We start from the raw sequence: 56,341 nt of genomic DNA, 5'->3' as shown, positions 1-56,341 counted from the left end.
GGAGATCACGGAGCATCTCGGCCACGAGAGGCACGGGCCGGCCGAAAGCGGGAACGTGCGCAACGGGATCCGGTCCAAGACCGTGTTCACGGAGGTCGGCCCCGTTCAGGTCGATGTGCCCAGGGACCGGGAGGGCAGCTTCGAGCCGCGGATCGTGAAGAAACGCCAGCGCCGCCTAGACGGGATCGACGAGGTCGTCCTGTCCCTGACCGCGCGAGGCCTGACAACCGGAGAAATCGCGGCGCACTTCGACGACGTCTACGGCGTCACGGTCTCCAAGGACACCCTCAGCCGGATCACGGAGAAGGTCTCGGAGGAGATGGCCGAATGGGCCAACCGGCCTCTGGACCGCGTCTACCCGGTGGTCTTCATCGACGCGATCCACGTCAAGGTCCGCGATGGGCAGGTGCGCAACAAGCCCTTCTACGTCGTGCTGGGCGTCACCGTGAACGGCGAACGCGACATCCTCGGGATCTGGGCTGGAGACGGCGGGGAGGGAGCGAAGTACTGGCTCGGGGTCCTGACCGAGATCAAGAACCGCGGTGTGGAGGACGTGTGCATCGCGGTCTGCGACGGGCTCAAGGGCCTGCCCGAGGCCATCACCACTGTCTGGGAGCAGGCCACGGTTCAGACGGGTGTGATCCATTTGATCCGCAACACTTTCCGCTATGCGCCGCGCCAGCACTGGGACGAGCTCTCCCGGGACCTTAAGCCCGTCTACACCGCCCCGACCGAGGCCGCCGCGAAGGAGCGTTTCGGAGAATTCGAGGCTAAATGGGCGGTCAAATACCCGGCGATTGGACGGCTCTGGCGCAACGCCTGGGCCGAGTTCGCGCCGTTCCTGGACTGGGACGCCGAGATCAGGCGGGTGATCTGCTCGACCAACGCCATCGAGTCCCTCAACGCCCGCTACCGGCGTGCCGTGCGGGCGCGGGGCCACTTCCCAAACGACGCTGCGGCGCTGAAATGCCTCTACCTCGTGACCCGCTCCCTTGACCCCACAGGGCAGGGCCGGGCACGATGGGCCACGAGGTGGAAGCCGGCCTTGAACGCGTTCGCGATCGCATTCGAGGGCAGAATCAACTAACCACAAGCCAGGCCAGACCCACCGTTAATCTGACAGACCCTGATTTCGCGAGCGTTTCTCAAATGAGGCATGCACCCCGTTTCGCGAGCACTATTGGTGAGTCTCGTCGCCCGGTGGCGCTTTCATCATGGGTACGGCAAACTAGCACGAAGGAACTCCTGGGAACCGGCGACGTCAACAATCACCGGATTAACAGGAGTTCCACTGCGTTAAAGGCCGCCACGCCGACTCACGGCCCAGTCACAGGTCTTTCGGGGTTTAGGAACAGGCTCTTACAGGCCGTGACCGATCCTCAGTGCGGCTGACAGGAGCCGCCGTCGGCAGAGGTCCTGCTTTCCGCTGATGCCGACAACGCGTGCCACATCATCGTCAGCGCGTCCGTGCCTGTGTGCCGAGGCTGAGAGGGCCATCAACGGGATGACGGCGAAAGTGACGCTGCTGCGCCGAGCTTCGTGGCCTCGGCGTCACCGGATCCGGGTGGTGGAGAGGCTGCTATTCTCTCCACCACCGCACTCTCTCGTCGGGTGACAAGAAACATTATCCCCATGGCAAATCAGCTGATTAACTGGAGTTCTTTCACATCTGCGGCTGATCGGTCCAGCCCGTTGTCCCCCAGGATGTCCGCCAAAGTTCCGTCAGAACGAAGTTTCTCGAGATCGCTGATGATCGCTTTGGCCAACGTTTCGTTCGACTTTGGAACCGGGAAGCAGACCTGGGCAGGATTTACGCTGGACGCCACCCGCTTGTCGGGTTCAGGGACCTCGACCTTCCACTTATCACTATTCTGCGCGTTGGAATATTTAGCTGAACCGTAAGAGTCAACGGCCGCATCGATACGCCCGGCCTTGAGATCGCTGATCATGGCGGTCGCATTGGGGTAGGTTTTTAGGCCTGCGCCGTAAAGAGTCTTGAATTCAGCGTTCCACTGATAGCCGTCCACTGTTCCGACAGTCTTGCCTTCGAGCTCGGAGAACGTTTTGGCTCCGGAGGAGGAGAGGATGCCGATTTGGTCACCGTAGACGGGGCCTGCCAGGGACATTGCCTTGGCGCGTTCTGCTGTGCAGTACCAGTTACCGGCAGCGACGTCTACCCGCCCGTTTTGTGCCGATGAGATGACGGAGGCTGTGTCGAGCGGCTGGGCAGCAAGGGTCAGGCATTCCATGGCTGCTATCTTGTCCAAGATCTTGCCTTCTGCCCCTGCCAGTTTCGTGCCGTCCACCTGTGTGAAAGGCGGCAGGGTAGCTGCTGATACTGAGAGCACGCCCTTGCTCACGGTAGATAGACCCGAGTGTGCGGGCGTGCAATCCGCCTTCGCCGGCGCGCTGGCGGAATCCAGGGCACATCCAGTTAGAGCGGTTACTGCAAGAAGCGTGGTTCCTACTAGAGCAGCGATTTTGCGCATGTGTGTATCTCCTTGTTTGCAGTGCGTGTGGGTTATTGCATTTGAAGATGGCGAGACATTTTCCGTTCCAGACGGTCTGTCATAAGGCTTGCCGGGACCGTGATCACGGCATAGAGAAGGCCAGCAATCACGAAAACGTTGAAGTAGTGGAAGTTAACGTTCGCGATGGATTTTGCCTGAGCCAGAAGCTCCGGCACGGCTATAGTGAACGCCAGTGACGTGGCTTGGAAGATAATGATGCAGAAGCCCAGCAAGGGTGGGATTGCGATCCGCAGGCCTTGAGGGATCACAATGTCGCGCATGATGTGAAAGTTCTTGAGTCCCAGAGCCTGGCCGGCTTCAATCTCCGCCTCCGGAACGGCTTGCAGGCCACCTCGGATGATTTCGCTGGTGTAAGCGGCGGTGGTCAGTGCCAGAGCAATTCCTGCTGAGAGGAAGCCGGTCAAAGTGACCGGAATCCCGTAATACACGAGCTGAAGCATTACCAGGGCCGGCGTTCCCCGGCCGATCTCCACCAGGACAACAGCCGTGATGCGGACTGCTTTGGACCGGCTAAAACTCGCAACCGCCAGCAGGAGCCCGGCGGGGAGTCCTATGGCAAAGGTCAGAAGTGCCAGGCGAATACTCACTCCAAGCCCATCAATAAGTTCGGACCGGTATGTCATGAAGTCATTCCAAATCTCATTCATCGGGCAACCTTTCGACGTAACCGGTTATCGAGGCGCCGTGCCGCCCATGCTGAAGGGATCGTGAGGGCAACGTAGTATGCACCGGCGATAAAAAATGGCAGTGCGGAACTGGTAGATCCTGCCGCGGTGTTTGCGTAATACGTGATTTCGAAGACGCCGATGGTGGACGCAAGGGATGAGTCCTTGATGAGGCCAATCGCATATGCCGCAGAGGCAGGCACGGCAACACGGATCATTTGAGGACCGATGACTTTGGTTGCTGTGTCCAGCCGGGGCATACCCAATGCGTCCGCAGCTTCCCACTGGGATTGGTTAATGGCTTTTAGCGATCCGCGATAAATTTCAGCCATATGGGCGGCCGATACCAATCCGATTGCCGCGATGGCCGAAGCTCCGGAGGTAAAGACTGAACCCAACCGTGGATCAAACTGTGTCGGTCCGTTGTAAATGAGAAAGAGCCAAACTACCAACGGGACCCCCCGAACGAGCTCGATGAACCCTCTGCCTATCCAGCGGACCGGCCCTACGGGTGCAGCCCGCATGACCACCAGAGGAAGACCCAACACGGCTCCTAAGGCGAAACCGAGGACCGTGAGTTGAGCTGTGGCGGACACACCCTGGGCCACGAATGCCCACACGTTCCCCGTCATCGACGGTCCAATACTGCCCGGAGGAAGTCGCGTGTTCGCTGCTGCTGGGGAGCAGCGAATATTTCCTGGGGGTCGCCTTCTTCGGTGATGGCGCCGTCACTCATCACCACGAGATGATCGCTTACGTCCCGCGCGAACTGCATCTCGTGGGTCACGATAGCCATGGTCATACCCTCGTCCGCCAGCTCACGCATGACCTTTAGGACCTCAAGGCCGAGCTCCGGGTCCAGGGCAGATGTTGGCTCGTCGAAGAGCATGACCTTCGGATCGAGTGCCAGCGCCCGTGCAATCGCGATGCGCTGCTGCTGGCCTCCTGAGCAGCGTCCTGGATACTGTAGTGCCTTATCAGCAAGCCCCACGCGTTTGAGCAATGTGTGTGCTCGTTCCTCTGCCTCTTCCTTGCTCCGGCCCAGCACCCGCTGTTGCGGGAGCGCTATGTTGCGAAGGGCCGTCATGTGAGGGAAAAGGTTGAATGACTGGAAAACCATGCCGACGCGGGAGCGCAGGGCCGCCAGCTCTCTGGCGCTAACTTTGTGGTCGGTCTCAACCGTTACGCCGTCCACTGTGATAGTCCCGGCTGTTGGTCGCTCGAGCAAGTTGATGCACCTCAGGAGGGTGCTCTTGCCGGCACCGCTGGGGCCAATCAAGGCCAGCACCTGGCCCTCATCAACAGTAAGGGACACCTGCTTCAGGACCACGTGGTCGCCAAATCGCTTTTCCACATTTTCGAGTTTGATGGCGGGGCTGGTGGCCTTCGCGGGCGAATTTCTCATGGTTATGGGTACCTGCTTTGTCACGGATGTCTGCTCTCTGAACCTTGGCCCTGGTCAGCTCTTTGGCCTTCACGTGACCGAGTGCCTGAAATGGTGTGCGGAGCCGAACCGTAGGCTCCAAAAATCCCGATGGTCTCTGGGACAAAAAGCTGCCAAAGTCGCTTTGGTTCGGAACCTAGTGAATGGGATGGCCCACGTTGCTCATGACAAGAGGACTCTAGGCGTCGACGTCGACTTGCAGAATTGGACATTCTCTAGAGCTCTGGAGGGTCTTCCGGAATAGTTCTAGTGCCGTGCATGGTGCGTAACCGGCTGGAGTGCCAGGCAACCGGGCTCTCGGCACCCACAAGCTCGTCACCGCCGCCATGAACTACACAGCTCTTACGCCCAGTAACTAATCCGCCAGAACGAAACCAGAGAAAAGGACGAAACCATGTCAGGCGAAACCACCATCACAGTCATCGGCAACCTCACCAACGACCCCGAGCTGCGGTTCACCCCGAGCGGGTCGGCGGTTGCGAACTTCACCGTCGCTTCCACGCCCAGGACGTTCGACCAGCAATCCAACGAGTGGAAGGACGGCGGGACACTTTTCCTCCGTGCCAGTGTCTGGCGGGAAGCGGCAGAAAACGTGGCGGAGTCACTGACCAAGGGCATGCGCGTCATCGTCACCGGCCGGTTGAAGTCCCGTTCCTACGAAACCAAGGAAGGCGAGAAGCGCACCTTGATTGAGCTCGAAGTGGACGAGATCGGTCCGTCACTGCGGTACACGAACATTTCCCGTGAGTTCACGAAAAGTGAAGGGTCATCCGCTGTGAACCGACGGACCGAGGATGCGGTAATGGACGGTACCCACCCGGCAGATGAGTTCACCGTCAGCCCACGAGAATTCGCGGACGATGATGCCTGGTTCGGCACCAGAGCCAACCCTGGCGGCCGAGTCCACATCGCCGGCGTCACCGCAGAACCTCCCGCGTGGTAAATGTTGCAAAGGATCCGTCGCAGCGGGGAAGGGGAGAAATGCCGATTCCTAAGAAATCCAAGACCGTCTCCCCATACTTCACGGAAGACGATGCGGACCAGATCCGTGCGGCCGTCCAAGCCGTCGGCCAGCTTGAGGGCTACCCCTCAATCACGGCGCTTGTGGAAACATCCACCTTACGTGAGCTACGGCGGCTACAGCGGAAATACAACGGGGGAAAGAAGTGGGCAGGCGTCCCTGCAGGCCGGCTGCGGCCAGGTCAGAGAACACGTGAAGAAAGCGCTCCTCCGCAGTAGTCCCTCACTCAGTCTTATAACCCTAGGATTCGTCGCCAGGTGTCCTTTATGAGACTCAAAGCCGTCTTCCGATCTGAGGGCCGTGTGCGTGTTGTCAGAGGTTGTTCAGCGTGAGGGCGGCGACATCCGTGCGAAAAGACGTGGCCGGCCTGGTGTCCAGGTCAAGCTCCGGCGGTAGGTGTACCAGCGCGCTACAGGGGTGTTGTGCTTCTGCAAGGAAATTGAAGGCGCTCCATGGCCGCGAGACCAAATGGCAGTCTCGCCGGTGTCGAGCGGCGAATGATGGCTGGCGCTTCGGTCCTGATCGGAACACCGCGCGGCCGCCACAAGACAGGCAAGCCAATTCCTGGCGAGTTGCTCTCTGCTTTTCCGGACGAAGCACCGCAAATTCTGTTGCGGTCCATTCTGTGCCGTCTAAAACGCTTTTCGCCATATACAAGCTTCCTCCTTGCGTACTGCCGATTGGATGAGGTTCAACAAGACCATCGAATGATTCTTCCGGCAGCCTCTGCTCAGGCCCAAGAGTGAACGGCAATGTCTCATGGGACCTTGTTGAACACCACTCGGCAGTACGGTCTCAACGTCGTCATGGACCCGCGATGTCTTTTGCGGGCCCATGACGCTACGGCCGAGTTGGACGGCCCCCAAACGCAATAATCCGTTCCCGTATGCGGAGTTGCTGCAACTGCCTGGAACTGCCGTTCCCAACGGTGCACAACGGTGGACCGTTTGTTCTGCCCCGCGGCTAGGATACTTTCACCGGATACGAGCATGAATCTGGCCTATCACTTCGAGCTTGGCCGGCCCGGGATATGACTAAGGATGGACTTTGAGAAGCCACCATCGACGCAAATATCCTGTCCCGTGACGTAACCCGCCAGAGGGCTTACGAGGAATTCGATCACGTTTGCTATATCCATGGGATCTCCGATCCTTGCCAGCGGGATAATTTGCTCCCTCGCCATTTTGATTTTGGGATCTTCGTACATTTTTTCCGTCATCCGTGTGTGAGTCATGCCTGGGGAGACCACATTGACGCGGATGCCGTCGGGCGCCCATTCCAATGCGAGCGTCTGGGCCAGCATCGTCAACGCAGCTTTACTTGGGCTGTAAGCGCCTGATCCCGCATGGGGTTGCTGCCCGGACATGGAGGACGTGAAACAGGCGGCGCCATGGCTGTCCTTCAAGTGCGGGTAGCTCGCTTTGGCAAGAAGCCAAGAGCCGCGGAGGTTGACGGAGAACATTCCGTCCCAGTCCTCAACGGAAAGATCGCATAGGGCTCCTGGGTTAGCGATTCCGGCATTGGCTACCAACGCGTCCAGGCCGCCGAATTCTGCTACAGCAGCTCCGACCAGTTGGCCTGGTACATCGGGATCCCCGAGATCACCTGCCAATGCAATGGCGGTGCCTCCAATTGCCTGGATTGAACGAACAACCTGGTCTTGGCTGCTGTTGGATTCGTGTCCGCACACGGCAATCATCGGGTGCACACCACGTGCAAGAGCCGCCTCCGCTAATCTCAGGGATGCCGCTGCGCCGATTCCGCTACTTCCGCCACTGACCAATGCCTTCATTTGTACAAACTCCTCTTAAAGGTTGATTCGCATTGAAAATTCACTTCTAACAATGCAAGTTGCTTATATGATTGGAAAATTCTATGTGGAGCTGGGTTTCCTGCGCTGGAGTTAACTTTCCAGCTCCCATCCGTGGTTCTTGAGGTCCTGCATTGCCTTCGAAAATTCCTGAACCGGGTTCTCCTCACGGATGATCTCAAGAACGACATTCTTGACGCCACACGTGTCCTTGACGGCGTCACCCAGCCCATCCCAATCGATGACTCCCGTTCCGATAGGGTCGTGACCCCAGCTGTCCGCTCCGGTATCAGAAATGTGCACGAGTCCGATGGACTTGTGATGCGCGCGCAGACTTACTACGGGATCCTCTCCGATGTAAGCGGCGTTGGCGACGTCGTAAACGATCTTGACCGCATCGTCGTTGATTGTGCTGACGACACCTGCCAGGTCTTGGATGGTAGGGGTGAAACAATACGGTGTGTTTTCAAAGAGCAGTCGTGTGCCACCCTGCTTGGCGAGTGGGATGAGACTTTCCAGGCTCTCGTACATCCATCCGTAGGTGTTCTCCAGTGAAGGTGAAATCATTGGGCGGCGTGTGCCGGGGGATATGACAACCTCGGATACATCCCAGGCGGCAGCCAGGTCAATCACTGACTTGATGTGATCAATGCTCTTGCGGCGCATGTTGGCGCCGGGGCTCGCCAGGTTGATGTCATATCCACCAGCGTTCAAGGACCTGATTTTGGCACCGTATTGGTTCAGTCTTGCTTTGATTGCCGTGCGCTCGGAGTCTGGTAGTTCATCCGGCCAGCAGTGCGGAGAGCTGACTGGAACTTCGAACGTTTTGTACCCGTTGTCGACAAGTTCGGCTATCGCATCAATTGCCGTAGATGACCATAGATAGGAAAACGTGTTAATGATCATTTGGTTCACTTGAAGGCATCCTTTCTGTTCTTCACCTATGGAGAAAATGTGTTTCATTTCTAATGCAATGTGAGTTTCGATCCTGCGGAGGGATCGCAAGTGCGAGCCGGACGGCTCGAAGAGACTCGGGGTAGACATCCCCTTTTTGCCTAGTCGAGCCGTCACGGCTACTTGGTACCAGCGTGCCTACCGGGAACGCTTTGCCTCGTCGGTGGCCGTTGAGGGGCTCGAGACCAGGTGTTCGCCTTCGAGTACTTCAGGGTCAGCAAGCGCCACCGTGGCACGGTCACCGCGGTTGCCGGTCTCCGGCAGCGTGAAGTAGACGACGAGGCAGAGGGCGACAATGGCGATCATGTAGACCGCGACGTACATGGGATGTCCGGAACCGACGAATGCGGCGGCGATCAGTGGCGCGGTGCCGCCGAAGACGGCGATGACGATCTGGTGTGCGAACCCGATGCCCGATACCCGTACCGCAGCTGGGAACAGTTCGGCCTGGATGGTTGGGTAGACCGACTGCCAGATACCGAGGACCACCCACCCGGACGCCGATACCAGAACGTACACGCCGAAGCCTGGCTGGTTCAGCAGCAGGAGCAAGGGGTAGAAGAGGACGATCATGCCGATGGCGCCGATGATGGGGAAGATTTTGCGTCGGCCGAGGCGGTCGGAGAGCGCACCGCAAATCGGCACGATGATAACCAGCAAGGCCAGTCCGATAACGCTGCCGGCCAGGGTGGAGGACAGGTCCCGGCCGGTGGTCAGCTTGGCGTAGGTGGGGAGGAAGGTGGCCCAGGTGTAGTAGGCCACGGCCGGTGCAGAGAGCGCTGCTGCCTGGAGCAGAGCCTTCGGGTGCTCGCGAAGCAGGTCCATCAGGCGGGCCGGCGCGGACTTTTGATCGACGAGGGCAGTTGCCTCAAACTCAGGGGTCTCTTCGGCCCGGGCCCTCAAGATAAGGCCGACGACGCCGAGGATGCCCCCCGCGACGAACGGGATGCGCCAACCCCAGGCGGCGAGGTCGGCTGGAGCGAAGGATGATGTCACCATTGCCGCGGCGCCGGTGGCGGCGAGGGTCGCGAAGCCGCTTGCCATGTTGGAGAACGAACCGAACAGGCCCCTTCGGTTCGCGGGAGCGTGTTCAACCATGAATGCGATGGCGCTCTGCGCCTCACTGCCGGCCGAGATTCCCTGGAGGATGCGTGCAACCAGGAAGAGAATCGGTGCTGCGTAGCCGATCGTCGCAAATGACGGTGTGAGGCCGATGATCAGAGCACCGAGGGCCATGCCGGAGATGGACAGGGTCAGGATGAGCCGCCGGCCGAAGCGGTCGGCCAGTGGAGAGATGATGATTCCGCTGAGCGGGCGTACAACAAACCCGACCGCGTAGGTGAGCAGTGCTGCGACAAGGGAGGCGAACGGGGAATCGCTTGGAAATATCTGTCCCGAGAACACCGCTGCCAGCAGCCCGTAAATGTACCAGTCGTACCACTCCACGAAGTGGCCGATCGTGCCGGCCACCATATTGACGGTGCGGCGAGGGGGCTCCGACACTTCGGGAAGCTCCGAAGGGTCCGGACTGCCGACGGCTTCTTTTGAGGTCTTCATTGAACTCTCCAAACTTTCACGTTTGCTGGGTAAGGGTATTGGAATATTCGGGACAACCGAAACGACGCAGTGCGAGCCCTTGTCCGCCTGTCTCCCGCTCGAAGGTATGCCTGACGACAAACTCCCCGGAGGCGGATGCGCTGCTTTGGCTATTAATGAGATCGGTTGCAGTGATCACGACGCTGAGATCGGTTGCTGAGATCGGTTGCAAGCAACGATACGTAGGTAGGGTGGCTCTGTCAACGGTGATTTTTTATTCAGAGAACGTAAGGTCCAAACCTTTCGCCAGCACGAAACAAGACGGCGAACGGGGACCGATCCACACGAGCCGGACCAGAAGAGTCATCCCTGAATTGTCAGGGACTTCTCATTATTGAGATCAAGGAAACGGACTCCGGACCAGGTGCAGTCCAAGCTGCCATACGATGCCCAGTACTCGTCCCAATGCGCAAGTTTCCACCGGTCCCTCTCCAGGCCCCGCTGAAGAAGTCGTTCTCGGAGCACGTCTTGAGAGACCTGTACCCGCACCACCGTGGTCTCCGAGAGAGGCCAGTGGAAATCTTCCCCGGCGCGCGTAAGGTAGTCCGGTACGGCGAAGTACGCGCCGAAGGGTGCATCGAGTACGACCGATCGTCCCAGGCGCAGGTTCACTCCGGCTACATCCATGAGCGTCTCGTACTCCAAGGGCAGCAGATTTTCCCGGTAGAAGTCGTTGGATTCCCGGTCGGCGGGGTCGTGTCCGGTCGCCTTCAAAACAAACTCGACAAGGCGGCCGCAGATCCGGTCCTTGTCCAGATATGCAGCACCATGCTCTTTTGCTGTTTGCTGGGCAATGGTCGTCTTTCCGGATCCGGCAGGGCCGATGACAATGAAGACTTTCGGAGCTGTCATTGGCGGGCCTCTGCCACTGCTGAGAGGAACTCCCTGGCGGCCTCGGTAACGCGGGAGAAGTCACCATCCCGCTGCCATGCTTTGGTCACGTAGCTGCCGACACCGACACCTGCTACGCCAGCCGCAAACCATTCGCCTACGTTCTCTACGGTTACGCCGCCTGCCGGCATAATCGGCAGATGTGCGAGCGGGGCTAGAACTGACTTGGCGTAGGGGATGCCGCCGGCTTCGGTGGGGAAGAGCTTGAGGATGTCAGCACCGGCTTCGGCGGAGTTAACAAGCTCAGTGGGTGTGTAGGCGCCGCTGATGGTGGGTATCTGGTAGCGGTTGGCTGTCCGGATCATTGCCGGGTTCAGTTGGGGACTGACCAGGAAGTCAGCGCCGGCACGGATGCACTCGTAGGCTGCGTGCTCGTCCAGAACTGTTCCGGCTCCCACCGCTACTCCGTTAGGCCCGTGCTTGGCAGAGAGTTGGCGGATTACGTCCACGGCGCCCGGGATCGAGAGCGTGATTTCCAGTGCGCGAAAACCTCCGGCGATCGCGGCTTCCGCCACGCGTTCTGCCACGTCAGCGTTCTCGAGGCGGACGATCAGGACGGCACCGGATTCGTCGATGGTCTGCAGGGTTCGGAGTTTTTTGTACATTGCTGGCCTTTCTTCTGGCCCAGGCAGCTTCCCCTGTTCGGGAGCACCCCTTGGGCCGCTGTTGAAGTGTCGTTGACAAACTCTCCCACCATCCATAGTGTTATTGCAACCGATCTCAGCAATCGATCTCATACTTAGCAAAGGAGCTGGCCGATGAGTGGACCACGCACGATCATCCTTGGTGCTTCGCACTGGCACGTCCCGCTCTGTGCGCCGGCGATCGGCGAAGAACACCAGGTCGTCGGCATCAGTGACGAGGACGTGTCGCTCGTCCGGGGACTTGCGGAAGCGTGGAGCGCTCCCGTAGAGGCTGACTGGCGGAGCCTGGTGGATCTGCCGGATCTTGGGCTTGCCTATGTCTTCGGCCCGCACAGTGGCATGGCGGAAAAGTGTCTTGCGCTGATCGAGCGCGGCATTCCGTTCGTGGTGGAGAAGCCTCTGGGTACCTCCCTTGCGGAACTTTCGCAGGTGCGGAAGGCTGCGGACGCGGCCGGTGTGCCCGCGACAGTCCCGTTCGTTCAGCGGGGCGGCCCTGCCGACCGTTGGCTGGCCAAGGCCGGTCGGCCGACGTACCAGAGGATGTCCTTTATCGCCGGGCCGCCCTCGCGCTACCTGGATAACGGCAATCCCTGGATGCTGGACCCTGCCACTGCAGGTGGTGGGTGCCTGGCGAACCTGGGACCGCATTTCGTCGACCTGTTCCTGCAGGGCTGTGACGAGTCAGCGGAGAACGTCGATTCCCGGCTCTCTTCGGTTCTGCACGGCGGGGCTGTTGAGGACCATGCCAGCCTCATCATCACCACCCCCAGCGGGCGAGAAGCCATCATCGAGGTCGGGTACGCCTTCCCGGGTTCGCCGTTGAAGCGCTACTGCAGCTACACGTCGGCAGGCGAGGTCGGATTCGCCTCCGTCAACTCCGACGGTTCTGCCACGTTCACCGCGTTGGACGGGACAACGGAATCCGCCGTGATCGAGGTGGACAGCGACCCTCTCTATGACCCGTTCGTACGCCGCGTCGCGCAGACGCTGGAAGATGGATTCCAGGGGCTGCCAACACTGGCCCAGCTCGAAGATGTGATGCGCCCGATTTGGCAGGCATATGACGACCACGGAGGAAGAGAAAATGGCTGACCTGAGTATTGACATTGTTGCGAAGGCGGCCGGTGTCCACCGCTCAACGGTGTCCCGGGCATTCTCCCGGCCGGAGGCGGTGAAAAGCGAAACCCGCGAACATATCCTCCGCGTCGCCGAAGGGCTCGGCTACACCATGAGCCCGCTCGCCCAGGCTCTGCGTCGAAAGACCAGCACCTTCGTCCCGCTGATCGTCCCTGACATCACCAACCCGTTCTTTGCAGAACTAGCCAAGACCATGACGCAGGCCGCTGACGAGCGCGGCTACCAGCTGCTGCTGTGCGTCACGAACGGAGACCCCGCCAAGACCGACGGGTATTTCACCGCAATGCAGGCCATGTACGCACCCTTCGGGATCGTCGCACCCTCCACCAAAGTCGACACCGAGGCCCTGAAACGCTTCGATTTCGGCCACAAGGTGGTGGTGATCGACCGCGTGGAAGACGACACTTCAGTCCCAACCGTCACCGTCGACAGCCGCCGCGGAATCATGCTGGCCCTGGACCACCTGCATTCGCTGGGTCACACGTCCATCGGCTACGTTTCCGGTATCGCCGGCACGCACACCGCCCAGGACCGGATGGACGCCTACCTGGAGCTGTCAGCCGAAGGCAACGGCACGCCCCTTGTACTCGACAGCGGCTCCGACCCCGACGCAGGAGCGCGCGCGGCCAAACACTACCTGGAGATGGAAAATCCCCCGACGGCGATTATCGCCGCCAACGACATGGTCGCCTTCGCGCTCATCTCGGCCCTGGGCCAAAGCGGCATCCGCGTACCTGAGGACGTCTCGGTCATGGGCTTTGACGGGCTGGCCCTGGGGGCACGGTTCAACCCGCCCCTGACCACCGTACGGCAGCCGATCGCAGACATGGGAAACATCGCCATCGAACTGGCGGAAAAGCAGAACCTGAACGGCTCGGTGGACCACGTCGTTCTCGAACCTGAACTTCTGGTGCGCGCCTCCACCTCAGGACCGCGCAAATGACCGCGGCCACCGAAGTAAGCCTGCGGCGGCTGCCCGGACTACAGCACACCGACCACGTCGGCCTGACAGTTCCTAACCTCGAAGACGCCATCAGGTTCTTCGTCGAGGTGCTCGGCGCCGAGGAGCTGTACCGCTCCGACCGCGGACCTGACCACGAGTTCATGCCCACCAACTTCGATGTCCCCGCTGATGCCCGGCTCACCCTCGCCATGCTCCGACTGCCCCCGAACCTGAACATCGAGCTGTTCGAATGGAGCAGCGCCGAGCGGCGCGACATCCCACCGCGGCATTGCGACGCCGGCGGGCACCACCTGTGCTTCGTGGTGGACGACGTCGACGAAGCGATCGCGGTGCTGCAGGAAACCCCGGGAGTCCGGGTACTCGGGGAGCGCAAGGAAGTCGCCGGCGACAGCCCGCGCGTGGCCGGTAACCGCTGGACCTATTTCATAACCCCCTGGGGGCTGCTGATGGAAATCGTCGACCGGTCCCGCGTCGCATCCCCACCCCGGCTCGTCGGTCCAGCGGACTGGACAGCCACACAAGACACTTTCAGGAAGGACAATCAACAATGAGGCTTGCAGGACACACACTGGGCACCCCACACCACACGGTCCCCCAGGCACTAAAGCTTTTCCGGGCCGCGGGCCTCGACGCCGCCGAAGTCATCTACCAGGACGGCTACACCTCAGGTCTCCCTCAGGGGGACCGGCGCGCCGCCCTGGAAGCACTGAAGGCGGCCGAAGGCGAGGGCCTGCCCATCATCGGCCTCACCCCCTACACCACTGCCATCAACTCCCTGGATGAGAGCGAGTGGCGCGGAGGAGTCGACGAATTCCGTGGCGCGATTGAAACCGCCCATCTGCTCGGCGCCGACCGGGTCCGCGTGTACGCGGGGTCCTGGCATCCCGGTGACGCCGACCGTGCCGTACGATGGGCGAAATTGCGGGAGGCCCTGCAGACCCTGGCACCTGAGGCGGAGCAGGCCGGCGTGCGTCTGTGCGTGGAGAACCATTTCGGCACCATGACCCAGACCGCGGCAGAAACCGCCGCGCTCGTCCAGGAGGTCGCCAACCCGGCCGTTCGAGTTCTCTACGACCAGGCCAACCTCACCTTCACCCACGACGAGACGTTCGACGAGGCCTTTGCCGTTCAAGGCAACCTGATCGGTCACGTCCACGTGAAGGACCTTGTGTTCAGCGATCCCAACGCGGCCTTCCGCGCCACGGAAACAGCCCGCGTCAACGCATCCGAGCGCGCCGTCCGATCACGGGTCATCGGCACCGGCGTCCTTCCCTGGCCCCAGATCCTCGCAGCCCTGCTGCGCCACGGCTACAACGACCTGCTAAGCATCGAGTACGAGTTCCGCTGGCACCCGCAAGACCTCCCAACCCCCGAGGACGGATTCCGGGAATCCGCGACCGCGCTGCGCGCGATGCTCACTGAACTTGCAGAAATGGAGAACGCCCGATGAACGGCCAGCGCCTCCGCGTCGGCGTCATCGGTGCAGGCAACATCGCCACCATCGCCCAACTGCCCACACTCGTCCAGCGCGACGACGTCGAGCTGGCAGCCCTGGTATCCCGCCGCGAGGACCCGGGAAACCTGGTCCGGCGCTGGGGCTTCGGCGCCGCATACCGATCAGCGGAGGACATGCTGGACGCGCAGGACCTGGACGCCGTCTTCGTCCTCACACCCCGGTCCGAACACGCCCACGCCGTCCAGCTCTGCCTTAACAACGACGTCGACGTGTTCTGCGAAAAACCCCTGGCCCCGGCCACCGAGGAGGCAGAACATTTGGCGGACCTGGCCGACGAGCGCGGCCGCATCCTGATGGTCGACTTCAACCGCCGCTACGCGCCGGTCTACACGGCAGGGCGCGAGGCGTTCGGTGAGAAGGGCGCTACGTTCTGCGTTGCGCAAAAGAACCGCCCCGGATCGGAATACCGTGCAACGTTCGAGAACGCCATTCACATGGTCGATCTGCTCCGCTGGTACTGCGGCGGCGAACCCGTGGACGTTACCGCGCACGCGGCCGGTGATGACCCCTGGGAAGAAGACGGCGTCGCAGCCATGATCCGCTTTGACACCGGCAACACAGGAGTACTCATGGCTGCCCGAACAGCAGGCGCCTGGAACGAGAAACTCGACGCCTACGGCGACGGCAAGACCGTGGAGGTCCGCGCACCCGAAACAGTGTCGACCACAGTCAGGGGAGTCACCACATCCCGCGAACTCAGCGCCGAGGCCTACGGCTGGGCAACAGCGACCGAAACACTAGGATTCGCCGCCGCCGTCCACCACTTCCTGGACCGGGTCGCTGACCGGGCACAGCCACTCACATCCGGCCGCGAAGCCGTCCAAACCCAGCGGTTGCTCGACCGGATCCTCGCCGCTTCCGGACTGCCCGCAGAAGAACAAGAAGGCCGGCAATGGGCAAGCCACGCCACGAGCGGCAACAGCTAAACAGCATGGGCAGGTGCGCCACCCTGGACGGGGGATGGCAGACAACCCAGCTTCAACAGCGCAGCAGCAGATCAGGCACCCGCCGACGCCTGCTGACGCGACCGCGGCCCGCAGCGAGGGCAAACTTCGACGACACCTCAAGTAAGGACCTAGAAAGATGAAACGAGCAGCCCACAAGCCAACCGCAGGGCAGCAACGGACAAGCGGAGTCAACAGATGAGCCTTAAAGACCAAGTCGTTCTGGTAACCGGATCAAGCGGCGGAATCGGCAACGCAGTCGTCGACGCACTCACAGCCGAAGGGGCCCTCGTCATAGGTGCCGACCGCGCGCCGAAGGAGGGCCAAGAGCTGGCCGGCTTCTTCCCGCTCGACATCACCTCCGAAGAACAATGCGCCAGAGTCGTCCGCGACACCACAACGAAGTACGGGTGCATCGACGCACTCGTCCACGCAGCCGGGGTCCTGGGCCCCACGCCGGGCATCATGGAAACCACGACGGAAGAATTCGACTCCATCATGCGGATCAACGCCTCCGGCACCTTCTCGATGGTGCGCGAAACGGCACAGTCAATGATAGGGACCGGAACTCCAGGTGCCATCGTGATCCTCTCCTCCGTTGCAGCCAAAGAAGCGCGACTCAACTACCTGCCATATAACGCAAGCAAACTCGCGGTACTTCACATCATGTGGTCCTTCGCCGAGCTGCTCGGGCCCAACGGCATCTCGGTCAACGCCATCGCCCCTGGCCCGGTAAACACCCCGATGTGGGCACAATTCGCAAAAGACTCAGGACCGGACGCAGCAGCCAACCGGGCCAAGCGCGCCGCGCAGCTGCCGATGCGCCGGTTCGCCGAGCCCGACGAAGTCGCCCGCGCCATCCTTTTCCTAGCCGACCCGGACAACCGCTACATCACCGGCGTATCCCTGGATGTGGCTGGCGGCGCGCACCTCGGTATCGGAACCTGAGCAGCGAGGCTGGGTCCCAGGCCGCTACTCGGCCGAACAGGACATCCAGTAAACGTGCGAAGGGCAGGCCCCAGGAAAGCTTGGCCTGGTGAAGGTACTGATACGCCGTCTCGAGGCTAATTCCGTACACGGTGGCGAGGACGGATTTGGGAATTCCATCGGCCGCCCGCCGCACGAGCTCCGCGGCACGTTCCGGCGCGTTTTCTTCCACCCTTATAGGCGCCTCGCTGCTTCGCGAGTGGGTGGCCGACATGACCGGGTCGGATGAACCTTATGACCCCGCCTTTCTGGACATCCCGGCCGTGAACCGGGCACTGGCCGAGCAAGTTTGAGCCCATGGGTAGCGAGGGAGAAAGCCCGACGTGATGCCGCGGCGCGACCCCTTTTGGGGCTTCTCCCCCGACCATTTTCAAAACGCCGATACTTGACCTTTCGTCAACTGCCCGTTTCTAGTCCTTCTTCCATGAAATGCTTGAAGGAGCCCAAACACCATGACGTGCGTTGTTCCCACCCTGCGGCTTTCCCCCTATGCGGAGACTTGATCGAGGCGGTGCGCCCAGCCGTCGACCGCGCCGAAGAGAAGGAGGACGGCGATGGTCGTCCAGTGGGTCACGGGGTCGGCCTTAGCTGCTCCGGTGGAACAGCAGCGCTCATAGAGTGAGCCAGGTGAAACGCCAGGACGCTTTCCCGGCCATCGTATGGGCCGGCGCAGGGTGCGCTGGGTTGGTCACGGCTATAGCCTGCCTTCTCAGCGGCCGTCGTCTTCCACCCCTTGGATCCCGGTCGCCTTACCAGGGAAGCGCTACAGCTCCTGGTCCGCAGGCACCCGACCAATGCTCCACGCGGAGACTTTGCGGAGGTCGACCCTGGTGGCCTGCAGGTGCACATGGTCTCCGCCGGACAGTAGCAGGGGGCCCAGGAAATGGATGTACCGGTCTTGGGTTTTCAGCTGCGGGTTGGCGTTCGTTTCTGCCGCTGCCCGGTGCCGCTGTTCGTCCATTGCCGACTCCAAGGCATCGAGGGCGTCCGCGATGGCGGGACTGCCGGGGCGGATCTGGTCATGCTGCCGCCTTGCCCATGCCTGTTCGGATACGACCGATCCGGAAATGACGGTGCCGTCCGCCACCACGGTGAGCTCAATGGTTGTGTCCGGGTCACCTTTGAAGATCGGGGCCAGCAGCAGCGCCAGACGGGGATCGACGTCGTACCAGGATTGTGCTGCGAACCGCTCATGATGAGCCCTGAACTTCTCCTGGTGCTCCGCGTGCACCTTGGTGACTGTCTCGTGAGCCGTGCTATCTACCATGACTGGTCCCTTCCACGCGTTGACATCCCTTTGAAAGAGCTTAGATCCGAAGCTGCCCTGGCGGACTGGCTGTTCCGAGGTGATCGCGGTGGTGGCGGCAGACCCGGCACTACCTGACGTCTCTTGGTAGGACCACGCGTGGCGTCTCAAGAACTCAAGTTCTATGGGAAGGTGGTTAGTCCGCCGGGTTTGCTATCGGCACTGTGAATCGCAGAGCTATTTGGCCCGAAAAATGCACGGCTTAGTGGCCTATCAGGAGTGTTTCCCTGGCTGCGTCGACGACCTCGGGTGTGAGTGCGTCGAGGTGGTTGAGCGTTTGTATCCTCCGTATTTGGGTGAGCAGCCTGTCCACGAGACGGAAGTTTCCGCCTGTAATTCTGGCGATGGTCGCGACAGCGGTCGAGTACCCGAGGTTGTCCTCAGGGTTGCAGGGTCCTGAGGGCATGCGCTGGGTAAGTACGGCTGTGAGCTCTTCAGTGGTGAGTGGTCGGAACTCGTGGGCGAAGCCTATGCGGCTGTATAGCTGCGGGTAGCGGACCAGGCGTTTTTCGATTCCTGGCATGCCGATGAGAATCACCCCCATGTGGTGACGGTCGTAGTAGTCCCGCACCTGTTCCAGGCCTGTCGCTTTGAGCCGGTCGGCCTCGTCAATGATCAGAAGCTCGGTTCGGCCGCTGGAGCGGGACTGGGTGTGCACGAAAGGATCGATGACTCCATGTTCGGCGAAGTCCACCGCGTAAGAGATCTGCTGGCACGCGTTCGGTAGCCCTTGGTCGATTTGACGGACGGTTGCGGCGACGGTGGGTGTGTAAAACGCTGTCCGTGCTTCAAGGATCCTTTCCGGCACCGGCTCAACCCTCTCGGTGAGGGCAGCTTGCCAGATGTCCCATTCATCCACTGCTGCGTAGTGGCGGGCCGAGAGTGTTTTGCCCACTCCTGCCGGGCCCCAGCAGAGGCCTATGTACCTGTGGGTGCGAACAGTGTTGGCAAATTCGGTGAAGCGCCGGTGTTTTCTGGTGGCCAGGAAGGCTGGCTGGTCAGAAGGCGGTGGTGGGGCCGCGCTGTTTATCTCGCCTAGTTTGTAAGTGAGGAATCTGCTGCCGTCATCCTTTCCGTCCAAAAGGGTGCGCTTGCCGGGATCAATCGGTTTCATAAACACGCAGCTTGTGTCCTGGGATCGGTTCGGGAACGGGTGAGGCTTCAGAGGGGTCTTGCACCTCGGGCGTCGCGGGGGCGTAGCGGGTGTCGGCGGGCAGAGCCTCGGCCAGGCTGCGCCGCTCGCGCAGCTGGTGTTTGAGCTCGCGTTTCCGGTGGGCTCTGGCGTCGCGTAGCTGGTCCAGGGTGATGGACTCTGTTGCCAGTTCGGGGGCGATTGCCCGGCAAAGAAAGGTGTCGTGGAAGTAGACACGGATTTCTCCGATGTCCCGGGGGTCATAGCGGACGGTGACCTGTTCACCGACGTAGGCGGCCAGCACGGGAGAAACGTAGCGGGTGGAGGCGAATTGGATGCCGTCGCGCTGTACTTTCCTGGTCGTGGCTACGGTCAGCAGGAGCAGGTCGAGGTCTTCCGGGTGCGCGGGCATTCTGGGGATGAGCCCCGAAGCGGACCACCGCTGCACGGGCGCCTGATTCGTTGATGAATGCCGACGGTGGTTGTACTCCGAGACGATGAATGTCTCCAGGATCCTGTCGAGTTGCTGCAGGGTCAGTTCAGGTGGGCTGGTTGGCCGGCCTCGCGTGTGGTGCGGGATGTAGCCGGGAAGGTGCGGCAGGAGTTCTGTGGTGACGGTGCGGTAGAACCGTTCGATTTTTCCCCGGCCTTGCGGTACTCCGGGTCTGGAATGGATCAGTTGAATGTGGGTATCAAGGCAGACTCGCTCCAACCGGGCGGGGTGAAATCAGCGCCGTGATCGCTGTACAGCACGTCGGGCAGCCCCATGACGGGCCAGGACGGTTTCGCTTTTCCGCGGACGGCCTGGTGAAGCGCCAGGGCGGTCTGCTCGGCGCTGGGCGCTCCGATGAATACTGTGTAGCCGGCAACCGCGCGGGAGTAGTCATCGAGCACGACCGTGAGCCAAGGCCGCGCACCGCGGCCCTTAGAATCGATGACTTCGATGTCAAGGAGTGTGTGGTCGGCCTGCCATTGCTCGTTCGGGCGGCCGGCGTTGCGGCGATAAACCAGTTCAAAGGTGTCCCGATAGGCAGCGTCACCTTCGTGCGCGAGCGTTCTGAGGCCCGGATCGATGCCAGCTACCACTGCCCGGACTGTCGAATAGCTCGGGGCAGGGATACCACGGGCTGAAGCAATGTCGGCGATCCTGCGGTGAATGAATGCAGCTGTTGGTGCGGGACGGCGCAAGGCAAGTCCTTCGACCGCGTCGATGAGCTCTTGCGGGATCTCGCGCTTTCCCCGGTCAGACCGTGCAGGCGCTCCAGGCTGGCGACTGTGCCACCATCCCGGTACCTGGACATCCAGTGGCGGATGGTGCGGACTGGGATACCCGACTCGGCAGCCAGGCGGGTCAGCGGCATTCCTTCCTCGACATGCCGTCGCAGCAACATGGCGCGGTCCTCGGCTTTCAACTTAGGCCGCAACACCGCACGTTCCTTTGCTTACCGCACAGGCCCGGCGGACGGTGCCTGCAGGTGACGGTAGATCGTAGGCCGGGAAACTCCGAAGGTGTCCGCGATCTCCTGCACCGTGTGTTCCTTCGAGTCGTACATCGCCCGCGCCTGGGAGATCTTGGTCGCGGTCATCTTGAACTTTGGCCCGCCTTTGCGCCCGCGGGCGCGGGCGGCAGCGAGTCCATCATGGGTTCGCTCGACAATCAGATCGTGCTCGAACTCAGCAATTGCGGCGAGCATATGGAAAAACAGACGGCCGCCGGGTGTCGTCGTGTCAATTCCCTGCGACAGTGCACGCAGGCCAATGCCGCGCTGCTGCAGTTCCTCTGCGACCTGTTTGAGGTTGCGCACAGAGCGGCCCAGCCGGTCCAGCTTCGTAACGACCAAGGTGTCGCCGTCCCGGACATACTCAAGCACCTGGTCAAGTGCCGGCCGTCGGGCGAGGACACCAGAGGCATGCTCAACGAAAATCTTCTCGCATCCGGCAGCTTCGAGAACGTCCGTTTGTCCTTCGGGGTTCTGGTCCCTGGTTGATACACGCGCGTACCCGATTAAAGCCATGCTCAGATGTAACGCAAACGCCGCCTCCGATACATAGAACGCGGACACGGGTCATGAGACAGGACACGCCGGAACAGGAAGCAGTAGGCGACTCTGTTTCACGAACGGTCCTTCACGAGACGTCTCGTAAGAGCTACCCCCGATGCGAATTTCCACGGGCGGGGGTATATGCGACACCTCGAACGGGCACCCTGCAAACCGCACGTCAAGGCGGGGTTGTCGCGCTGAGGGACCGGTTTACGGACACCCTGCTTATAAACGCTGGGATGTTGTTAACTTCGAGCGGAGTGGGCGTTAAGCAAGCACTCCGCAGCGGGGCAAGCGAAGGCGCGGGGCCTGGTGTGGTCCCGCGCCTAGCGCCTTCATCGTTGTTCGGGTATTACTGCCAGTTCGGGTTCATGCCCTCGGGGTAGCGGGAGCCGAACCCTCCTTCGGGGAGGATTTCCTTGATGCGGGTAAGGTCGGCTTCGGTGAGGGCGAGGTCGGCGGCGCCGATGTTCTCCTCCACGCGCTTGGCGCTGCGGGTGCCAGGGATCGGAACAATGTTCTCTCCCTGGGCGAGGAGCCAGGCGAGGGCGAGCTGGGCGACGGTGGCGTCCTTAGTCGCAGCGAGTTCGGTCAGCTGGCGCGTGGCTTCGACGTTTTTCTCGAAGTTGCCGGGCTGCCAGCGGGCGTCCCAGCTGCGCATGTCGGACTCCTCGTATGTGGAGGCCGGCTTTGCGGTGCCGGTGAGGAACCCGCGTCCTAGGGGCGAGTAGGGGACGAAGCCGATGCCGAGCTCGTCCAAGGTCGGGAACAGGACCTCGACTTCACGCTCGAAGAGGGAGTACTCGGTCTGGAGCACCGAGACGGGCTGAACGGCGTGAGCGCGGCGCATGGTCTCGGGGCCTGCTTCGCTGAGGCCGAAGTACTTGACCTTTCCGGCGTCGATGAGCTCCTTCACGGTCTCGGCGACGTCCTCGATGGGGACGTTCGGGTCGACCCTGTGCTGGTAGAGGACGTCGATGTGGTCCATGCCGAGGTAGTGGAGGCTGTTGTCGACGACTTCGCGGATGTGCTCGGGTCGGCTATCGAAACCGTAGTCGGGCGTGAAGCCGAACTTCGTGGCAATGACCACGTCGTCGCGGAAGGTCTTCACCGCTTGTCCGACGACCTTCTCGTTCTCTCCCCAGCCGTACAGCTCGGCGGTGTCGAAGAACGTCACGCCCAGGTCGTAGGCGCGCTGGATGGCGGAGGATCCGCCTTCGGCGTCGGCCGCTCCGTAAGCCATCGAGATCCCCATCGAGCCGTAGCCGATGGCGGACGTTTTCAGGCCCTGGGTGCCGAGTGCGCGTGTCTGCATGATGTGTCCTTCTGTTATCGGTTGACGGACTGGTAGCGGTCCCACCAGGAGGCGATGGGTTCCAATGCGTTCTCGGTCCTGAACTTCTCGCTGAGGGGCCCGACGAAGCGGATGTCGGTGAGTTCCGTGGACTCGCCCCACATCTTTTGCCCGTCAGCGGTCAGGGCGAGGTGGCGGGCGATCGCTTCCTCGTTCTCGTACCGCTCGTGCTGCAGGATCGTCCCGTCAGCGCCGCGTGCCAAGGAGTACTCGAGGATGTACGGCTCTTCCTTCTCGGTAACGGGAAGCACCGTCGCGAGGTACTGCTCGAAGAGGTCCTGATCCAGGACGCGGTAGGTGAAGAAGACATCAATCTGATCAGTAGTTGGCATGACTTTTCCCTTGGTGAGTGAGCCGGGCGTTGCGGTCCTTGTTCACAGGCGCAACCCCGCGTGTGATAACAGTCTACGTCGTTTGTGTCAGTGGCTGTCAACCTGGACGTTGTATGCTCGTTGCATGAGTACAAGCAGTGGTGGGGTTGGGTTGCGGCAGCGCACCCGGGATGCCGTCCGTCAGCAGATCGCCGAGATTGCTCTTGTGATGTTCGACGAGCAGGGCTTCGACGAGACCACCGTCGACCAGATCGCAGCCGCGGTAGGTATTTCGCCGAGGAGCTTCTTCCGGTACTTCGCCTCCAAGGAGGACGTCGTTCTCGGCGACCCGATGATCTACGGTGAACCTGTTCGACAGCGCCTAGGCCAGGCCCTGGAATCGATGCCGGTATGGCAGGCCCTGCGGTCAGGGTTCGAGGCGGTAGTGGAGACAGTCGAATCGAACCCGGAATGGGCGTTGCGTGCAACGCGGGTGATGATCGGGACGCCTTCGCTGCGCGCCAGGAACACGGAGAAACACCTGGCCTGGATGAGCGTTCTCGTGCCATTGGTCGCCGCCGCCCTGCCCGGCCCCGAAGCGGAACGGCAGTACCACGCACGGGCAATCACCCTGTGTGCTCTGACCTGCCTCGACGTCTCCTCAGCAGAGTTGGTGCACCGCAACGGTGCCATCACGACCCGGGAGCTGCTCGATGAGGCCTTCCAGTTACTGAAACCCACAGCACTCGTCGACTAGAACCTATCCTGCAGGACTCTCACGGCGTCGAGCACACCGACCACCGTCAGGGACAGCCCGTAGAGGGATCCGCTTACGTGCTGGGTGGAGGGTGACAAATAGCGCTGCGAAAAGACGGCCATTTATCGCTGCGACTCACACTATCGGCACTGTCTCAAGAAGTCGGTCTCACCGCAGTGTCTCAGGAACGCCCTAAACCGAGACGAGACAAACGGAAGCCAGGGCCGTGAATTTGGGATATGCGCGGACCGACGCCAACGATCAGAACGCCACGATAGAGATTGCAACGCTCGTCGGAGTCGGCTTCGCCCGGAGTCATGCCGGGAAGTCGCTGGGAGTCTCGGCTGTGCCGCGCCTAATGTAGGGCTGAGTGCTGGCATAAGGGCGAGGGTTGGATCATGTCCTCTTCGATTCGCTCTTCCATGGATGTTCGAAGGAGGTCGCACCGTCATGGCCCTCACTGAACCACAGTCCTCGGCCCGTTCCGCACATCTAGGCCCGACCGAGGTCGTGCGCTGCTTTCCGGCACTGCACGGAAAGTCGGTGCCACAGGGCGGAGCGACGGCATGCGCTAAATTGGGGACTCTTACTCTGCGGACGGCGGCGGCACACGACCTGGTACAGCAGCAGAAATGCTCACGAAAGAGGGTGTGCACATTGTGCACACCCTGGGCTTCGGATTCGGTTGTACCGGCCTCGGACTGGGGCGGATTGGGGATGTTTTCGAAAGAGTGGCGGATTTGCAGGGGGAGCGGCTGGTTCGAGTCCCACCTCGGGCACGTGTTTTCCCTGTTCAGGGGCTTTTAGGCCTTTGAGTGTGCACTTATTGTGTTATGAAGGGCCCCTTCGGGGGCCCTTTTCATTGGTGGCCAGTGCCGTGCCTGGGTGCCTCCTTGCCTTCCTGGATGGACGGGTTGTTGTTCGTTACCAGTTCATGGACGTTCCTGGCTCTGCCAACATGACGTGCGACAAATTCGGTGCGAGGTTCTTTTCTAGGTCGTTGGTAGTTCACCGCGCTCCTCCTCTTCGACTCGAAGTAGTTTCCTGCCTCTTCATGGTGTCGGCGCCTGAGGGCTACATGATGTGTGACCAACCTGTAGGGAGAGCACTGTTGACCCTGGTTTTCTTTACGGGGGCTCTCCTTCTCGTGTCGTTGTAGGCACCGTGATTCGTTACTACTTCATAGCCGTTCGAGGACGTCTAGGCATGACCGCTTTTGACTGAAGCGGCGTTATTTTGTCCTGGCCACCCCACCGCGGGGTTTTCATGCTCCATTTGCCTGCTCCGAGAGGGTGGCGGATAGCCCGGTCTTACATCCGCATACCGTGAACGCTGGCTGGAGTCACGGAGACCGGCTCCCGTGAAAATTGACCAGGCCACTCAAACGGGGACGACTGCACCTGCAGACGAGCCGCGTATTCAGACATGGAACTCCTACCAAAGCAATCTGCGCCTCCGCATCCTTCCTGCCTTGGGAGAGCTGCCCGTGACTTGTTTGCGGAAGCAGTTAGCCGTTCTGCCGCGGTTTCCGTCCGCGACGGCGGCCGCTCTGCCATCCAGGCAGGGCCCGGTCCAGCGCCTGGACCTTCGCCTCGTCCAATTCGCCGCGGTGCAGTTCGGCCCGCTGATAATGCAACCACACACCCATATCATGTTCCAGACCTTCGACCGTGGCTTTGTGCCGGGGCCAGTCGTTGCCTGCGGCCCGGTAGTCGACCAGGGCAGCGAGCCGTTGCTGCCACCGGGACTCGTCCGCCTGGGGTCGTGGCGGCGTCTGCCAGCCCGGCAGCCCTGCGAGTCCGTCCCGGTACGCCTGGGCGAGGTTGTCGGCCCTGGCCTCCTCTCGCCTGCACTGCAGCCAAACGGCCAATGTCCGCTCGGCTTCGCTGGGGGAGTGCCGGGACGGGTACAGGCCCGTTTCCTGGACCAGGGAAACCAGTTGCTGCAAATGCGCTTCAGGCCCTGGGCGGTGACGTGGGCGGGTTTGATACCGGCGGCCGACTCGTGGTCGGATTCCAGCCCTGGTTCCAGCGTCCGGGCAATCCTCAGGTGGTAGTTCACCGTTGACGGCGCGGCTTCCACAGTGCGGCGATCCGGTCACGCGTCAGCCCTTTCCGGTACATCAGGACCCACTCCTGGTTCGGAGCCTTGCCCCGCCTCGTTGTCGCCACGAGGTCCATCCTGCCATTCGTTCCGCCACCCTCTCAGGGCGCCGGGGGCCAAGGTTTAGAGCGGCGTCATATACAGGAAGGTGAGGCACTATCCATGAGTGAATCAAGCCTGGAGCCGACGCGCAAAGGCTGGGTGGAAAAGGCCTACGACGCAAATGTTTTCACTATGCTGACAGTGGCACTGCTCGTACTGGTGGTGTATCCCTTGAACGACAGAGTGGGGTTTTGGCCTTCGCTGGTCATTATGGCTTTGGCCGTCGCTGCCGTGACGGTCTTGGTCGCGCTGCCTGTCATCCCCATCAGGAGGCGGCGTGGCGCTGGACGCGGAACTTGGGCTTTTTGAATGCGCCCATCGGGAGGTTGGGTCCGCGCTCAAGCAAAGATGGGTCCTCGGATATGCGAAAGCAGAATTTCGGCGGTTGCTTTTCCGAGCCAAGACCGGGGTCACTGGTCGCCTGGCCGGCCCCATCGAGATCTACTCCCAACTGCAGGCCATTGGTGAGCCCGTAAAGGCCCCATTCTCGGCATTCCCGCGAGGGAAAGTCATCACGCTCAGTACGGACAAGGGAACGGTGGAGTTGGCAGCTTCTCCCGCTAGTCTGGACCTGCTCGCCGAGAGGTGTTTGAGTGAGGGCTAGCTGGGACCCGTGGATTCTAGGAGCATTCCGGAGCGCCCGATGAGAGCGGCCCTGCACTTAGGATGGTCCGGTGTCCGATGAACCCAAGAAGCACCGATTCCTCCATCGACCAGGCTGCTGAAGAGCTGAACGTGAAGCAAAGCCTCATCCGGTCGCTGATCAGGAGCGGTGAGCTTCGCGTTGTCCAGGTCGGCGGCCGGGCCATTTGGCGCATCGGGGCCCACGACCTTGAGGACTATATCGCCGAGGCCTATCGGCGCACCGCTGAGCGCGTCGCTGCCGGCGAACTCAAGGACGACGGGGAGCTTGACGCGGAGCAGGCGTGATGCACCTCAAGCGTCACACGTACTCCGCCGACCTCCCCTGTCCACGGCGTATCGCTCGGGCCGGGCAGCAACAGATGAGCGAAAAGGTACCCCTGCTCAATGCAATGGGCAGGCCTTTGGAGTAGAGCACGACGTCGAACCGGCGTTTGTAGTGGCCCTGCACCAGGGTGACCTGGTTGGCGGCGAGCCAGTCGTCGGCGCTGAGGAGATGGATGGTCGGGTCGGCTTCGGTACCGTCTGAGTCGATGTTGCTGAGGCGAAAGCCGTCCACCGGATAGTTGTGGGCCCGGTGGTTCTCAGCGATGGCGTCGTTGGACTTGGGCGCAGCATCTCGGCAGTCGCCTGCTCAAGGTACTACGCGGGCACCGTAGGGTCGTCAATGGATGAAGGTCACCGGTGGTTAGGCGCGTTCCAAGGGATTGGTCGACGAGTTGTTTTCGTATACGCAGGCAGATAGGCCGAAGAGGGGCGGTCCTGTGGACCGCCCCTCTTCTTTCTTTTTCGCGCGTTCTTTCTTTTTCGCGCGCCCCAGGAAACCTGGATCAACCAACCAAACGAAACCTCGAACTGTCACAGACAGCGTGATCTATTCCCCAATCCCACAGGGGGTCTGTTGGCCGCCTGATTCCACCGGCCGGCTGACCGAGACGACCTACAATCCGAGCCACCAGACTGCCTTACAGCACGGCGCAGTTATGAAATCGAGAGGTTGGCGCTGACACTCCACTTTGACCAATCCGTCCAGATGCCTAGGTCTCTCGAGCCCTCCCGGATGGCAGCCTTGTGGAAGACTTCCTCGTCTCCAAGCTCTCCGTTGACGAGCGTTCGGACGTTGTTGATGATCAGCGTCTTGCCCGCCTCGACACGGTAGTTGTTCCATGACGATGCACCCAAGAAATCGTTGCCGTTGAAGGGAGGCCAATATGTGTAGTCATCTTCCCAACGTTCTTGCTTGATGAGCACGTCCCGGGCCTTCTCGCAGTGCACCTTTATCTTGTAGTTGACCTTCGTGACCTTGTAAATGGTGTACCCAGCAAATTGCGGCTTCAGTGCTTCGACCGTGCAGACGCGTTTGGTGGTGGCTGCCTGGGCCGGTGCGGCCAAGGCGAAGGGAATGGTTGTCAGTGCGAGCGAAGCCGCGGCTATGAGAGCAATCTTGCGGCGTGCAGTGCGGGATTTTTTTGTTGGTGTTGCTTTGGAAAACATGATTAACGCTCCTGGGTGATGATGGGTGGACGTCCTTGGCTCATGTGTCACAGAGCGATGGCAGCAGCCGTGTCGGTCCTGATTGATTGGAAATGGATAAACCTCGAGAGGCCCAAGTTCCGGTTCCGGATTCTTTTAGCCCGGTGACTCCATGTTGCGTCTGCGTGGGAATTGGGCACTACCGTGCCAGCACGGTTTCCGAGAAGCAGGGGTACCCGGAAACGCCCCTGCGGCGGTGGTGTTCCGAATCCGACCCTGTCGTGCAAAACTTACGAGCTGGGGCAGCTCCCCTCGGGCGCCCTGATGCAGCAGAATCATCACTTAGCTCCCGGAGGGTCTTAGGCCTTCGTCAGGAACCAGTCTTGGCAGCTGCAGAGATTGGTTGGAGCCGGCTCTGCTGTCGTGGTGCTACCTTTTATGCGCCGCGCGAGGACCTGTTGACTCCTGCAGCCGTTCAGCACGAGTCGCGTCGCCGATCATGGCCTTGGGGTTTGTGTCGTGCAAGAGGCTGAGCGCACCGCCAGACTGTCAGTGGCACCCGCAGTGGTAGCACGGAAGCGAGCAGCCTGGACGCAGTCGCAGACTGAAAGTGCCGGTTCCAAAAGTAGAAAGTCTCCCGGTATTAAAGCCCCCGCGAGCAGGGCCAAACCTCCAATAAGCGGCGATGGCCGTTGCACGGAGAGGTGTGCGGCGGCTGTGCAAAACAACAAACCATTTACATCTCTGATTAGGAGCAAGCTGTGTTCATCACAACAGCAATGAAGTCCTACCGATCCCTGCGGTCGGAAATCGCGCTCATCTGGCTGGGCTGATCCCATGGCGCCCTCCTTCCGCATAGAACCGCTGGTCCTGCCATCCTCTACCGACTCGCCGGAGGCCAAAGATTTCCTGGAGTTCAGCGAACTCAGCGACGCCCTGATCCTGGAAACGTGGGGGAATCTTGACCTGGCCAATCCCCGCGAAGCCCGCCTTGAATCATGGCGGGACGACGACTACAAACAGCTGCAGTTCTACTTCGTCCGCGTCGATGGGCGCATGGTGGCCAGGTCGAGTATCGGTCTACCGCAGGCGGAGAACCTCCAGGCTGCGCTGGTCCGGGTTGACGTATTGCATGAGTTCACGGGTAGCAAAATCGGGCAGATGCTGCTGCTTCATGCCGAGGAAATCGCGGCTGGCCACGGCCGCACAACACTGCAGAGTTACACCGAACATGCCGCCAGCTTTGATCCCCACGAACCTGACATCCTGAAGCCGGCAACAGGCATGGGTGGAGTGCCAGCCGATTCCCGTGGGGTGAAGTTCGCACTGGCCGCCGGCTACACGCTGGAACAGGTCACCCAGTTCAGCGCCCTGGATCTTCCCGTACCGGATGGAACGCTGGACGACTTGGAGCAGACGGTAGGCCCGATCGCCGGGAACCGCTATGACCTCCTCACCTGGACGGACCGCTGCCCCGACGAATACGTCGATCAGATGGCCGTTCTCATGTCCCGGATGAGCACCGACACCCCGGCAGGCGATCTCCACTTCGATCCGCAGGTCTGGGACACCAAGCGCGTCCGGCACGTCGAGGATGAGTGGGAGCAGTCCGGCATGGGGTCGCTGGTCTCCGTGGCGCGGCACAAGCCGAGTGGTGAACTGGCCGCCTACTCGGTCCTGCAGCACTCCCGGTTAAAACCCTGGTTAGCGGTACAGGACGACACGCTGGTCGCCAAGGCCCACCGCGGCAGCCGGCTTGGCATGCTGGTCAAGATACAGAATCTGCGGCGGCTGAAGGCTGAACATCCCTCGATTGAACGGATCCTGACGTTCAACGCGGCGGAGAACGAACACATGCTGGCCATCAACGTTGCGCTGGGGTTCCGGCCCGCCGGGTACAGCGGCGAGTGGCAACGCCGCGGGTAACAGGCATATATACGGCGGTGGAGACTCCGCATGGACTCAAACACGTGGTCTACGAGAGGGCGCAGCAGAAACGGCTTGGAAGATGCCCCTTGGCAGGTGAGGTGCGGGTCGAACAGCTGTTCATCGCAAATTCAATTGATGCCTCCGATGCTGCGGATTTTCTCTCCGCGGTGAACGTGGTCAGCAAGGTCCGGATGCAGACGTGGGGGAGCGCTGACCTCGTACGCCCCGCCGCCGGTCCATGATCCTCATAGACACCAACCCCCGGGGCGTCGCTGCACGAATTGAACCTGAGCACTTTGTGCCGGGGTCCGGCAGAGCTTCGTGCCGGTTAGCATCCGGAAAGCGGAGTTTGCGCGGCTCACCGGCTATACGCTCCAGCAAGCACATGGGGCAGTTCAGTTCCTGTGCCCTGCCGCTCGAGAATAAGCTCGTGGCGGAACTCGAAGCCGAGGCCGAAAGAAACGGAGCTCTACACCACCCCAACCCCCGCCCCTCCGGTCGGACGGGATCTCCCGAGAAACGGCCCTCTTGTTTCTGATTCCCGCGCCCCAGGAAACCCGGATCAACCAAACAAGCGAAACGCAGACTGTTACAGGATTGAACTTCCTCGCCACTACTGGCCGGTGGGCGAGGTTCCTGACCGCATTCGAAAACTACGGCGAGGTACTTGAGGAACGTGCCGGTGAGGACCGCTACTTTGACCTACCGCCCTCTCAGGTGTTTTTGGCCCTGCCGGGAGACCGATCACAGTCAATGTCGGGGGTGGTACGGGCCCAGCACCCGCGGCTGTGCGTCCGGCAGCTCACGTAACCCGATGATCGCCGGTGGTGTCCCTGGTCCGCCCGGTCCAGTTCGCCAGGTTACCGCAGGTGGTGAGGGTGTCGGGGTGGTCCGGGCCCTGCACCCCCACTCACGGAACCCGGTGATCGCCGGTGGTGTCCCTGGTCCGCCCGGTCCAGTTCGCCAGGTTACCGCAGGTGGTGAGGGTGTCGGGGTGGTCGGGGCCCTGCACCCCCACTCACGGAACCCGATGATCGCCGGTGGTGTCCCTGGCCCGCCCGGCCCAGTCAGCGAGTTTAACGCGGGTGGTGAGGGTGTCGGGGTGGTCCGGGCCCAGCACCCGCAGCTGTGCGTCCAGCAGCTCCCGGAACCCGGCGAGCGCGCCGGCGGTATCCCCGCCCACCCCGGTCCAGTAAACCAATTGTCCCCAGGCTTTGAGAGTGTCGGGGTGGTCCGGGCCCTGCACCCGCAGCCGTGCGTCCAGCACCTCGCGGAACCCGGCTACCGCCCCGGCGGTATCCCCGGCCCGCCCGGTCCAGTTGGCCAGGTTACCGCGGGTGGCGAGGGTGTACGGGTGGTCAGGGCCCAGCACCCGCAGCCGTGCGTCCAGCAGCTCGCGGAACCCGGCGACCGCGCCGGCGGTATCCCCGCCCACCCCGGTCCAGTAAACCAATTGTCCCCGGGCGTTGAGGGTGTCGGGGTGGTCCGGGCCCAGCACCCGCAGCAATGCGTCCAGCACCTCGCGGAACCCGGCCACGGCGCCCGCGGTATCCCCGGACTCCCCGATCCAGTTCGCCAAGTTGTTGCGGGTGGTGAGGGTGTCGGGGTGGTCCGGCCCAGCACCCGCAGCCGTGCGTTCAGCACCTCGCGGAGCCCGGTGATCGCCCCTGCGGTGTGCCCGGCCTCCCCGATCCAGAACATCAATTGGTGCCGGGTGGCGAGGGTGTCGGGGTGGTCCGGGCCCAGCACCCGCAGCCGTGCGTCCAGCAGCTCGCGGGATCCGGCGACCGCCCCTGCGGTGTCCCCGGCCTCCCCCGTCCAGTTCGCCAGGTTGTTGCGGGTGGTGAGGGTGTCGGGGTGGTCCGGGCCCAGCACCCGCAGCTGTACGTTCAGCAGCTCGCGGAACCCGGCCACGGCGCCGGCAGTGTCCCCGGCTTCCCCGATCCAGTACACCAATTGGCGCCGGGTGGTGAGCGTGTCGGGGTGGTCCGGGCCCTGTACCCTCAGGCGTGCGTCCAGGACCTTGCGGAACCCGGCGATCGCCCCGGCGATGTCCCCGGCCCGCCCGGTCCAGTACAACAGGTGCCGTTGAAGGGCTAGCCAGGTGGTGTCCTCGGGCGAGAATATCGTCTTCGCCCGATCACTCCACGCTTGGAGGAGGTCGCGGTTATCCGCCGCGCGGTGTCCGAGACGTGAAACCACGGCCTCGAGCGCCTGCTCGTGACGATCCAAGGCCCAGAGGTGCTCCGGTGCCCGATCGCGTGCGTAGTTTCGGGCGCCCTGCCCGTCTGCGCTGCCGAGGGCCTCCAGGATCGAGGCATGGGCGTCCAGAACCGAGATGGGCCAGTCGGTGAGAGCACGGATGTGTCGAACAAGGGTGTCATGGAAAAGACCGAGACGCTCTTCTGGTGTGCCCGGATGCGCACGAGCTACGATGCCGCCTAGAGTTGCCACAATGTGGCGGAATTGTGTCAGATCGGCGGGTCCGCCTAGCGCCGCACATGCACCAACGGCGACGCGGAGGGGTAGAACAGGGCCGCTTCCTGCGGCCGAGAGCACCACCACCACGATCCTTGCTTCGGGGTTGTTGTTAACGGCCAGCGGCGATAGGAGTTCCTGATAGAGGTCGTCAAGGCCAGCCACGGTACGGAGGGACTGTGCAGGTACCGACACCGCGAGGTCGGCGAGCAGCCGTAGCTGCAACCACGTGTCGGCGTGGGCCTGAAGGTCAACAGCCAGCGCCTCCGGTAACTCCAGGTTCTGAAGGTATTCGGTGATTTCATCCATACCCGGACGGGAGACGTTTACCTGGGCGGTAAGAAGGTCCTGGCCTTGATCTTCCCCCCGGGTGCTGAGCAGGACACTCACTCGCGAAGGAGGCTCTTCCGTGCTGAATCCGGTCAAGGCGGACAGAAGTTCAGCGCGGCTCGGCGACTCGAGCTCGTCGACTCCATCAATGGCCAGGCGGATTCGCCGCCCCAGCGGCACCCTCAGCGTACGCAGGGGTCCGAAGACCAAGCGTTCCAGAGCAGGCCGTCGGTTCAGTTCCTGAGGGGTTAGTCTGCCCTCGTAGTCGGCGGCTGCGGCGGAAAAACCCTCGAACCTCGCCAGCTGCCGTGCCAGAGTCTTGGCCAGTCCGGTTAGAGTAGGGGTCAGCGCCGTAAATGCCACGGCGGTCAGATAGCGTGCCGGCAGGTCGGGCACTAGCTACGGCCGCGCCAGAGCGGCAATCAGTGCGGATTTTCCCGACCCGGCGCCTCCCTGGAGAACGACGAGGCGCTGACCAGACATAGCCGCTGTTACCCGCCCCAGGTCATTGGTCGGTTGAAATGATTGGGTTAGGGCCACCGCTAGCGCGCCCTCTTCCGTCCCGGAGAGTAGCCACTTCCCTGGCGAGGCGACGTTCCGGCTGACCCATAGTCCCGGGTCGCTGGCGTTTTGCCCGAACCCGGATCCTATATATACGGGGGGCTGCTGCACCGTCCGGCAATAATCGGCAGCCACGTTTGCCGCGTGGCGGATCTCAAGGTAGTCCGCGGACAGGCCGGGCGCGCCGTGCTCCATCAGTCTGATCAGTGCCTGGGAAAAACACCCATTTCTTGCTTTGCGTAGAAAGGTGCCCGCCAGTAACTCCAGGCGGACCTGCTGTTCCAGATCCAGGCCACTCTTGATGACATCCCTGACGCCGGCCCCGGCATGGCAGGCGTCCAGGATGATGATCAACCCGTCCAACCCAGCCATGTCCATCTCACCCAACCGGTGTCCGATTTCGTAGGCGGTCTCCGTTCCGGGCGTGTTGGGATTGCCGTCGGCGGGCAGCAGAAAGAGGGGCTGGGAGTACCTGCTGGGCGCCGTTACGGCGTGTCCGATGAAGGCGAAAACGAGGGTGGCCCCCGCAGCCGATGCCTTCGCCACCGCCGTGCTCACTGCCTGCCGAAGCTCTTCCATTGTCGGATCGGTCAGGAAGACACTGGTTGGGGCTGCCTCACACCCGCCACGGAGGGGATCGGTGAGCACCTCAAAAAGCCCCCGGGCACGGTCAGGCAGAAATGACAACCGCTGGTTCGGCAGTGCATCGCACTGCGAGCCGATGACCAGCGCATGCCGGGAACTCATAGCGGTGGTCTACCACAAGGAGGTGCCTACCGGTACCCTCCGGTTTAGCAAAGACCCCCACATCACCGGCAATGAGGCACGGCAATGCAAAGGAGGAACAAGCCATGGCTGGGATTGTGCTGATCCACGGAATCGCCCAAGAACAGGAGGGGCCAGCTAGCCTTGAGGACCGTTGGCTTCCGGCGCTGGCCGGGGGGCTAACTGCCGCCGGTCATCCGGAACTGGCGGCACGCATCTGGCCTGTCGGCCGATGGAACTCGGACGGTTTGGCGGAAAAACTCGCCGTGTAGCCTCAGCTGTGCGCCCACCAGGAAACTAGCCGGATGTTGCGGCCCTTTTTCGTTGCAGAGCGTGAGATCTGCCCTTTGGGAAAGGCCGTGCTGGCACGGAAGTGCGCGCGATGGCGTAAGCGGAACATGGATGTGAGACGGATCACCGGCATCACATCAACCAAAAGCATTCTCAAGGACTACCGAATGATGAGCATCATGTTTCGCGGCGCTGCTAAACGAATGGGTGGACCGGCGTCCGCCGAGACCCAAAAACCGGCGCCCTGTACAAATGGCGCGGCGCGGCTCCCCCGGCCGATGGACGACGTCACAGACGCCATAGTGGGCTCAACCAGCCCCGCGGCGCAAGAGCAAGTCAGGAACGCCGCGTATGACGCAGTCGAGAGGGTTTTGAACAGCCTGTTTCAACCGTTGAGTGCGAAGACGCTGACAACACGGTGGAACGACGCTCTGGACGCCATGGCAAAGCACCTTGAGACAAGATGCACGAGCCGACAGTAACGATAATTCGGCATGGGCTGGTAACTCCCGCAGAAGTATCCTGGCCGTGAGCAACTGGAGGTCCACTACAGAAGTGAGCTCACATCAACTGAGGTCTTGCGAGTCAAACGCGACCTATTGCCGTGGCTGATGCCCGGTGGTACAACGGACTCACCGCTCCCTGCTTCTACCATTGGCGGGGATATTTCTCTCGCTGCTAGCCGGAAGGAAGGGCAGTAACCGATTGTTTGGGCGGATTGCTCGGTCCGCTAGCGGACAAGAGGCCTCCCGTTGCTGACCTCGTCAAGTGGCCAGTTGGCTGAGGCCTGTGAGACGTCGTCTTGAAGCTTGAGCCTTTGATCCGAGGCCACGCTTTCATGGGATAATAAAAATGACTCCAAGGCAGCTGCTTTCTGTGGTCGCATTTACTGCGGCCATCGTGATAGTCGTCTTGGTTTGTGTTGATTGGTCTCCTATAGCCCTTCAAGATCCCGCACGAACCTTGGGTTTGAATGCCCAAGGCGTGGTCCGGTGGGGAGAACACCCAAGCAGGGCTCCCTTTTCTGTTCTTGAACTGGCGCTATTCCTGGGTGTGGGTCTTGCTTTCGTTGTAGCTGGAATTTGGGCTTGGCGTAGCCGACCAACGCGAAACCCCGGAGTGCTGTTGTGTATCGCCGGATGGCTGTGGCTCCTATCCGGTATTCGCCGATCCAGCGACCCACTGGCATTTACGCTAGGCATCACGCTAACGCTGATGTACCAGCCCCCTCTGCTGCAGCTGGCTCTTAGCTTTCCATCGGGAGTTCTGCGCAGTCGCGCTGACAAAGCTGCGGTTAGCTTCTTCTACGCTTCCTGGTTCTTCGCACCTGTTGCTGGCTGGGCATTCTTTGATCCACGCCTGCACGTCGTGGTCGGCGAATCCACCTCCCGCAATCTGCTTCTTGTTTGGGACAGTCCGGCGATTATGACCGCCGTTGGGAACGCAGTCCGCATATTTCAGGTCTCGGTGGGAGTCGCGATAGTAGGCGTCCTGGTCTCCCGCTTGCGAGCAGGGACGAAGGCATACCGTTCCGCATTCCTTCCGTTGTGGCTAGCCGTAATCGTAAAGACAGCGGCCACAGTATGGGCGTCCTTGGCCGTAATCCAACTGTCTGGGTCTTTGTCCTGGGAAGCCCTCCTATGGCAGTATCCTGCGACTGCAATAGTTCCGCTGGCTGTATTGTTTGGCCTTTGGCGCTACCGGTTCGCGCGCGGTGCTCTGGGTGACCTCATGGTCGAAGTCGGCTCCGCCCCGGTGAGCGACAGGCTCATCGGGGCGCTGCGCCGGGCCGTACATGACCCGACGCTCACACTCTTGCGCTGGTTGCCCGATGAGGCGTCGTTTGTTGACGGCAGGGGAGTTTCCCAAACCTTGCCGGATCGTTCCACTGGGCGTGTCAGCATGGTTTTGGAGCGCCACGGAACACCAGTAGGGGCGTTGGTCTTTGACGAAGCACTCCAGGATCAACCGCAGTTGCTTGCCGCTGTGCGAAGTGCAACCTCTCTAGCGCTGGAGAACCAGCAGATGGAACAACAGCTCCGGGACCAGCTCATTGAGGTCCGTCGCTCCAGAGAGCGGATAGTAACGGCTGGGGACTCCCGGCGTCGTCAGCTTGAACGGGATCTCCACGACGGAGCCCAGCAACGCCTGGTTGCGGTGTCGATGGAGCTGGCACGGGCCCAGCGGGCGACAGATGCCCAGGAGATACGGGGCCTTGTCGAGCAGGCGCGGGCTGATCTTACGAATGCGCTTGATGAACTGCGCGAATTGGCAAGGGGTGTGTATCCTCCTTCGCTGCGGGAAAGGGGTTTGGCGGGCTCCATCACCGCGCTGGCAGAGCGGTCATCATTGCCGATAAAGCTGGATCTCAGGGCATGCAATGGGCTGCCCGGACATGTGGAGTTGGCTGCCTACTTCATCTGCGCCGAAGCCGTCACCAACGCTACGAAATATGCGAAGGCGGCTTCGGTAGGCATCTGCATCTACGGAAACGAAAGAGAGATCCAAATGGAGATAGCGGACAACGGAATTGGCGGTGCGAAGCCGGGACCGGACGGTGGCCTTTTGGGGATAGCGGATCGGGCAGCGGCACTCGGCGGTACATTGTCAATCGACAGTCCTCAGGGTAAGGGGACGACGATTCGTGCCGTTCTACCCTTCTCCACGGACCCAGAACGCGACCTATCATGACGCTGCGAGTTGCCGTTGCTGATGACTCTGCCTTACTGCGCCGTGGGCTATCCGCCCTGCTGACGTCGGAGGGACTGGAAGTCGTGGGTGAGGCTTCTGACGGGGAACAGTTGCTGGAGGTGATTGACAAGCACGGCGCCGATGTGGCCGTCGTGGACATCCGCATGCCTCCCAGTTACACAGTTGAGGGTATCCAAACTGCTGAAACCCTAAAAAGCAAATACCCCGAGATCGGCGTTCTTCTACTTTCCCAATACGTGGAAACGGAAAACGCGATGTTCCTGTTGAAAAATGGAGCCAAAGGATTGGGCTACTTGCTCAAGGAGCGGGTATCCGATGTTGACGAGTTCATCGACGCCCTGCATCGCGTGTCTTCGGGCGGCACAGCCATCGACCCGGACCTCGTCACACGTCTAATTGCGCGTCCACACAAAGGTCACGATCCAGGGGATGACCTCACGAGCCGGGAAAAGAGCGTCCTTGAACTCATGGCCGAAGGGCGAACTAACCAGGCCATAGGAAAGTCGCTCTTTCTAGGGGAGCGCACAGTAGAAGCCCATATTCGGAGTATTTTCCTTAAACTCGACTTGAGGCCCGAGCCGGAGGACCATAGACGGGTGCTGGCGGTTCTCACCTACCTCCGTGGTGTCGGAGCGCGACGCGAAGGCGAATAGTTGACCCCTGCCCCGGTCTCGGAAGCAGCATCAGGCAGCGATCTCTACCTCTGTAAAAGCATCATTACTTGTTTCCTGTGCCATTTCGGCTGCCTCCACCGGGGCCAGAAGGAGGGCCTGCTGGGTAGACGAAAGTGTGTGCGGGAACGATAGTGCCAGGTGTGCCAGATGCAGCGCCGCGACGACGTAATGTGTGCCCGAGATGCCGCCCAGAGACCGAGCTACGCTGGCTCTGATGCGATCGAGGCCCAAGGAATTCCCATAATTGGCAAGGGCCATTCGGGCGAGCATGTGCTGTGGGTGCCTCTGGACGCGCCTGTCCACCTCGGCCGCAGCCTCCAGTTGTCTTTTGGTCCAGTGACGGTCCAGGAATTGGGTGTGGTCCCCGCCATCCCTGCGTTGCCCTTGGCAGATGGTGCTCACTTCTACAGGTGTAGACAACATTGACGTGCTCCTTCGGACTGCTATGGGATGGCAAGGGAACTTCTTTGGCTGATCCGCGCCTTTCGCTAGGTCCATAGTGCCTTCAGACGTACGGGGTCAGGATCCGTGCCAGCACGCATTCTGGCCGCCGGACAAGGAGTGTCGCCCGTGTCGGCCGGGCCACGCTCGAATGGATGGCATGAGGACGACGTGTGACTGGAGGCAGATCGGATCCGCCATCCACGGGTTCTTTCTAACGAAGCCTTGACCTGAGCGCCGCGGTGAATTGGCCCGTCAAATGTAGCCCTGAAAGTGGTGAACAGGATGCTAGCCATTCACCTATGCACGGCACTAAGGGCCAAGAGGCGGTGTGAACCAACAGTGGTAGCACGGAAGCGAGGGCTTTATGTGCAATCGCAGACTGGATGTACCGGTTCCAGAGAAGAAGGATTTCGGTATTGAAGCTCAGCAAAAAGAGCAAACTATCCAAATAAAACGAAATTTCTGCCGCACGAACGTGGTCGGTAGCTCGTCGAACAACTTATTCAAACCATATTCTTAGGAGCAACATCGTGTTTGTCACAAAAGCTATGAAAACTCATCGAGTCCTGGGATCCAAGATCGCGCTGGTCTCTGCAGTATCGTTGAGCCTCGCCGCGGGTGCCGCGGCGGTGGCGGCGCCGGCACAGGCTGCGGGTACCGAGCGGCCGTCTATCTCATCACAGGCGTCGTCGTTATTCATCACAGGCCGCATCACGGCTGACAAGCCTTACGAAGCGGGATCTCCGGCAAGCGGGCCAAAATCTGTGGCTTATGCGGGCAGAGTGTTTATCCCGTCTCGCGGTTTGGTGCAGGTCAAGCAGGAACGGTGGGAACGAGATCAGTGGCCGGACAGGGACGACTATCTGGGAACATCGTATTTCAGCAAATATCTTCCATATGGCGGGACATTCACCTTTAAGGGCACGCACGTCCTGAAACGAACGGACTTCGGTTTTTGGGACAGGACGGAGGAGGTCTATCAAAAGGTGTCATACCGGGTGTACAAGAATGGCCACTGGTCTCCTTGGTCCAGCTCGGTATACAGCAGCACTGCAATCATCCTTCGATAAACGGCCGCGAGAAATAAAGTTTGATACAAGTGGCACCTTTCCTGCATTGAATAACATGTTGGAACGGACCTGCGGGGGGCAGGTCCGTTCCAACCTTGCACGCAATGGAGTCCGGTGGCACCAGTAGCCGCAGGTAGGGTCCAGGCATGGACAATAAGCCTTGCCTGGTCGCCCGGGCCGGGCGATAGCAGGGTCTCCTGCGGCGTTCACACATCTAACATGTTGCGGTTATCGGACCAAGGGCATGACATAGCACTCTCCGCGTATAACCCCAATACCGGCCGGTCAGCTTAACCAGGGCGTCCAGGACCTGGCACTTCTGGACTCGAATACCGGCTGGGTACGACCTTGCCAGCTGCTTCGCCACAGCCTTGCGACTGGGCACCGTCAATCTCATCCCCCATACGTAGGGGCCGCTCTGCACAGCCTGCAAAGCCTTAACCGGGAGACCTACCTCTGAGGCGCCGCATGCCCACGGAGGTTTCTTGTGAGTCACAGCGTCCTCCTCTGGCATCACTTGGTACGGGGGCGTAGCCTCAGTTGGACAATGAAGGCCGGAATCGGCCGGTGGATAACCGACCGACTTATGCCGGAGTACTCTCGCCACTGAAGAAATCCCTTGAAGGAGCCGGGATGGCTGGATGGAATGCTGATACGGCGGCCGGGCCTCTGGGTGTCGGTACGCTCACATTGGTGGAAGGCTCGTCCTTTTGCATTTCCGCGGCGAACGGCGATCTTCAGCCGGAGCATCCGCACGGGGTTTTCTTCGAAGACACCCGCATCCTGTCGCGATGGATTCTAACCGTTAATGGTGAGCCCTTGGAGCCGCTGGCTGCCAAGACAAAGGAGCCATACCGTGCCCTCATGGTCGGGCGCGTTCGCCGCTCCGATGGGTTCACCGACAGCCCGCTGATCGTCGAACGACTTCGCGAGATAGGTGCCGGAATTTCGGAGCAGATCACCGTCCGAAACTACTCACCTGCTCCTGCTGACTGCGTGGTTGCCCTCCAAGTCGAGGTCGACTTCGCGGATATTTTCGAGGTGAAGGAAGCTCACATCCAGCGGCGTTGGGAGAAGCTCCTCGAAGCAGCTGGCGAGTCCCTGACTATCCGGGGCTTCTGCCAAGACGTTCGGAAGGGCGTCGAGGTCCGTGCCCTCGGAGCAGACATCACACCGGAAGCCCTGAGCTATCGAGTGAACATACCGCCCTACGGGTATTGGACCACGGTCCTGACCGTGACACCCATCATGGAGGCGGCTGGCTCCCCAATAGTATTTGTCCATCCTAACGGGGACGGCGGTTGCCCCCAGGACCGGCGTCGGCAGGAATGGGTTTCCAAGATTCCGGTCCTACACATCGGTAACCACTCCCTCGAACGGACCCTCCGGCGCAGCTACGACGATCTGGGGGCACTTCGGATTGAGGATCCCGCCCATCCAGAGCGGAACGTGGTGGCTGCTGGCGCGCCATGGTTCATGGCGCTATTCGGCCGGGACTCCCTGTGGGCTTCCATCATGGCCCTGCCGGTAGACCCGTCTCTGGCTATCGGGACCATCCAGACGCTTGCCGACCGTCAAGGCAGCACGGTGAATCCGAGGACCGAGGAGGAGCCAGGAAAGATCCTGCACGAGGTCAGACTCGATGTCTCCAGCGGCTTGGCCTTGGGGGGAAAATCGGCCTACTACGGCAGCGTGGACGCCACGCCGCTGTTCGTGGCTCTACTAGGTGAAGTCAGCCGCTGGGGCTTCGCCGCAGAAACCATAGCCGCCTTGATGCCCCACGTGGACAGGGCGCTGGAATGGATCCGTAGCTATGGGGACAAGGACGGGGACGGTTTCGTAGAGTACAAGCGGCTCAACGACCAGGGACTGATCAACCAGGGCTGGAAGGATTCGTGGGACGGTATCAATTTCGCCGACGGCACCTTGGCCAAGCCGCCGATCGCGCTGTGCGAGGTCCAGGCCTACGTCTATAGCGCCTATCTTGCGCGCTCATGGCTTGCTTGCGATGCCGGCGACATGGATGTGGCCGTCAAGTACCGGGACCGTGCTGCACGGCTAAAGAGGCAGTTTAACGAAGCATTCTGGCTGCCTGACCGCGGTTACTATGCCATCGCCCTGGACGCGATGAAGAGACCCGTCGATGCCTGCGCTTCCAATATGGGCCACTGCCTGTTGTTCGGACTTATCGATGAGGACAAGGCGCCGCTGGTGGTTAAACGGCTGATGTCCCGTGAGATGTTTAGCGGCTGGGGCGTGCGGACTTTGGCAAGCAACATGGGGGCGTACAACCCTGCGAGCTACCATAATGGGTCGGTCTGGCCACACGACAATGCGATCATCGTGGCCGGGCTGCTGCGTTACGGCTTCAATGTGGAAGCGCAACGTATCGCCTCGGCCCTGTTGGAGGCCGCCGAGTATTCAGAGGGACGGTTGCCCGAATTATTCTGCGGCTTCAGCCGCGAGCAGTTCGACGAGCCCGTGCCCTATCCGACTGCGTGCTCGCCCCAGGCCTGGGCTGCCACCACGCCCATTATGCTCGTCAAAAGTTTGATGGGCTATTACGCGGATGTTGCTCTTGGCGGCCTTTGGATGAATCCTCTGCTCCCGGAATCCTACGGGGACGTACACATTTCCAACGCCCCCATGGCTAACGGTCGAATCACCATCGACGTCTCCGGCTCCACAGCTACCGTCCGGGGGCTGCCCGAGGGCATGGTGTTACAGCACGGATACCGCCCGTGGGCGGCTGACCTTGTGGAGCAGGCCAGAAGGCGCGAAAGGGCTTAACCGGATCGAGGGGCAGCTCTGCGTCGAATACGATCTCCGCTCCAGCCCAAACACGAGAAGGGATCTAAATGTCATACCAGATCCTGAGCCGGGATGAACATTTCCTAAGTGAGGGCAGACCTAGGCGCATTCTTGCACTTGACGGTGGCGGCTTGCGTGGCGTTTTGAGCCTGGGAATCTTGGAAAAAATTGAGGACCTGCTGCGGGAACGTCATGCTTGCGATGAGGGCTTCCGTCTTAGCCACTACTTCGACTTAATTGCCGGCACGTCAACTGGGGCGATCATCGCGGGCGCGCTTGCCCAAGGCAGGAGCGTCGGCGACATCACCGACAAGTATTTCAGTCTCGGGCGGCGGGTCTTTAAACGAAGTGCCTTCCGCCAGGTGCCATTGCGGGCCAGATACGACGAGCAGGCTCTGGTTTCCGAGCTAAAGGATCTCTTCGGTGTGGACACCACACTGGGCGGTCCGCAGCTGCTGACCGGACTGCTGGTGGTCATCAAACGGCTGGATAGCGGCAGCCCCTGGCCGGTGTCCAACAATCCGCGAGGCCGGTATTTTTCTACCGGCACCAACGGCAGAATGGGCAACGGAGAGTATCCTCTGTGGCAGGTTGTGCGGGCCTCCACGGCTGCGCCGTTCTATTTTCAACCAGAATCCATCACCATTAGCGGCGGTCCTAGCGGGACCCCTGTGACGGGCAGTTTCATTGATGGCGGCGTGAGCCCGTTTAACAACCCGGCCCTGCAGGCTCTAATGTATGCCACTTTGGAAGGCTACCGCGTGGGTTGGGCGACCGGCGCCGAGAAACTGCTGCTTGTATCGATCGGCACGGGAGCGGCTGATCCCGCCGTCGGTAAAGCAAGACTGGCCGCAAGCCATGCCGCACGGGCACTGATGTCAGTGTTGCAGGACTGTGCAGTGATGCAGGAGACAATGCTGCAGTGGATGTCCGCGAGCCCGACCGCGAGAACAATCGACCGGGAACTAGGGGACTTGGCCGGCGATCTTCTTAGCGGCGCCCCCCTGCTGAGTTACCTGCGCTACAACGTGGACCTGCGTCTGGAGGGCGTCCACGCCCTGGGCGGATCCCTTGCCGCCACGGATGCAATGTCTTCGCTCAGCGCCATGGACGTCCCGGGGAATATGGAAGTACTCCACCGGTTGGGTGGGCTGGCCGCGTCACGGGATGTGCGGGACACTGATTTCGGCACAGTATTCGACCTGCCTCCTGCCTGAAGGAAGGGATCGCTTTGAGTGAGCTCCGCCGTTATAGACGCCGGCCGGATCAGTATGTGGTCGCGGTGCCGTTGCGTTTAGATACCGACGGGTTCATCTACCGCAAGTGGGGCGCTAAACAGCAGTGCAAACCTGGGGACTGGCTGGTGGACGACGGCGGCGACATCCACACGGTCGATGCGGACGTCTTTACCGCGACCTACCGACAGATTCACAGGGGCGCGTACGTTAAATGCACGCCGGTTTGGGCCGAAGTTGCCCCGGAAGCCGGCAGCGTGCTGACCAAGGAAGGCCGCACCAGCTACAACAGGGGCGACGTCGTCGTGTTTAATAATGAAGACGGGACCGACGGCTACGCTATGACCGCCGAAAGATTCAATTCACGCTACGAACCGGACCAATAAGGGTTGCATGGCTGATTAGCCGGTCAGCAGAACAGCCACAGCAAAACGCGGGGTAGTGTCAGCTACAACTCATTTCCATGCATTCCGGGTTACTGAGCGATGAAGTGCCCAGGCCGCAAGCGCGAGGAATGCCAGGGCCTGGAGGCCCAGGAACCCTATGTCGATGAGCCACTGCTGGGCCGTTGGGTCGTACAGCTGGTCGGCCTCGGGTACGGGCGGCTTCTGGAGGCCCGTGGTCGCAGCTGTCGCGGCGTAGCCAAAGCGTGCAGGCAGCAGCCACGACACTTGTTCCAAGCCGGCACGTCCGGCTATTGTAAACAGCCCACCGCACAGGACAAGCTGCGCCATGATCAAGGCAACTAGTGCGGGCATGGTTTGTTCTGTCGACGTCGCAGCGGCAGAGACGACGAGGCCGGCTACGGTCATGGTGATGCCAACAGCCGCCACCGCTACCGCAACTTCGATGTGTCCGTTACCCAACACGAGGGCGTCGTCCGGACCGGGGAGTCCAAGAAGCGCGAGCACGGTGAAGACCGCGCACTGGCACGCGACCAGCACTCCGAGAACCAAGACTTTGCTGAGCAGGTATGCGCCAGGGGACAGGCCGACTGCCCGCTCTCGCCGGTAGATGGGCCGTTCTGCAACCAACTCCCGTACTGCGAGCGCCGTGCCCATGAGCGTGGCCCCGACGACGAGGACAATCAGCCGCTGCTGGATCTGGTTGAAATCGCCCTTGGCCTCGTTGACGGAGAGACCTGCCTGACCAGGAAAAGCATGTGCCATCAACGCCAGCAGCATCGGCATGCCAATGAGAAGAACGACGAAGAGCCGGTCCGCCGCAACGACGGCCGCGTTGCGGCGGGTCAGCGTCCACAGCTGGCGCAGGGGAGCCGCACGTGGCGGCGGGGGCGAGTCACCTGCCGGAAGCGAAACCGCTGCGGAAGTCGTACGCCCCAGGTAAGCGTCCCGGGCGGGCGAGCGCGCGTACCGGCCTGCCCACGTCTGGTCCTCCAACGACGCGAAGGCCGCGGGGTAGTTGTCCACGCCGAAGAATGGGAGCACCTCTGCAGGTGGTCCGAAAAACGCTACTCGTCCGCCTCGGGCGAGGACCAGCACGCGGTCGCACACGTCCAGGGCCAGGACGCTGTGGGTGACCACCAGCACGACGCGGCCGGCGTCGGCGAGTGAGCGCAGGCTGCCCATGACTTGCTTGTCGAGTCCGGGATCGAGCCCGGAGGTGGGTTCGTCCAGGAATAGCAGCTGGGGGGCGGTGAGCAACTCTAAAGCAATCGACGTCCGCTTGCGCTGCCCTCCGGACAGAGAGTCGATCCGCTGGTTCATTTGCTTTGTCAGGTCCACCTCTGCGACGACCTGGTCAACCCGCTCCTCCAGTTCCCTGGTGCTCGTGTCGGGTGGGAGGCGCAGTTGCGCCGCGAAATGCAGGGCGCGCCGGACCGTGAGCTGGCGGTGAAGGATGTCCTCCTGAGGCACGAGTCCCACCAGAAACCTGAGTTGTGCGTACTCCGCGTAGAGGTCACGACCGTTCCAAGTCACGCGTCCTCGGGTTGCTGGTTGCAGGCCGGTCAGTGCACCCAGAAGGGTAGATTTTCCTGCACCCGACGGCCCGATGACCGCTACGAGTGTGCCGGCCGGCACGGTCACGGCCACGTCGTCCAGTAGGTGGTCGCCCGCTTTCGTCGTGACTTCCAAGTGGCGGGCGCTAAAGACCGGACGCTGGGCTGAAGGTGCCGCAATGTCGGCGCCGTTCCAGACAAGCGTGCTTGAGCCTACCCCGATTTGGTCACCGGTGCGGAGTTCGGCTTCGCCACGGAGCCGCTCCCCATTCAGGAAGGTGCCGTTGAAGCTGCCTTCGTCGCGGAGGACTGTTGATTCCTGGATCGCCACTGTGGCGTGGCGCCGCGACACCAGTGGGTCGTCCACAACAATGTCAGACGATCGCGACCGCCCTATGGTGAGTACACGCTGTTTTGTGGGCTGCCGCCGCGGTTCGGCACGGAGGAGCAGCTCCGGTCCATCCAGCGCGCCAAGGCGCAGTCGCAGACCCTCTTGACGGAGCGGCACGGGCTGGTCCATGGCCTGCTCCCTCCCCACAATCCACGTGCCGTTTCGGCTGGTCTGATCGGCTACCCACCAACCGTCGTCGCTATGCCATATGCGCACGTGTCCGCGGCTTACACGTTCGTCATCGAGGCGTACATCGGCTTCAGGTCCTCTACCCACTTCGATGGCCCGTGCAGGCGGGAAGCTCCAGTCATGCCCATTCAGGCGGATGTGCAGCGAAGCTCCGCTCATGGATGGAGTTGTGCGGTCAGTCATGGCATTGCCTCACCTTGTTCGACGCAGGGAATCGGCGACCTTGTCGAAGACCGCGCTGTTCTTCTCGAAGAGCGACGTCGGCGCGAAGAACACGAGGAGTTGGCGCGGATCCGTCTCCAAGATGCAGACGCGCACCTGCAGGGTAACGGAGGACGAGAGGGGAAGCGTCCCTTCCATGACCTGTGCTTTAACCTCCCCGATTTTGGCGGGACCACGGTCTGTCAAGCGGGGGTCCTTGCCGGGAAGAAGTGCCTCGGCGACGCTGACGCGGGTAGCTGGGGATTGGCCACTGACCACAGCGGCCTGGTGGTAGATGGTCAGCCCTACGACGCTGGCGGGGTCCTGGCCTGCGATGCGGGCGACAACTGCAGGGGCGTCCGGCTCGTCAGCGAATAGCGCAGTGACGTCTGCGGGAGACAGAACGCTGACCGTACTATCACCCCCCATTCGGCTGCGGGGTGTCCAGCTTTTGGGGACTTCGAGCGTGTATGGGATGTCACTGGCGCGGAAGGTCACTCGCTCTTCAGCGGAGAGCAACTGTGGCAGTACCAGAGCAGCCGCGAGGATCAGGACGAGCACGGCGACCACGGATCCGAGCATCCAGGCGCGGCCCCGCTTCAGTGCCAGTGCGCGGTGCCTCGACCCGGTTGTCGTTCGACTGCGAGGGGAGGCTTCTCCCGTGGCTCGGGCTGTGCCGTCGTAGTCTGTGTCCGGCAGGAAGCCGGCAGGACTGGCAAGGGCCTCGGGCGGCGGCTGCGTCGGCGGACTTGGAACGGGGTCCATCATGCCGATGAGGGCGCCGCATGAGGCAGGCCGGTCGTCGCGTTTTTTTGCCATGCCAGCTTGGACGGCGACCCCGATGAGGGAGGGGAGCTCCGGCCGTTCCGCGCAAAGGAACGGCGGTTCCTCGGTCATGTGCGCCCACAGTTGGGCGGAGTCGTCGTCGTGCTCAAACGGTGGGTGGCCTGCTAGCAACGTGTATGCCACGCATGCCAAGGCGTAAACGTCTGCCCTGTTGTCAACGTCCTCGCCGCGTATCTGCTCGGGGGCGACGTAATCCAGCGTGCCAAGGAAGTGGCCCGCCGTCGTTACGCCCGTGGCAGAGGTAGCACGCTTTGTGAGCCCGAAGTCGGTTAGATAGACGTGCCGGTGGCCATAGGTGCGGTCGTCGGAAAGCAGGATATTGCCTGGTTTGATGTCCCGATGCACGAGCCCTGCCGCGTGTGCGGCGTCGAGGGCGGAAGCCGTGTCTGCGAGGATGCGCATAACTTCGGTCAGCGGAAGGGCGCCGCGGGTGTCCAGCTCCTCTTTGAGATCCGTGCCACGCACGTAGCGCATGGCAATGTATAGCAACCCGGACGATTCTCCGGCGCCGTAGATGGGAAGAATATTGGGGTGGTCTACGGAAGCTGCCAGCCTAGACTCGCGGACGAACCGTTGGCGGAACTTATCGTTTGCCGCGAGTTCTGGCGCTAGGAGCTTCAGGGCCACGGGGCGGTTGAGTTGGACGTCAAGTGCCCTGTACACAACACCCATGCCGCCGCGGGCGATCATTGACTCAATCCGGTAGCCAGCCAACTCCGTCCCTGGATCGAGGTAGTTGGGCGTCAAACCCATGGCTCAACCCATCCGTTGACCGCAACTGACACAAAATCGCCATTCCGGCTGGACCTGCCGGCCGCACCTGAAACAGAACGCGGCCACCTCACCGACGGCACCACCGACGGCACGAGGTGCAAGCGGGCCTGCAAAGCGGGTTTCGCCCGCGCCTGGCTGTGCGCTTGCGTGGGTGTTAGAGTCCGACCCCGGGGCCGGAGGTGTAGCGAAATGAGTGCGCGCCTGTGGCTGCGCGGGGCTGTGATGCTCTCCCGCGTCAGTTCGAACGGAGTGGGACCTACCCCGGCTGGCATGCCGATCATTGTCCCCTGCAGCTTTCGTCAACTCGGTCCGCTCTACGCTCGCTCGGGAGTGGTCTGAGGCCTGTGCCGCAGCCCTGAGGGCCCCGGAGGCCGGAGGATGAGAGGCCGCGGGTCGGCTGCCGCTGGCGGCAGAAGCAGTGGCCGACGCAGCTCTCCGCCGCACCAGCACCATGGCTCCCCCGATAACCGCTAGAAGCAGGGCGCCCAGGAGGACGGGAACGAGCGCCCCGGGCGACGAGGTTGCGGTGTCTTTGTCCCCCGCTGCCTGTGCTTGGCCTTTCGAGGCCTGTTTGGCCCCCAATGCCCGGGCTTCGGCGAGCCGGTTCGTTGCCAGGGCTGAGTCGAAGTAGGTCAAAGACTCCTCTAGCGCGCTTTCGGCTGACCCGCCCTGGTTGCCTGCCACCAGATGGTCGATGCCCCGGCGGAATACGGCGTCGAACCTCGAAGGCGAGGCTTGAAGGCCAGTCTTCACCAGCGCGGCCCGGATGGCGGCGGCAGGTACGAGAGTTGCGCCACCATCAGGTTGGCGCGAACCTGCGAGACCGAGGATCTGTCCGGTCGCCTGATCAACAACCGGACCACTCGCCACACCGGCGAGTAGTGGCGCGGCAAGGTTGGTCGCGGACTGAACGCGGGCAGCTCTCGCGTCCACCTTGGTGGGAAGCTCAACCGGAGCCACTTTCGGGGTCGGGCGCTGTGTGAAGCCCAGCAGCATGCCGTCGACTTTAGGTGCTGCGGCAGTCGAGGCGAGGGCGGCGGTTGGCGCAGCGCCACCCCCACTGATTCGAAGAAGCGCGACGTCGTTGGGCTTAGACGGCGTGTTGAGCAGCTCGGCGACGACGTCTCCGGGCTTGGACGTGTATGTGCGCACGTGGTACTGCGCCACGGTGAAGAGGACGCAGTGCGTCACCTGCTTATAGCAGTGTTGAAGGTGTGGTCCCCAGTGAGGGTCCGGCGTGGAGCCACGACGGGCGCGGTTCCCGTTGTTTCCGACAATCGGCACGTGCATTTTTGAGGCAAAGAGCTCATTTGCGGCGTATGCGGCGACGGTGTCCTTGTCGAGGGTGAGGCTCTCCCAAGTAGTCGCCACGATCCCGTCAGCAGAGAGCAGGATCCCGGTGGCGGACCGCAACGGCACGATCGACCGGCCCCGGGCCATTTCCACCTCCCCGCTGGAGTGGTCAATGTGCGCGATCTCCGCCACTGCTACGAGCTCGATCCGGACCAGGGCCGCCTTGGATCCCTCCATGCCGCTTTGCATAGTTGGCGTTGGCGATGGCGTTGACGATGGGGCGGGGCTACTGGCGCCGGTCAGGCCTGCCGCGATGACGACGGCAAGCAATACTTTGAGCAGCAAATCGAGCGAGTGCACGACAGGAAGTGGGAGCACGGTTTCTCTGTTCAAGTCCGCAGTTTCCATTGGCACGCGCCTCGTTCCATTGACGGTCAGGGTGACCCGGACCGTATGGTGAGACCACTAGATGAAACTATAGGGGTGAGGCTAGCACGCGCCGCAGTGCACCGGAAGATGCTGCGTGGACTCATGCGAAAGGTCCGCGTAGCGGGATACGTTGCCTCATTGGAAAAGGTCCGGGAAGAGGCAAGGCGCGGACATCCTTGAGGGGGACTGACGATAAGCCAGCGCAAGGCCGTCACGGTGATCAAGGCGCGGGCGTATGCCCGCGGGAGCCGGCTGGAGAAAGTGCGGATCCTTGATGAACTGGTGGAGCTGACGGGCTGGAACCGGGATTATGCGCGGCGCGCCTGCACCCCAGTGCGGGCGCGGGCGCTTCGGGCCCAGGGTTATTGAGGCTCTCGATCTGGTCGGGCATGAGGGCGGGGTGGCCTCGGGGCAGTTTTGCCTCACGCTGACCGTGACGGATATCGCGACGGAGTGGACCGTGAACCGGTCGGTGCCGAACAAGGCCCAGAAATGGGTGTTCGCGGCGCTGCAGTACGCACTGGGCCGGTTCCCGTTCCCGGTGTTGGGGATTGATTCGGACAACGGATCGGAGTTCATCAATGACTACCTGTTTTGCCTATTGCCATGCGCAGCAGATCGCGTTCACCCGGTCCCGGCCCGGGAACAAGAATGACGGGGCTCATGTGGAGCAGAAGAACTGGGCCAGGGTGACCTGCTACCGCAGCAGAAGCTGGTGTGCAAGGAACGCCACGGGGCAGAGCGGTGAAGAAACACGACGCCGCGCTCACGCCACATCAACGCGCCATCACAAACCCGGGACCCGGAAATGCCGCGTCATCGCCATGAACGCCCAGTCCAACGCCTCAAACCCGCAGCATTGTCCCAGCAGATCCTGGCCTCACCTGCGAATTGGAAACCCCACCCAAGCAAAAACCCGCCCCTGCGACAACTGATATATAGATCGGTTGTGTCAAGTGGCAGGGCGAAGCGGTCCCGGGCTGGTTGCCTGGGACCGCTTCGTTTGTTTGCTGCCAGGGACAGGCCGTGGTGTCAGTGGTTACCGTGTCGTTGGCGACGGCGCGGTCAGACTGATATGCGCGGGTTGGTTACCGCAGGACGAGTTTGTTCGGCTGGAGGTTACCGCTGGTCTAGGAATCACGGGCGCGGCCGTTAGGGCTGCTCATAGTTGGTTCGCGGGTTTACTCCACGCGCTGCAAGGTGAACCACGTGGACAGTCAGGGGGCGTCCTCGGCAGGTTTTCCGTGCCCCGGACGGGAACGGAATCTTTAGTTATGTGGATGTAGGTGTCTCGAGCTGTCCGGTGGCCAGGGACCAGCACCAGCCAGATAGTTCTCGGGCGATGGCGACGTTGGCGATGACCGGTCGTTTGCGGCGTTCGAGGTAACTCATCCAACGGTTGTGCAGGCGCCGGTTTCCGGCATGGCGGCGGGTTCTTGCCTCCGTGGTGGCTTCCTCCCAGCGGGAGCGCATCAGCCGTGAGGGGCTGTTGTATGGTCGACGGTGATGCCAGGCGGCCTCGACAAGAAGCCGGAGGGCGTGGGTGTTGCCTGTCTTGGTGATGGAGCCCAAGGATCGGGACGCGCCGGAGGAATGCTCAGTCGGTACCAGGCCCAGATAGGCGCCGATCCTGGAGCCAGTAAACCGGTCCCAGTCACCGATCTCCACAGCGAGGCCGAACGCGGTCAAGGTTGAAATGCCGCGCAGGCACTGCAGTGCCCTGACGACCGGGGTGTACTCACTGCCGTAGGCCATCGCGGTGATCGCCTCGTCAAGACGGTCGCGCCGGTCCGAAATCTCATGCAAGGCCTCCAGGGAGGACTCGTAGGTCAGTTGCCTTGCGGGGGCATCAAAATGTTGCCGGGCCAGCCAGAGGTCGTGGATACCGGTCCACGCTCTGCCGCCGGAATAGACGATTCCCTGCCGCAAAAGGAGTTTCGAGATCCGGTGCCGGGCACGCATCAGATCGCCCCTGAGGTCTTCCCGGGAGCGGACCAGATCCCGGGCCGCTTCCTGATCCGCAGAGGGGATCCGGACCGCGGTGATCTCGCCCAGCTTCAGCAGGCGAGCCAGATGCAGCGCATCTTTCGCATCGGTCTTCACCCTGTCTTCGGACGGGCGCTGAAGTTTGGACGGGAGCGACACGATCCAACCGAGAATTTCGGCATAATCCGGAGTCATGCGGTGCGGGGTTACTTCACCGGTCTGCGCGTCCAATGCGCAGGCAACGACCGTTCGGGCATGGACATCCAGGCCAACGCTTGTACGCTCGAACATAGCTGGAACCTCCAATTTTCAAATGTGGCTCTACCTGTCCGCCAAGTGTGGCAGGCAACCCACGTCTTGCTTTGAAAGGAGGTTCCAGCCCCGGGCACATCCTCCCCGAACCTTCTGATAGAGGCCATCAGCGCCGGGGAATACACGATCCGGAACGCCACCACCCCACACATGGCACGACACCCCCTGGCAGGCTGGCGGTCCGGATCGGGCCCGGCGAAAATGGACTCCAGAAGGTTCGGGGCTTCACGAGGGCCGGGTCCTCCTACCTCATATCGTCTAGGTCAACACCTGGTTCAACCCGCCCCCTAAACGGACCTTTTCATATGAGGCAACGAAGCAGCCTTCCGGCACCTATTGACGTGAGGTAACAGGGATGCCTTATTGTCTCAGCTTGTCCGGCTCGGTCAGGTGCATCCGGAACTCGGAGGATTTTCACAGTTCCCTTCTAGCGACCTGTAACCATGCACGAGATTAGGCATTAGCCATGTATCCATCCGCAGGAGCAGTTTAAGCCGGGCGTCTCCGCTCCCACTCATTGCCGTGAAATGGTCACGGGTGCAACATTGACGCCATGGGAAGAAGCTTTTCCCGGGTGGACGATGTGCTCGGACCCGAGCGGATTCACGGCGTGACCTATTACCTGTTGCCGCGGCTATTTGCGGTGATCCGAATCGTGGGCGCCCGTGGGCTCGTTACTGCGGTGTCGGATTTCAAGGCATTACCGAGCCGGCCTTCGAGCCGATGACGCCAAGGGCTTGCTCATCCGCCGAGAATAATCTTGAAGCGGGGGTGTTGATATGTCACGCGTATTCCTTAGTCATTCGAGTCGCGACACTCTTCAGGCTGTCGCGTTGAAGCGTTGGCTGGTCGAGCAGGACCTTAGCCTCGAAGGTGAGATCTTTTTGGATTTGGATCCTGTAACCGGGATCCAGCCCGGCGAGCGGTGGAAGGAAGCACTCAGGCGGTCTAATGCACGGTGTGAGGCAGTGATCTGCCTGCTCTCGCGAGACTGGGAAGCTTCGGCCGAATGCAGAACCGAGTTCCGCACGGCGGAGTCCCTCAACAAACTCATTCTGTGTGCCCGGCTGGAGCCCCTTACTGAAGGGGGTATCACTGGGGAATGGCAGCGATGCGACCTCTTCGGTGAGGGCTTAAGCACAAAGATTCCGGTTGATGGCATGGACCGTTTCGTCTCATTCCAGACAGAAGGCCTCCAGCGGTTATACAGGGGTCTTCGCAAGGCAGGGATCGGTGCTGAGCATTTTGTATGGCCTCCAACGAATGATCCGGACCGGGCACCTTACCGAGGCTGGCAACCGCTGGAGGAATGGGACGCGGCGGTGTTCTTTGGCCGCGACGGACAGATTGTCAGGGGCTTAGATGAGTTGCGTGGTATGCGCAGTTCCGGCATCGAGTCGCTGTTCATGATTTTGGGTCCTTCCGGCGCCGGGAAGTCGTCGTTCTTACGGGCAGGCCTATTGCCCCGGCTAAGACGGGACGACCGCCACTTTGCGGTGTTGGAGATCATGCGCCCCGAGCGCAATGCACTGACCGGGGAGCGTGGCTTCGCCCACTCACTCCATGCTCTTCGCAGCAGTCTGGGATTGGACCGACCAGTACTTGCGGAAATCAAGGATGCTTGCGTCGCCGTCGACTCGGAACCGCTCCTGCAGTGGTTGGAAGAGGCGAGATCGGCGGCAGCGTCCCGGCTGCCGGCGGACGTGCCAACGACGCCGAAACCAACGCTGGTTTTGCCGCTGGATCAGGCGGAGGAACTATTCAGTGTGGATGCGGGACCACAAGCAACCCAGTTCCTACGGCTCCTAGGCCGGCTACTACTCCGCACTCGGGACGGGGCCGCGCCCGCGCTGATTGTGGCGGGCACTATCCGGGCCGACCGGTACGAGATGATGCAGACTGCTCCAGAGTTGGCGGACCTAGGCAGTCGGGTATTTGATGAGCTGAAACCGATGCCCGTTGCCCAGTTCAAGGAGGTTATCCTCGGACCCGCCGCACGGTCCACGGCGGCAGGACGGCCCCTGCGGGTGCAGCCTGATCTAACTGAGCGGCTTCTGGCTGAGTCCGCCGAGGGCGCGGACACTCTGCCGCTGCTCTCATTGACCCTGGCCCGGTTGTACGCCGACTTCGAGGGCGCCGGTGAGCTGACCTTGGACGGATACGAGGCCATTGGCGGCATGAGCAGCGTAGTGCAGACCGAAATCGACGCCGTGCTCGCCCGTGACCCCACCGCGCGTGAGTCCCAGCTTGCGAACCTGCACTCGGCGTTTATTCCATGGCTGGCTACCATAAACCCCGACAATGATCAGCCAACGCGCAGGGTGGCACGTCTGGTGGATCTTCCGGCGCAGGCCCGTCCGCTGATTGACACGTTAGTGGCCAGGCGCTTGCTGATTGAAGATGTACGGGGCGGCGAGATCGTTGTTGAGGTGGCGCTGGAGAGTTTGCTGCGCCAGTGGAAGGAGTTGGCCCAGTGGCTGGCAACTGAACGGGAGGATTTGAAGGAAGCCGACAATCTTGAACGCGCCGCAGCGGCGTGGGAGAGCAGCGGTCGGGGCCACGCCTGGCTACTGGAGGGCGCCCGGCTGACCGGTGCAGAGTCGCTGGCCTCGAAGCCCGCCTTCAGGAACCGCCTAAAGAATGTGCGGAGTTTCCTGATCGCCTCCAGACGACGGGAGAACGATCGAATTGTCGCAGCGAAACAAGCCGAACTAAAGGCCGCGAGAGATAAGCAGGAAGCGGCAGAGAGGCAAGCGGCGGAACTGCGGAAAAGCGCCCGTGTGCTTAGAGCAGTGCTGGCGGTCGTGACCCTGATAGCAGCGGTTGCCATTTTCGGTTTCGTGCAAGCGTCGATGACAGCGGAAGAGGCAACTGCGGGAACCTGCCAGGCAACGTCAATGCTGCCGGCATCTGAGGTCCAGCCGATACTGCGCGGAGCCAGGTTTGGCGGCGGAATGCCCGGTGCGAAGCAAGTCCTTGCCTCGCACGTACTGACAGAACCCGTTCGCAACCCCATGACGAGGCAGACAGTACTGCCAGGAGCGCTGCTGCCAGATCGGAGCCCGCTGGCTGTATTGCGGGTATTCCTTGCGGCCTTCGGTTTCTGACTCATCCAGATCCGATACCTCTATGCTGCATTCCAGCAGTGGGACGCCGCTTCCGTGCTAGCACGGGTTGCAGAGGGCACTCAATTACCGAACGCGGCGGAGCTAGGTGGTCGGCGGCGTTGTCTAGGGCGTCGTTCGGCAGCACGATGGCGTCGGTCTTCGACCCGCCCATGGTCCCGGGGTGAGCTGGTCATGGCTACTCCAACTTGTTTCCACATGAGATGTTAGGAAAGAAGGAATGACGCATCGTCGCTTATCGATTTCTCAGCTCATGTTTTGTCTCGCCTGTCGATTGTCCATCCCGGCGCCGGCGCAACTCCAGTCCTGTCTATCGACTGTGGTTCTTTAGATCGAAACAGGAATGAGAAGAGAACCGGTGGCGTCTGTAAAGGTGCAAATTTCCCCTCAGGCGAGCAGCAAAGTGGGCAAAAAGAGGGAGTGCACAATGTGAACACCCTGGGCTTCGGATTCGGTTGTATCGGCGGTGGACTGGTTCGGATTGGGGATGTTGTCGGGGGAGAGGCGGTTTTTCAAGGGCTGGCGCCCGGTTCGAGTCCCACCTCGGGCACGTGTTTTCCCTGTTCAGGGGCTTGTGAGCCTCTGAGTGTGGACAATTGTGTTGTGAAGGGCCCCTCTGGGGGCCTTTTTCATTGGTGGCCGGCTGCCTCCTTGCTTGCCTCGCTGATCGACTGTTTATCGTTCTTTACCTGTTCATGGACTCTCCGGCCCTCTGCAACATGACGTGAGAAGCATCGGACTTCGGTTTCTTTTCTAGGTCGTTGGTAGTTCACCCGGTTCCTCCTCTTCTGCTCGGGGTGCTTTCCTCCTTCTTCATGGGGCCACGGGGGATGGGCGACATGACTTGTGCCCGATCTGAAGGGGATAGTTCCTGTTGGACGCCCACAAGCGGTCTGACTCGGATTACTGTGCCCAACGGGGAGCCAGCATCGTCGTACATGTAGCCCATGAAGCTCACCGCCTTTCTTCCCTGGCTCTCGAGGGTTTTTCCGTCGATACCTGCTCATGGTTACCTGCAGCGTCGACTACATGTCCCTGTGGTTTTACCGTGAAGTCCCGAAGTGAGGTACCTGCTGCCCGGCTGGTCTTTCATATCTGTTCATTGCCAGCCTGTTGGATGAGTGCATGACGGAATGGTGAGACGCCGAACGCCCCCCAGCCGATAAGAACCCTTATGTAGAGCTAGCTCAGGGAAGGGGCTACATGCGC

At 61.5% G+C, this 56,341-nt stretch carries 49 protein-coding genes and 2 pseudogenes; 22 read left to right on the top strand and 29 right to left on the bottom strand.

The genetic code is table 11. The features are described 5' to 3' along the window. Window positions 1-1,087 (top strand): IS256 family transposase (locus tag J7I85_RS07635; RefSeq protein WP_214849080.1); only part of this gene is annotated, 1,087 nt, incomplete at its 5' end. Between the two features lie 553 nt (window positions 1,088-1,640). On the opposite strand, the gene J7I85_RS07630 is transcribed toward J7I85_RS07635, so the two are convergent. From J7I85_RS07630 to J7I85_RS07615, 4 genes are read right to left on the bottom strand one after another with little or no spacing between them, the layout of a single operon-like run. Further along, the gene (locus J7I85_RS07630; protein ID WP_214849076.1) at window positions 1,641-2,489 is read right to left on the bottom strand and encodes an ABC transporter substrate-binding protein; all 849 of its coding nucleotides are present in this window, start codon (window positions 2,487-2,489) and stop codon (window positions 1,641-1,643) included. 32 nt (window positions 2,490-2,521) lie between these two features. Beyond that, the gene (locus J7I85_RS07625; protein WP_214849073.1) at window positions 2,522-3,178 is read right to left on the bottom strand and encodes an amino acid ABC transporter permease; all 657 of its coding nucleotides are present in this window, start codon (window positions 3,176-3,178) and stop codon (window positions 2,522-2,524) included. After that, window positions 3,175-3,828, bottom strand: coding sequence for an amino acid ABC transporter permease (locus tag J7I85_RS07620; protein ID WP_251024056.1), 654 nt, complete (start codon window positions 3,826-3,828; stop codon window positions 3,175-3,177). The genes J7I85_RS07625 and J7I85_RS07620 overlap by 4 nt, the downstream gene beginning before the upstream one ends. Then, window positions 3,825-4,601, bottom strand: coding sequence for an amino acid ABC transporter ATP-binding protein (locus tag J7I85_RS07615; RefSeq protein WP_214849084.1), 777 nt, complete (start codon window positions 4,599-4,601; stop codon window positions 3,825-3,827). Before J7I85_RS07615 ends, J7I85_RS07620 begins: the two co-directional genes overlap by 4 nt. A gap of 433 nt (window positions 4,602-5,034) precedes the next feature. Between J7I85_RS07615 and J7I85_RS07610 the strand changes: the two genes are divergently transcribed. Beyond that, complete coding sequence (locus J7I85_RS07610) at window positions 5,035-5,583, top strand: single-stranded DNA-binding protein (protein WP_214849064.1); 549 nt, start codon at window positions 5,035-5,037, stop codon at window positions 5,581-5,583. A gap of 38 nt (window positions 5,584-5,621) precedes the next feature. Further along, window positions 5,622-5,879, top strand: a complete 258-nt coding sequence (locus J7I85_RS07605) for a hypothetical protein (RefSeq protein ID WP_214849063.1) — start codon at window positions 5,622-5,624, stop codon at window positions 5,877-5,879. A gap of 785 nt (window positions 5,880-6,664) precedes the next feature. On the opposite strand, the gene J7I85_RS07600 is transcribed toward J7I85_RS07605, so the two are convergent. From J7I85_RS07600 to J7I85_RS07580, 5 genes are all read right to left on the bottom strand, one after another. Next, a complete protein-coding gene (locus tag J7I85_RS07600) occupies window positions 6,665-7,453 on the bottom strand; it encodes an SDR family NAD(P)-dependent oxidoreductase (protein WP_214849060.1) in 789 nt (262 codons plus the stop codon). 111 nt (window positions 7,454-7,564) lie between these two features. After that, window positions 7,565-8,377, bottom strand: coding sequence for a sugar phosphate isomerase/epimerase (locus tag J7I85_RS07595; RefSeq protein ID WP_251024059.1), 813 nt, complete (start codon window positions 8,375-8,377; stop codon window positions 7,565-7,567). A 186-nt stretch (window positions 8,378-8,563) separates the two neighbouring features. Further along, entirely contained in the window at window positions 8,564-9,982 is a 1,419-nt protein-coding gene (locus J7I85_RS07590; RefSeq protein WP_214849055.1) for an MFS transporter, read from the bottom strand. A gap of 342 nt (window positions 9,983-10,324) precedes the next feature. After that, a complete protein-coding gene (locus tag J7I85_RS07585) occupies window positions 10,325-10,873 on the bottom strand; it encodes an ATP-binding protein (protein ID WP_214849051.1) in 549 nt (182 codons plus the stop codon). Beyond that, window positions 10,870-11,517 carry a bifunctional 4-hydroxy-2-oxoglutarate aldolase/2-dehydro-3-deoxy-phosphogluconate aldolase gene (locus J7I85_RS07580; RefSeq protein WP_214849047.1) on the bottom strand — a complete coding sequence of 216 codons (648 nt, stop codon included), beginning with the start codon at window positions 11,515-11,517 and terminating at the stop codon, window positions 10,870-10,872. Before J7I85_RS07580 ends, J7I85_RS07585 begins: the two co-directional genes overlap by 4 nt. A 153-nt stretch (window positions 11,518-11,670) precedes the next feature. Here J7I85_RS07580 and J7I85_RS07575 point away from each other — a divergent pair, with 153 nt between their 5' ends. From J7I85_RS07575 to J7I85_RS07550, 6 genes are all read left to right on the top strand, one after another. After that, on the top strand, window positions 11,671-12,648 hold the full coding sequence (locus J7I85_RS07575) for a Gfo/Idh/MocA family protein (RefSeq protein WP_214849043.1): 978 nt from the start codon (window positions 11,671-11,673) through the stop codon (window positions 12,646-12,648). Then, entirely contained in the window at window positions 12,641-13,636 is a 996-nt protein-coding gene (locus tag J7I85_RS07570; RefSeq protein WP_214849040.1) for a LacI family DNA-binding transcriptional regulator, read from the top strand. The genes J7I85_RS07575 and J7I85_RS07570 overlap by 8 nt, the downstream gene beginning before the upstream one ends. Beyond that, window positions 13,633-14,208 (top strand): VOC family protein, encoded by a 576-nt coding sequence (locus J7I85_RS07565; protein ID WP_214849027.1) that lies wholly within the window; start codon window positions 13,633-13,635, stop codon window positions 14,206-14,208. Before J7I85_RS07570 ends, J7I85_RS07565 begins: the two co-directional genes overlap by 4 nt. Further along, window positions 14,205-15,107, top strand: coding sequence for a sugar phosphate isomerase/epimerase (locus tag J7I85_RS07560; protein ID WP_214849013.1), 903 nt, complete (start codon window positions 14,205-14,207; stop codon window positions 15,105-15,107). Before J7I85_RS07565 ends, J7I85_RS07560 begins: the two co-directional genes overlap by 4 nt. Then, entirely contained in the window at window positions 15,104-16,099 is a 996-nt protein-coding gene (locus J7I85_RS07555; protein WP_214849005.1) for a Gfo/Idh/MocA family protein, read from the top strand. Before J7I85_RS07560 ends, J7I85_RS07555 begins: the two co-directional genes overlap by 4 nt. A gap of 216 nt (window positions 16,100-16,315) precedes the next feature. Next, window positions 16,316-17,065, top strand: coding sequence for an SDR family NAD(P)-dependent oxidoreductase (locus J7I85_RS07550; RefSeq protein WP_214849003.1), 750 nt, complete (start codon window positions 16,316-16,318; stop codon window positions 17,063-17,065). An 802-nt stretch (window positions 17,066-17,867) separates the two neighbouring features. Here the strand turns inward: J7I85_RS07550 and J7I85_RS07545 are convergent. The 8 genes from J7I85_RS07545 to J7I85_RS07520 all read right to left on the bottom strand — a co-directional run bounded on the left by J7I85_RS07545 (window position 17,868) and on the right by J7I85_RS07520 (window position 23,270). After that, the gene (locus J7I85_RS07545) at window positions 17,868-18,371 is read right to left on the bottom strand and encodes a hypothetical protein (protein ID WP_214848998.1); all 504 of its coding nucleotides are present in this window, start codon (window positions 18,369-18,371) and stop codon (window positions 17,868-17,870) included. A gap of 241 nt (window positions 18,372-18,612) precedes the next feature. Then, window positions 18,613-19,524, bottom strand: a complete 912-nt coding sequence (locus J7I85_RS07540) for an AAA family ATPase (RefSeq protein WP_214849082.1) — start codon at window positions 19,522-19,524, stop codon at window positions 18,613-18,615. After that, the gene (locus tag J7I85_RS24960) at window positions 19,511-20,254 is read right to left on the bottom strand and encodes a Mu transposase C-terminal domain-containing protein (protein WP_251024055.1); all 744 of its coding nucleotides are present in this window, start codon (window positions 20,252-20,254) and stop codon (window positions 19,511-19,513) included. The genes J7I85_RS07540 and J7I85_RS24960 overlap by 14 nt, the downstream gene beginning before the upstream one ends. Continuing rightward, complete coding sequence (locus J7I85_RS24955; protein ID WP_308159421.1) at window positions 20,218-20,628, bottom strand: transposase family protein; 411 nt, start codon at window positions 20,626-20,628, stop codon at window positions 20,218-20,220. The genes J7I85_RS24960 and J7I85_RS24955 overlap by 37 nt, the downstream gene beginning before the upstream one ends. Beyond that, the gene (locus J7I85_RS24950; RefSeq protein ID WP_251024058.1) at window positions 20,622-20,903 is read right to left on the bottom strand and encodes a helix-turn-helix domain-containing protein; all 282 of its coding nucleotides are present in this window, start codon (window positions 20,901-20,903) and stop codon (window positions 20,622-20,624) included. The genes J7I85_RS24955 and J7I85_RS24950 overlap by 7 nt, the downstream gene beginning before the upstream one ends. Window positions 20,904-20,984: 81 nt before the next feature. Continuing rightward, entirely contained in the window at window positions 20,985-21,557 is a 573-nt protein-coding gene (locus tag J7I85_RS07530) for a recombinase family protein (protein ID WP_214848995.1), read from the bottom strand. 379 nt (window positions 21,558-21,936) lie between these two features. Continuing rightward, window positions 21,937-22,899, bottom strand: a complete 963-nt coding sequence (locus tag J7I85_RS07525; RefSeq protein ID WP_214848992.1) for an aldo/keto reductase — start codon at window positions 22,897-22,899, stop codon at window positions 21,937-21,939. A gap of 14 nt (window positions 22,900-22,913) precedes the next feature. Then, window positions 22,914-23,270: a hypothetical protein gene (locus J7I85_RS07520; protein ID WP_214848984.1), complete on the bottom strand. Its 357-nt coding sequence runs from the start codon at window positions 23,268-23,270 to the stop codon at window positions 22,914-22,916. Between the two features lie 124 nt (window positions 23,271-23,394). On the opposite strand from J7I85_RS07520, the gene J7I85_RS07515 reads away from it, so the two are divergent. After that, window positions 23,395-24,006, top strand: coding sequence for a TetR family transcriptional regulator (locus J7I85_RS07515; protein WP_214848982.1), 612 nt, complete (start codon window positions 23,395-23,397; stop codon window positions 24,004-24,006). A 1,507-nt stretch (window positions 24,007-25,513) separates the two neighbouring features. On the opposite strand, the gene J7I85_RS07510 is transcribed toward J7I85_RS07515, so the two are convergent. Continuing rightward, complete coding sequence (locus J7I85_RS07510; protein WP_214848980.1) at window positions 25,514-25,954, bottom strand: helicase associated domain-containing protein; 441 nt, start codon at window positions 25,952-25,954, stop codon at window positions 25,514-25,516. Window positions 25,955-26,271: 317 nt separating this feature from the next. On the opposite strand from J7I85_RS07510, the gene J7I85_RS07505 reads away from it, so the two are divergent. Together J7I85_RS07505 and J7I85_RS07500 are read left to right on the top strand one after the other, a co-directional pair. Continuing rightward, complete coding sequence (locus tag J7I85_RS07505; protein ID WP_214848977.1) at window positions 26,272-26,520, top strand: hypothetical protein; 249 nt, start codon at window positions 26,272-26,274, stop codon at window positions 26,518-26,520. Between the two features lie 372 nt (window positions 26,521-26,892). Beyond that, window positions 26,893-27,141, top strand: a complete 249-nt coding sequence (locus J7I85_RS07500; RefSeq protein WP_251024053.1) for a helix-turn-helix domain-containing protein — start codon at window positions 26,893-26,895, stop codon at window positions 27,139-27,141. 13 nt (window positions 27,142-27,154) lie between these two features. Here J7I85_RS07500 and J7I85_RS24945 read toward each other — a convergent pair whose 3' ends face one another. Together J7I85_RS24945 and J7I85_RS07490 are read right to left on the bottom strand one after the other, a co-directional pair. After that, a complete protein-coding gene (locus J7I85_RS24945; protein WP_251024052.1) occupies window positions 27,155-27,412 on the bottom strand; it encodes a hypothetical protein in 258 nt (85 codons plus the stop codon). 422 nt (window positions 27,413-27,834) lie between these two features. Further along, window positions 27,835-28,347, bottom strand: a complete 513-nt coding sequence (locus tag J7I85_RS07490; RefSeq protein WP_214848975.1) for a hypothetical protein — start codon at window positions 28,345-28,347, stop codon at window positions 27,835-27,837. Window positions 28,348-29,163: 816 nt separating this feature from the next. On the opposite strand from J7I85_RS07490, the gene J7I85_RS07485 reads away from it, so the two are divergent. Next, on the top strand, window positions 29,164-30,252 hold the full coding sequence (locus J7I85_RS07485) for a GNAT family N-acetyltransferase (protein ID WP_214848973.1): 1,089 nt from the start codon (window positions 29,164-29,166) through the stop codon (window positions 30,250-30,252). A 1,021-nt stretch (window positions 30,253-31,273) separates the two neighbouring features. On the opposite strand, the gene J7I85_RS07480 is transcribed toward J7I85_RS07485, so the two are convergent. The 4 genes and pseudogenes from J7I85_RS07480 to J7I85_RS07470 all read right to left on the bottom strand — a co-directional run bounded on the left by J7I85_RS07480 (window position 31,274) and on the right by J7I85_RS07470 (window position 34,371). Further along, window positions 31,274-31,522: a tetratricopeptide repeat protein gene (locus J7I85_RS07480; protein ID WP_214849086.1), complete on the bottom strand. Its 249-nt coding sequence runs from the start codon at window positions 31,520-31,522 to the stop codon at window positions 31,274-31,276. A 15-nt stretch (window positions 31,523-31,537) separates the two neighbouring features. Beyond that, window positions 31,538-31,834: pseudogene (locus tag J7I85_RS25900) on the bottom strand (tetratricopeptide repeat protein); the annotation flags it as partial. 158 nt (window positions 31,835-31,992) lie between these two features. Then, window positions 31,993-33,042: pseudogene (locus J7I85_RS25895) on the bottom strand (tetratricopeptide repeat protein); the annotation flags it as partial. Between the two features lie 420 nt (window positions 33,043-33,462). Further along, window positions 33,463-34,371 carry a caspase family protein gene (locus tag J7I85_RS07470; protein ID WP_214848966.1) on the bottom strand — a complete coding sequence of 303 codons (909 nt, stop codon included), beginning with the start codon at window positions 34,369-34,371 and terminating at the stop codon, window positions 33,463-33,465. 104 nt (window positions 34,372-34,475) lie between these two features. Between J7I85_RS07470 and J7I85_RS07465 the strand changes: the two genes are divergently transcribed. From J7I85_RS07465 to J7I85_RS07455, 3 genes are all read left to right on the top strand, one after another. Further along, window positions 34,476-34,661 (top strand): hypothetical protein, encoded by a 186-nt coding sequence (locus J7I85_RS07465; protein WP_214848954.1) that lies wholly within the window; start codon window positions 34,476-34,478, stop codon window positions 34,659-34,661. A 1,750-nt stretch (window positions 34,662-36,411) separates the two neighbouring features. Continuing rightward, window positions 36,412-37,371: a sensor histidine kinase gene (locus J7I85_RS24940; protein ID WP_251024051.1), complete on the top strand. Its 960-nt coding sequence runs from the start codon at window positions 36,412-36,414 to the stop codon at window positions 37,369-37,371. Next, a complete protein-coding gene (locus tag J7I85_RS07455) occupies window positions 37,368-38,045 on the top strand; it encodes a response regulator transcription factor (protein ID WP_214848948.1) in 678 nt (225 codons plus the stop codon). Before J7I85_RS24940 ends, J7I85_RS07455 begins: the two co-directional genes overlap by 4 nt. A 30-nt stretch (window positions 38,046-38,075) precedes the next feature. Here the strand turns inward: J7I85_RS07455 and J7I85_RS07450 are convergent, their stop codons facing one another. Next, the gene (locus J7I85_RS07450; RefSeq protein WP_214848945.1) at window positions 38,076-38,489 is read right to left on the bottom strand and encodes a hypothetical protein; all 414 of its coding nucleotides are present in this window, start codon (window positions 38,487-38,489) and stop codon (window positions 38,076-38,078) included. Window positions 38,490-39,040: 551 nt separating this feature from the next. Between J7I85_RS07450 and J7I85_RS07445 the strand changes: the two genes are divergently transcribed. The 4 genes from J7I85_RS07445 (at window position 39,041) to J7I85_RS07430 (ending at window position 44,012) form a co-directional block, all read left to right on the top strand. After that, window positions 39,041-39,580, top strand: coding sequence for a hypothetical protein (locus J7I85_RS07445; protein ID WP_214848943.1), 540 nt, complete (start codon window positions 39,041-39,043; stop codon window positions 39,578-39,580). Between the two features lie 633 nt (window positions 39,581-40,213). Then, window positions 40,214-42,370: a glycogen debranching N-terminal domain-containing protein gene (locus J7I85_RS07440; protein ID WP_214848940.1), complete on the top strand. Its 2,157-nt coding sequence runs from the start codon at window positions 40,214-40,216 to the stop codon at window positions 42,368-42,370. Window positions 42,371-42,438: 68 nt separating this feature from the next. Beyond that, entirely contained in the window at window positions 42,439-43,608 is a 1,170-nt protein-coding gene (locus J7I85_RS07435; protein ID WP_214848937.1) for a patatin-like phospholipase family protein, read from the top strand. A 14-nt stretch (window positions 43,609-43,622) separates the two neighbouring features. Further along, complete coding sequence (locus J7I85_RS07430) at window positions 43,623-44,012, top strand: hypothetical protein (protein ID WP_214848926.1); 390 nt, start codon at window positions 43,623-43,625, stop codon at window positions 44,010-44,012. 69 nt (window positions 44,013-44,081) lie between these two features. Here the strand turns inward: J7I85_RS07430 and J7I85_RS07425 are convergent, their stop codons facing one another. The 3 genes from J7I85_RS07425 to J7I85_RS07415 are packed head-to-tail and all read right to left on the bottom strand — an operon-like array spanning window position 44,082 to window position 49,658. Continuing rightward, window positions 44,082-46,325 carry an FHA domain-containing protein gene (locus tag J7I85_RS07425; protein ID WP_285289550.1) on the bottom strand — a complete coding sequence of 748 codons (2,244 nt, stop codon included), beginning with the start codon at window positions 46,323-46,325 and terminating at the stop codon, window positions 44,082-44,084. A gap of 33 nt (window positions 46,326-46,358) precedes the next feature. Further along, the gene (locus J7I85_RS07420; protein ID WP_214848916.1) at window positions 46,359-47,966 is read right to left on the bottom strand and encodes a serine/threonine-protein kinase; all 1,608 of its coding nucleotides are present in this window, start codon (window positions 47,964-47,966) and stop codon (window positions 46,359-46,361) included. 3 nt (window positions 47,967-47,969) lie between these two features. Beyond that, window positions 47,970-49,658: a zinc ribbon domain-containing protein gene (locus tag J7I85_RS07415; protein ID WP_214848914.1), complete on the bottom strand. Its 1,689-nt coding sequence runs from the start codon at window positions 49,656-49,658 to the stop codon at window positions 47,970-47,972. A gap of 361 nt (window positions 49,659-50,019) precedes the next feature. On the opposite strand from J7I85_RS07415, the gene J7I85_RS07410 reads away from it, so the two are divergent. Next, window positions 50,020-50,364: a transposase family protein gene (locus J7I85_RS07410; RefSeq protein ID WP_214848912.1), complete on the top strand. Its 345-nt coding sequence runs from the start codon at window positions 50,020-50,022 to the stop codon at window positions 50,362-50,364. Window positions 50,365-50,981: 617 nt separating this feature from the next. Here J7I85_RS07410 and J7I85_RS07405 read toward each other — a convergent pair. Beyond that, window positions 50,982-51,986 (bottom strand): IS110 family transposase, encoded by a 1,005-nt coding sequence (locus tag J7I85_RS07405; RefSeq protein WP_214848909.1) that lies wholly within the window; start codon window positions 51,984-51,986, stop codon window positions 50,982-50,984. A gap of 800 nt (window positions 51,987-52,786) precedes the next feature. Here J7I85_RS07405 and J7I85_RS07400 point away from each other — a divergent pair. Further along, complete coding sequence (locus J7I85_RS07400) at window positions 52,787-55,114, top strand: TIR domain-containing protein (RefSeq protein WP_214848903.1); 2,328 nt, start codon at window positions 52,787-52,789, stop codon at window positions 55,112-55,114. Window positions 55,115-56,341: the final 1,227 nt, after the last annotated feature.

This window comes from Arthrobacter sp. ISL-65 (assembly GCF_018613795.1).
In the GTDB taxonomy this organism is placed as follows: Bacteria; Actinomycetota; Actinomycetes; order Actinomycetales; family Micrococcaceae; genus Arthrobacter.
Note: the sequence above shows the minus strand (reverse complement) of the source record. Positions and strands in the feature narration are given on the sequence as shown.

Excerpts from the sequence above, each read along its gene's own strand:
- J7I85_RS07630 (WP_214849076.1), bottom strand. The coding sequence starts at position 2,489 with ATGCGCAAAATCGCTGCTCTAGTAGGAACCACGCTTCTTGCAGTAACC.
- J7I85_RS07625 (WP_214849073.1), bottom strand. The coding sequence starts at position 3,178 with ATGAATGAGATTTGGAATGACTTCATGACATACCGGTCCGAACTTATT.
- J7I85_RS07620 (WP_251024056.1), bottom strand. The coding sequence starts at position 3,828 with ATGACGGGGAACGTGTGGGCATTCGTGGCCCAGGGTGTGTCCGCCACA.
- J7I85_RS07615 (WP_214849084.1), bottom strand. The coding sequence starts at position 4,601 with ATGAGAAATTCGCCCGCGAAGGCCACCAGCCCCGCCATCAAACTCGAA.
- J7I85_RS07610 (WP_214849064.1), top strand. The coding sequence starts at position 5,035 with ATGTCAGGCGAAACCACCATCACAGTCATCGGCAACCTCACCAACGAC.
- J7I85_RS07605 (WP_214849063.1), top strand. The coding sequence starts at position 5,622 with ATGCCGATTCCTAAGAAATCCAAGACCGTCTCCCCATACTTCACGGAA.
- J7I85_RS07600 (WP_214849060.1), bottom strand. The coding sequence starts at position 7,453 with ATGAAGGCATTGGTCAGTGGCGGAAGTAGCGGAATCGGCGCAGCGGCA.
- J7I85_RS07595 (WP_251024059.1), bottom strand. The coding sequence starts at position 8,377 with ATGATCATTAACACGTTTTCCTATCTATGGTCATCTACGGCAATTGAT.
- J7I85_RS07590 (WP_214849055.1), bottom strand. The coding sequence starts at position 9,982 with ATGAAGACCTCAAAAGAAGCCGTCGGCAGTCCGGACCCTTCGGAGCTT.
- J7I85_RS07585 (WP_214849051.1), bottom strand. The coding sequence starts at position 10,873 with ATGACAGCTCCGAAAGTCTTCATTGTCATCGGCCCTGCCGGATCCGGA.
- J7I85_RS07580 (WP_214849047.1), bottom strand. The coding sequence starts at position 11,517 with ATGTACAAAAAACTCCGAACCCTGCAGACCATCGACGAATCCGGTGCC.
- J7I85_RS07575 (WP_214849043.1), top strand. The coding sequence starts at position 11,671 with ATGAGTGGACCACGCACGATCATCCTTGGTGCTTCGCACTGGCACGTC.
- J7I85_RS07570 (WP_214849040.1), top strand. The coding sequence starts at position 12,641 with ATGGCTGACCTGAGTATTGACATTGTTGCGAAGGCGGCCGGTGTCCAC.
- J7I85_RS07565 (WP_214849027.1), top strand. The coding sequence starts at position 13,633 with ATGACCGCGGCCACCGAAGTAAGCCTGCGGCGGCTGCCCGGACTACAG.
- J7I85_RS07560 (WP_214849013.1), top strand. The coding sequence starts at position 14,205 with ATGAGGCTTGCAGGACACACACTGGGCACCCCACACCACACGGTCCCC.
- J7I85_RS07555 (WP_214849005.1), top strand. The coding sequence starts at position 15,104 with ATGAACGGCCAGCGCCTCCGCGTCGGCGTCATCGGTGCAGGCAACATC.
- J7I85_RS07550 (WP_214849003.1), top strand. The coding sequence starts at position 16,316 with ATGAGCCTTAAAGACCAAGTCGTTCTGGTAACCGGATCAAGCGGCGGA.
- J7I85_RS07545 (WP_214848998.1), bottom strand. The coding sequence starts at position 18,371 with ATGGTAGATAGCACGGCTCACGAGACAGTCACCAAGGTGCACGCGGAG.
- J7I85_RS07540 (WP_214849082.1), bottom strand. The coding sequence starts at position 19,524 with ATGAAACCGATTGATCCCGGCAAGCGCACCCTTTTGGACGGAAAGGAT.
- J7I85_RS24950 (WP_251024058.1), bottom strand. The coding sequence starts at position 20,903 with ATGCCGCTGACCCGCCTGGCTGCCGAGTCGGGTATCCCAGTCCGCACC.
- J7I85_RS07530 (WP_214848995.1), bottom strand. The coding sequence starts at position 21,557 with ATGGCTTTAATCGGGTACGCGCGTGTATCAACCAGGGACCAGAACCCC.
- J7I85_RS07525 (WP_214848992.1), bottom strand. The coding sequence starts at position 22,899 with ATGCAGACACGCGCACTCGGCACCCAGGGCCTGAAAACGTCCGCCATC.
- J7I85_RS07520 (WP_214848984.1), bottom strand. The coding sequence starts at position 23,270 with ATGCCAACTACTGATCAGATTGATGTCTTCTTCACCTACCGCGTCCTG.
- J7I85_RS07515 (WP_214848982.1), top strand. The coding sequence starts at position 23,395 with ATGAGTACAAGCAGTGGTGGGGTTGGGTTGCGGCAGCGCACCCGGGAT.
- J7I85_RS07505 (WP_214848977.1), top strand. The coding sequence starts at position 26,272 with ATGAGTGAATCAAGCCTGGAGCCGACGCGCAAAGGCTGGGTGGAAAAG.
- J7I85_RS07500 (WP_251024053.1), top strand. The coding sequence starts at position 26,893 with ATGAACCCAAGAAGCACCGATTCCTCCATCGACCAGGCTGCTGAAGAG.
- J7I85_RS07490 (WP_214848975.1), bottom strand. The coding sequence starts at position 28,347 with ATGTTTTCCAAAGCAACACCAACAAAAAAATCCCGCACTGCACGCCGC.
- J7I85_RS07485 (WP_214848973.1), top strand. The coding sequence starts at position 29,164 with ATGGCGCCCTCCTTCCGCATAGAACCGCTGGTCCTGCCATCCTCTACC.
- J7I85_RS07470 (WP_214848966.1), bottom strand. The coding sequence starts at position 34,371 with ATGAGTTCCCGGCATGCGCTGGTCATCGGCTCGCAGTGCGATGCACTG.
- J7I85_RS07465 (WP_214848954.1), top strand. The coding sequence starts at position 34,476 with ATGGCTGGGATTGTGCTGATCCACGGAATCGCCCAAGAACAGGAGGGG.
- J7I85_RS24940 (WP_251024051.1), top strand. The coding sequence starts at position 36,412 with ATGGTCGAAGTCGGCTCCGCCCCGGTGAGCGACAGGCTCATCGGGGCG.
- J7I85_RS07455 (WP_214848948.1), top strand. The coding sequence starts at position 37,368 with ATGACGCTGCGAGTTGCCGTTGCTGATGACTCTGCCTTACTGCGCCGT.
- J7I85_RS07450 (WP_214848945.1), bottom strand. The coding sequence starts at position 38,489 with ATGTTGTCTACACCTGTAGAAGTGAGCACCATCTGCCAAGGGCAACGC.
- J7I85_RS07440 (WP_214848940.1), top strand. The coding sequence starts at position 40,214 with ATGGCTGGATGGAATGCTGATACGGCGGCCGGGCCTCTGGGTGTCGGT.
- J7I85_RS07435 (WP_214848937.1), top strand. The coding sequence starts at position 42,439 with ATGTCATACCAGATCCTGAGCCGGGATGAACATTTCCTAAGTGAGGGC.
- J7I85_RS07425 (WP_285289550.1), bottom strand. The coding sequence starts at position 46,325 with ATGAGCGGAGCTTCGCTGCACATCCGCCTGAATGGGCATGACTGGAGC.
- J7I85_RS07420 (WP_214848916.1), bottom strand. The coding sequence starts at position 47,966 with ATGGGTTTGACGCCCAACTACCTCGATCCAGGGACGGAGTTGGCTGGC.
- J7I85_RS07410 (WP_214848912.1), top strand. The coding sequence starts at position 50,020 with ATGCGCGGCGCGCCTGCACCCCAGTGCGGGCGCGGGCGCTTCGGGCCC.
- J7I85_RS07405 (WP_214848909.1), bottom strand. The coding sequence starts at position 51,986 with ATGTTCGAGCGTACAAGCGTTGGCCTGGATGTCCATGCCCGAACGGTC.
- J7I85_RS07400 (WP_214848903.1), top strand. The coding sequence starts at position 52,787 with ATGTCACGCGTATTCCTTAGTCATTCGAGTCGCGACACTCTTCAGGCT.